The following is a 53,516-nucleotide window of genomic DNA, read 5'->3' on the forward strand; positions in this document are numbered from 1 at the left end:
TGAACTAAGGCCGCCAGGCCATCAATTCCTTTCCGCATATCCGTTCTGCCACAGACAATATAAATATTTTTTACCTTTGTGAAATCTGTTTTCATTTCAACACCAATCCTTTCAATACGGTTTGGACAAGGTGTGCATCTACGCCATTGAAGAAAGAGATTTCAACTGCTGCTGTTTTAATCACACAGGTTGGCTCGATTTTTTCGTTGAGGTGAGGATCCCGGAGGGAGTTCCAATGGGAGAGAATCTAAATGAACGGGGACGATAATTGGTTTGTTCGTAGACATAATAAAAGCACCTCCATTGATTGATACATTTATCGTATCGGAGATGCCTACAAGATTATATGCGTGATTTGATTACGGGCTTACTAGTTAACAACTTCTTTCGTAAATATCATGGTGATTACATTGGTCTAAAATTCCTACACACTGAAAAAAATGAACAACATGTTTTACTACTATCTAAGATTACATTGGTCTAAAACTTTAAGCACGCAAGCCCAATCGAGGATTTGGTTTTACTACTATCTAAGATTACATTGGTCTAAAACTTAAAGTTACCCATTACAATCGTTTTAGCCGTTTTACTACTATCTAAGATTACATTGGTCTAAAACCGATATGGCGTAGAATATGCGGATTTTGCGTTTTACTACTATCTAAGATTACATTGGTCTAAAACCAGTCCGTAAGTTAGTATGTTCGTTATCGCGTTTTACTACTATCTAAGATTACATTGGTCTAAAACAGCTCGCAGCGCCGATTAAGCGATGAAGAGGTTTTACTACTATCTAAGATTACATTGGTCTAAAACGGCGATAATGTGATTTAGCAAGTTCAAGCAGTTTTACTACTATCTAAGATTACATTGGTCTAAAACACATTTCCACGGAAGTCCGCATCGACCGTGGTTTTACTACTATCTAAGATTACATTGGTCTAAAACACACTGGGAAAAAATGAACAACAACATAGTTTTACTACTATCTAAATATCTTTAAAATATTAAAACTGACTGCTCTTAATAAACTTGATTAACTCTCTTGAAAGTAATGGATTTTGTATAATTAACTCTTCAAACGCTAAAGAAACGGCTAATTGTTCCTTAGACAATGAATAATATCTTTCAGGCTTTTTCAATAACTTTAATTCAGTCTCTAATGCTGCTAAATTAAATCGTTCTCGTGATTTCTTAATAAAATGAACTTGGTGTAAATCAAAATTCATTAACCATTCTTTACTTTTGGTGATACAAATAACGGTACATTTTATTTCTCTTAATAACTGTACCCATATTGCCATTTCTTGAACATCAATATCATTTTCCGGAAAATGATAAAGAATAATAGCTGGCTTGCCATTTGTTAAAGATGTAAAAATATGAAAAATAAATTCTAAGCGCGACAAAATAGTTAAAGGTTCATCAAATTTTTTCACATCCCACTTTATATATTTTTGTAGCTGGGACATTTGAAATTCTTCATAATTTATTTGAAGTTGAAAATCAGCTATATCAACCATTAATCCATCCAAGTTTAATTCGATTATTTCTTTGATTTTCTCATACATTGGAATAAAGTCAATTTCAATTTGATCAACAATTTTTTGAAAAACTTTTTGTTGCCACTGCTTTTCATCCAATAGTTTTAAATTACCGCCCTGTAATTGAAGAATATGATAATCTTTTGCGCCAACGGTATCAGAACCATCATCAATACGAACAAAATCACCATCTATCATGTCATTATTTTGTTCATAATGATGTAAAAGCATTCGAAAGCTATCTAGTTGGTTCGCATCTTGAAAAATAAAATTTTGAACAGAAGCTTCTTCAAAATAAATTGGTGTAAAAAAAGATGACACAATTCTCACAACTCAATAATCCTTTCAACAGAAGCTATTTGCGCAGCTTCTTTCTTCATACTAGTAACTCTTTCCATTCCAGCATATTGCTTTTCCGTAATAAGCAATAAATCAACGGTGCCTTTTCTAGGAACTTGATCCATTAGTTTTTTCTTCTGATAGGCTAAAACAGAATGATTTAAAATAATTTTTGCATAAATTGAATACTGTACCATCATATAGCCATTTTCGATTAGAAACTTACGGAATTTACGATAATTTTTCCGATCATTTGAAGTATCTACAGGTAAATCAAAGAAGACTAATAAGCGCATAATTCTAAAGCCCTCCTTCGGCATTTAAACACCCCATTTATAAGCTTTATAATCCAGTTTAGGCAACTGCAGATGCCCCTTATTCCCTGTATTTAAATATTCCATACAACTGTCTACAAATATCTGTGCTGCCTGTGTTAAATAATATTGCTTTCCTCGAATTTCAATTTTGTATTCAAATAAATGAATCAAATTTCTACGACTATTTTTTGTAAAAAGCTCCTCATCTGAACTATAAATAATCCCATCTACAATTGGACGGAAAATCTCCATTAAATCACTTGCTAAATTGTACTGGTTGTATTCATTTTTATGAAAAATACCGATTTCCGTTAAATAGCCTTTGCTAACTATTAATCTTGCAAATAATGAATGCAATAATGCGTATCCATAATTTAATCCTGCATTTATTGCATCATCATAACCTCTAATAAAATGATTCCCGTACATCTTATGAAAATAAATTTTCGCTCCGTATCCTTCTCGATTAGTTGCATCACCTAATTCCACATTATGAATTAGTTCTTTCATTTGTTCGTAGCCATCTAACTGAAAATGTTCTAGTAAATTGGCTTGATTCGTTAATTTCTGTTCTATAAGAATTTTCCATAATAATTCTTTTCTTGCTTCTATCCAATTTATTTGCTGGCCAATATGCTTGGATTGTCTATGATGACCGTAAATACTTTGAATATTTGTCATAGGTAAATGTGATTTATCACATAAAATAACATGAATTTTTGCCTCTACTAAAGCGTTCATAACGTGGCCCGTAATACAAATTGACGGGTTCTCAATAATCAAACTGTTAATCTCTTCTAAAAAAATTGTTTTTGTTTCATCACTCGCAACGACTAAATGATTCATCCGTAAGCTTAATTTTGATTCCTTCGTTAAAATAACGGTTCTCCATCCCATCAAATCACTCCAATTAACGCAATGCTTTTGGCTTTCGCACTTTCAATCCCGTAATCGATTCATATACGAGTTTAATATCTGTAGCTGGAACTGTTCTAGTTAATCTACTACCTAATTTATCTGAACGTGTAGCATTATTCGCCGTCGTTTTAAAAATCTCTAGCATTTCTTTTTTAAACTGCTCTAAATTTTCAATAGCCTCAGCAAATGTGATTACCTTATTAGGCATTTGTCCTTCTGCAAAAATCGGATATTGTGTAAACATTTCTTCTGCAATCATCAAATAAATTTTTTGTAGTTCTTCAATAGACGTTTGATCATCAGCTTTTAAATAAGCATCTAATAATGTGTTAGGCAAGACAAATTGCTTTGCCAAATGTAGCTCCTTCACTGCCGCTAAATAAAACAGCTGTCCCTGCCATATGAATTTTTGGTATTTAAATAAATTTGTAACCCAACTAGCACTAATAATTTTTTTATTAGGATATTGTCGACAAATCAGCTTCATCGCTTTTTCATCATCTTGTAGGTGACTCCATTGTTTTTCTTCCAGCACAGTTAAGTTGACTAACTCTATTTTTTCAACTTCTTTCTTTTTATTTTTCTCAGTAAATTTTATTACAGCTGTTGACGCATTTTTAACAGAATCATATACACCTTTACTCGCTTTAGAAGATTCATACTTAGGTTGTTTTGTTTTTGGTGAATATAATGTTTCATCAAAAAACATCTCATCACTATTGCCGATTTTTTTCGTCGTTTGCCAAGGCACTTTATAATAGACTTCTTCTACAAATTCTCTCGATGATAATTTTGTTTTTGAAATTGCACTATTAATTTGCTCCGACAAAAAGCTATTAAATAAAAAGAAGCCATTTCTTTTTTGTGCTACTTGAGCTAATTTTTTTGAACGCTCCTTATCTTTAAATGAAAAGGCAAAAATATTTTCGCCGTAATGATTAATTGCATGATTAATTAATAAAGCATTCAACAAGGCATCAATTGCATGATGCTTATTATTAAAATCTCGTAATTTAGGAATTTCGAGTGTTTTTCTAAACTTTGAAATAATCGGTGCTTTAACTAAGTGAACGGTCGTATCGCTAAATCTTTCTTCTAATAAAACACCTACATTTTTAATAATTTGCCTTGTTTCAACCAATTGTCTTGCAATAAATTGTTCTCTATCTAACTCAGAAAATGTGGGTTTACATAAACGAGTGAATTTATTTTGATTCATAAAGCCTTTATCAAACCAGCTTTTCCAAATACCTCTCATACGAGCACCTTCAGAAGCACTCATACATTCCAAAGGCATTTTGAAGCCGCCTTTTTGTTGGTTATAAGATTTTTCTACCAATACTAAGTTATCTAAACTATCATCTTTGACAAAACTTCGAGGATAAATATGATCGATTTCATAGTTTAATAATTGATGAATATTTAATGATTTTCCACTATATGCACATTTTCCTTGCTGTAGTAAATATAAATAAAATCGATTGTCTTTAAATTTTGCTTCTGGTTGCTTTAAGTACGGCTGCAACTCTTTTTTCAATACTTGCTCATCCTTACCTAAACCATCTACCACTGTTTTAAATTTCATTAATCTGCTTTGAGTCCGCTTTTTTGTACCTTCTTCACGCGCTACTTCTAACATAATATGCGTTGGTTCCCCAAAAATTGCTGTAAGCTCCTCTACAACCTTAACAGCTTGCCAAATTCCTCTTTTCAACGCTGGAGATCCTGCTAGTTCTTGTACATCACTATACGCAATCTTTTTTGTTTGGCGTTTTGAATGGTTTTTTTGTTTAATCAACTCTTCTAGATTAGAATTTTTCACTCCTAGCACTTCTCTAAAAGTTAATGTTGAATCGAACATTTTTTCAATAACTGTTTTACCATCATTTAGAATTAATCCATCTAATAATTCTTTACTTAAGCTCCCCCACCCAACAAAATTCTTTTTCAATACTCGCTCAATCATTACAGTTGGAAACTTAGGATAGTTTTCTTTTATTTTCTTTTTTATAATATTCTTTTCATTAAAAATCGTTAACCATTCAATTAATCGTTCAATCATTATTTCATCAAAAGGAACTGAACTATTTTCAAATAAGCCTTTAAAATCAATATACGACTTCAAACTGCTCGTAAATCGTCCTTCTTGTTGTGTACCAAAGACCTCGTATTCTTCCCCTAGTAAATAATCAAATTGATGTTCTTTTAATAATTGAATTAATCGTTTATGTGTCATTGTCTTATATTCTTTAAAGCCAAATTCTATGACACATTTTTTCGCTTCTACTGGTAGTCGATATTTAGAATGACTCACTGCATCCTTAGGACGTATTTGAATAGCATTTAATTCATTTAACACTTCAAAATATTGATAGAGTAAGGATTGTTTCGGCAGTACATCTTCACTTTGTAAATACGTACATTTATTCGTCATGCGCTTAATAAACTGTTCTGCTGTAGCTGACTCATTGACTAAATCATGAAATGTTGCTGGCGTAATATGTTCGTTTTCCTTTGCTCGCTCTAACCATGCAAATTTACTTTGATTGTTTTTTGCTAGTGGCCCAATATAATAAGGAATACGGAAAGAAACAATTTCGACAACCTTTTCAATAAATTCCTCTGTTATAAAATCATAATATTGTTGTTGATTTGTTAGAATTTTTTCGATTTCATAAATACTATTTTGGTTTGGAATCGCTGCGTTATGTGTGCCCTTTTGACGTGCTAAAAATATACCTTCTCTTATGTTCTCAATTAAAGTCGTATGATGCTTAATAGCTGATTTTTCTAGCAACTTTGTCATAGCAGTTAATACCGTATCTTTATCCTTGATACTAAAATTATATTGATCCAATAAACATAACTTTTCTTTATTCTGTTTATCAGGAGTTTTTTTATATGCTGTCAGAGCTGATTTAGACGTAATAAAAAAGCGACGGTAAAGCTTTTCATCATTTGCCTCATTTATCATTTTCTTGAACCATTTTAAATCTTCTTGATATTTTTCATAACTAGCTACCTTAGAAAAAGCGACACATTCGTGCCCTTGTAATAGGTCCTTTAATAGAATTTGTTGATACAATACGTATACCTCATCAACAAACTGATTTTCTAATTCACTTAGATTTTCACGTGCTTCATCTAATTCTTCACTTCCCAAAACAAGCTTTAAGTTAATAACTTTATAGTGTGCACGATTTTCCGATTCAATGAACAATTTTTCTGCATTTACACTTAAGCCTAACAAGAATTGCCAAAGCGGTGTAAAGCTCTTTGAAGACAATTCTTCTAACTTTTTCTGCTTATCTTTACGTACGGTTTCAGTATCTTCAAAAATTGTTTGTATCTTATCAAAATCTAAATGTGGTAATTCCAATCCATTCATTTCAGCATAACTTGTAGCTACTTCACTGCATTCTACTTTAAAATCAAATCCTTGATTTTTTTGTGTCCAACGTCCTGTATTTAAAAAATGCCCTCTATATTTCGTTAAGTTATGTATAGCTAAGTAAATCAGACGAATATCTTGCTTTGGTCCTTCTATTAATGATTTTCTTAAATGATAGATTGTTGGAATTTCTTTTGAATTTATACGTAATTGTTTCAATACTTGTGATAATGCGCGATTTTCAAACTGATTTTCATTTCTCCAAAAATGTTGATTCGTTTTTTCCACAAAAAAGTTTTTAGGTACATAATCTATAAATAACTCCTGCAATAGTTGAATGCGTTTTTTTCTACGATTATATCGACGTCTCATTTGGCGCTTTTGTCTTGTAGTTTCTGCTGTCTGAGCTGCTTCAAATTCACGAACACCGAAAGCACATTTATTTAAATATTGTAATAGCTCATTATTTTCATTAACACATGCCCAGCCCACACTTGTTGTTCCAATATCTAATCCGATTGAATATTTCATATGTTCCCTCCAAAACCTTTTATTTACTTTTTTTACATTATGTTATACAATGATTTTGTTACTACTATGTAACATTACATTGGTAAGTTAAAATAAGCTTAAAGCGTAAAAGTTGGTCATCATAGGCCTCCACCTGCAGATATATATCTGCAGGTTTTTTCTTTTTCTAGATCCCACTTTGAATCCAATTATATTACAAGACTCTATTATTAACAAATTATTTTACAAAAAAATAAGTATAAATACTTATTTATACAACAAAAGACGTTACCAGAATCTTCCCTATAAAGACAGGTCTTCTAATAACGTCATTTTGCTATGTGTAATTGATTATTTTGAATCTACTAAGGTACTATAGCGCATCAATAATCTTTTGATAAATCGGGATCATATGCGCTTCCTTACAATAAACCGCAATTTCATCTAGTGGAATCCACGCTACATCACTGTTTTCCCCTTCACAGACGACAAGATGCGCGCGATCATCCGCTTCGACTAAATAGGTCACATTCATATGAAGATGCTCGGACACATACTTGCCCTTCTTCACATGCCCAAGCACCGTTAGCTGTTCAATCGAAATCGGCTCTTCACTCACTGCAACAGCATCCACCCCTGTTTCTTCCTTCACTTCACGAAGTGCAACGGCTAAAAAATCGCTTTCGCCGTCCGCATGACCCCCAGTCCAAGCCCATGAGTCATAAATATTGTGATACGCCATTAGCACATGTGTACGCGCTTTATTAACGACAAATGCCGATACGGTCATATGTGCAATCGGATTTTCACGTGTTAGTACATCATCGAAATGGTCAAAGGCATAGCGAAATGCTGCTAAATCGCGTGTTTCCTGTTCATTTTTTGGTTGATATTGTAATAATTGCTGTTGCCAAGTCATCATTAAAAACCCCTTATAGATAAGATACCTTCATGATAGCATAGTCGAATTCATTATATTTATATAAATTAAACGCTAGAAAAGTTCCTCTAAAAAGTAGGTCTTTAGGGTAAAATCATGAACTTTATGATTTTTATTATGTTTATTAATTTATTCATTTTTATCGGTTTTTTTACACTTATACGCTTTATTCAATAAGAAAAACATTTCGAAATATGTATTTATTAGTTTTATTTAACTAAAAATAGAATAAAAATTAAGTATTTAGTAATATTTTTATAATTTTCTATTTATTTATTAATTGAAAGCGCATACACTACTGGAAAGATATTTCACAATACGTTCACATTTAAATAAGGGGGCAACACATATGAATTTAGCAATCTTAGGATTTATTATGATGATCGTCTTTATGGCGCTCATTATGACGAAAAAAATGAGTGCATTAATGGCGCTGATTATTATCCCAACTGTATTTGCGCTAATCGGGGGATTTTACGCAAATCTAGGGGAGAATATGTTAGAAGGAATTTCACAGGTCGCACCAACGGGGATTATGCTCGTATTCGCGATTCTTTACTTCAGTGTCATGATTGACGCTGGATTATTCGACCCGGTAGTTGACCGTATCGTAAAAGTCGCAAAGGGTGACCCATTAAAAATTACGATTGGTACCGTAATACTTGCCTCAATGGTGGCATTAGATGGCGATGGTACAACCACCTTCATTATTACAGTTACGGCAATGATGCCGCTTTATAAACGTGTTGGCATGAACTTATACATTCTAGCATTACTTGCGATTCTTTCAATTGGTGTTATGAATATGACGCCTTGGGGTGGACCAACAGCACGTGCGATTTCAGCATTACATTTAACAACAGAGGAAGTCTTTACACCGATTATTCCCGTGATGGCCATGGGGATTGTCTTTGCGATTTTAGTAGCGATCTACTTCGGCTTTAAGGAACGTAAACGACTAGGCGGTATTATTGACATTGGAGAAATCACAGCACAACATGTTGATATTAGTGAGAAAGAAAAAGCATTACGTCGCCCGAAATTAGTCATCGTCAATGCCTTATTAACAATTTTATTATTAGTTGCGTTGATTCTTGGCTGGCTACCTTCTGCTGTACTATTCATGCTAGCCTTTGCGATAGCGATGGTCATTAACTATCCGCATATCCCAACACAGCAGCAACTTGTAAAAGACCATGGCGGTAACGTATTAGCAACCGTTTCACTTGTCTTCGCATCCGGTATTTTCACAGGCGTTCTTGGCGGTACAGGCATGGTAGATGCCATGGCCAACTCATTAGTGCAAATCATTCCCGAATCAATGGGCACACATTTCGCACTGATTGCCTCATTCCTAAGTATGCCATTTACGTACTTCATGGCGAATGACCCGTACTACTACGGTGTGCTACCTATCTTAGCTGAATCTGCAGCGCATTACGGTGTTCCTGCCGCAGAAATGGCCCGCGCAAGTATTATTGGGCAACCAGTTCATATTTTAAGCCCGCTTTATGCAGCTGGGTACTTATTAGTTGGTATGCTTGATATTGACTACGGTCAAAACCAACGCTTCGCTTTAAAATGGGCGATTGGCTCGTCATTATTTATGATTGTCTTCGCGTTAATCTTTGGTGTTATTTCGTTTTAATACAAAAAGCAGGAAGTCCTATATTCGGGCTTCCTGCTTTTTTCTATTAATGCACCAAACGCTCGATTTCTCGTTTAGCTGCCATCACGTCTGATGTTAGCTGCTCTAAATCAACGTCGTCAAAGCGCACTTCTGGAATGATCACGGAAATAGATGCGACGGGACGCGTGCTTGAATCGGTCTGAATCGGGGCACTAACCGAGCATGCACCAAAAATACGCTCTTTTCGTGACACCGCATAGCCTTTGGCACGAATATCAGCTAATTCCGCAAGTAGCTGCGCACGGTCCACTACGGTGTTTTCTGTAATCATTTCAAATTTCACTTCATCTAAGTAGTCAGTGATTTCCTCATCTGGTAAAAAAGCTAATAGCGATTTTGCCGATGCCCCTGCATAGAGAGGAGAAGTATCGCCAACATGATTGCGCGCTGTTAATAAATGCGTGCTATCAAAATTGACGATACAACGGCGCTCATTGCCGTCTAAAATACTCATCGACACACTTTCATTATACTTGTCATTTAATTGCTTCAGCGCGGGCTTCGCGAGTGATAGAAGACTTGATTCCTGCTCAACTAGCTTGCCTAAATAAAATAGCGACAAACCAAGGCGGTATAGCTTCGTGCGCTCATCACGAATAAGGAAGCCTTCATATACAAGTGTTGCTACAAAACGCTGTAAGCTTGAAACGCCGATACCGGTTTTCTTATGAAGATCCGTCAGCGACAACTTCGGCTCTTCACGCGTGAAGGAACGTAAAATTTTAGCTGTTTTTTGAACGGTATTCATTAAATAGTTCTTCTCTAATTTCTCTTGATTCATGCCATTCCCTCCTACCAAGTATCGTACCAAAATTCGGCCGTAGCGACTATCCTTTTGGCTGTTTCACATATAAATGACTATGCTCACCTAATACCGGTGGTGCAAGCTCATACTCAATGCCAAGTGACGAATGTTGAAGCGGATTTTTCACAAAACGCACAGGCCCATATGCTGGATGCTCGATTTCACCGATTAAATCACGCGCCACGACTTGTGGTTGCTCAAGCGCTTCTGTAATCGAATTTACGCGTCCACCCGGAATTTTATGCTCCTGTAAAATTGCAATCCATTCATCGCGTGTTTTCGCCGCAATAATTGGCGTCAGTAAACGAACGAGTTCATCTTCATTTGCTTTCCGCTTCGCGTTATCCGAAAATCGTTCATCTGTAAGCCATTCTGGGCGCCCAATCGCCTGACAGAACTTCTTATACTGACCCTCGGTGCCAACACAGAACATCAGTGGGCCGTCCGCACAGTCAAACACCTGATACGGCGCAACATTATTATGACGATTACCTAATCGCTTCGACACGAAATCTGCATTTAAATATGCACTCGATACATTCGCTAGGCTACTCACCTGTACATCAAGGAGTGATAAGTCGATATATTGCCCCTCTCCTGTGAAGTCACGCTGACGAAGAGCTGCTAAAATACCAATCACCACAAAATGAGACGTTAAAATATCCGCTGTTGGTACACCAACCTTTGTCGCCACACCATCCGGCTCCCCTGTAACATCCATCAAGCCGCTCATTGCCTGAATCACTGGGTCAAAGCCTGGTTCAAATGCGAGTGGTCCCGTTTGACCAAAACCCGTCACCGAACAATGAATGATTTGTGGATTAACGGCCTTTAGTTGCGCGTAGTCTAGCCCCATCCGTTTTAAATCACCCGTTTTGAAGTTATCGACAACAATATCAGATTCGCGCACAAGCTCTAAAAATTCTTCACGATCTGCCTCGTCCTTTAAATCGAGAAGAATCGATTTTTTATTACGATTTGCACATAAATAATAGGTGCTTTGTCCCCCTGCATATGGTCCCCAGCCACGCGTACTATCCGAGCCTCCAGGTTGCTCGACACGAATCACCTCCGCGCCTAAATCCCCTAACATCATCGTTCCTGCTGGCGCTGCATACACACGCGACAAATCTAATACACGAATATTTTCTAACGGCCTCATTCGCCTTCACCCCTTTCTATTACTTAAAATTCGGTTTTCGTTTCTCTAATACGGCTTGTACACCTTCTTTATAATCTGCAAGCTCCGTCACAATGCCCATCTGTGATGAAATATAATCAAGAGACGAGCGCAGTGACATCGTTTGTGATTGGTACACAGCACGTTTTACCATACGCACGACCTCTGCTGGGCTGTTCGCGATTTTTTCTGCATAGCTTTGCGTAAAGGACGTAAGCTCATCCTCAGGCACCACATATGTGACAAGCCCCATTTCCTTCGCCTCTGTTGTATCAAGTACACGCGCCGTCCATAGCATATCAAGCGCCTTATCCACACCGACAATACGCGGTAGGAAATACGCGCCACCATCACCCGGTACGATGCCGACTTTAATATAGCTCTCTGAGAACTTTGCTGTATCTGCCGCAATTCGAATATCGCACATAAGCGCCATATCAAGCCCTGCTCCCATCGCATAGCCATGCATCTGCGCGATGACTGGCTTATCAATTTCTTCTAATAGAAGTGGAATGCGCTGGATACGCTTCCAAAGTGAGTTTTTACGTGCAAGCGCTGTCGATGAGATGTCCTCACTACTTTCAAAGAAGCCCTTGCCAGCTGTCATCGCTTTAATGTCGCCGCCCGCACAAAACGCTTTGCCGTTCCCTTTTAAAATGACCACGCGAATTTCATCATTATCACGCACCTCTTCTAGCGCCTGAATCCATTTCATAACCATTTCCTCGCTAAATGCATTTAAGCTATCTGGACGATTCAATGTAATCGTCGCGATACGATTTTCAATTTCAAATAATAAATCTGCCATTTAAATCCCTCCTAGACGTTTTGTGTTTGCTTTGACGCTGTTAATGCTGTCCAAATATCCGTTGTGCTCGCTAATACTTCTTGAACAAGCTCCTTTTTCCAGTAATCCGCTTTTACGAGCTCATCACGCCATGACCAAATGCGACGTGTGTATTGATTTAAACTATGCTCATCCGTTACGCCAATTGCGGCATGTACTTGATGCGCAGAAGCTGCAATCACGCGGTTTGCATCCTCTAGACGTAGACGTGCGTAGCCAATATCATTCGTTTCAAGCGCTTCAAGTGTCGCTAAAATATTTTCTGCTGCAACATTCATAATCGCCTGTTCCCCTGCCATTAACGCAAGATGCTGCTGCACTAATTGGAAGCGATGAATTGGACGACCAAACTGTTCGCGCTCCTTACTAAAGCGAACCGTTAAGTCAAAGGCCTTGTCAATCGCTCCCGATGTTTTAATCAGTGTTGCAGCTGTAATAAGCTTCATTAATTGTTTATATGTCGCATTATCTAAAGTGACCTCGATAGCCGGTGCAGCCGTCACTTCCACCGTATCACGTGGCTCTGAGGCAATATTTGTCGTTTCTTTTACACGAGCATCCGCAAGTGGGTACACAATAAGTTTTTCAGGCGTCACAACAACAACCTGCTCTGCATGACGCGCCCATGGAACAAATGGTAATGTCGCCTCAACATTTGATGCTATATGAAGCGTTGTCAGTGTTTGCTGTGCCACTTCACCGACTTCATTTAATAAAACATTCGCTAATGTATGCTCCACAAATGGGATGGGTGCTGCGTATTTACCGATTAGTTGATACACCGCAAATAAATCCTCTTTATCGCCACCTGCACCGTCCTGGTCCTCAGGCACAGCGATATTGATCATGCCGTTTTCTTCTAGTAGACGCCATAAATCCTCGCCCCACTGACCTTGCTCTAATACATCGACATCCTCTTTTTCCACTTTATCCTTTAGCATCTTTTCAACAACTTCTAGTAGCATCTCTTTCATTTCGCTCATTGTGCAATAACCCCTTTCGCAATAATGCCGTATAAGATTTCTGACGTACCACCACGAATTGTAAACCCTGGTGAATGCAAGATTGACTGTGCAAGTAAACGATTGATTTTATCCTCCGCATCTAGTCGTGGATAAACATCTAATAATAAGCGCACAATTTCAGGCACCTTCTGCTCGAATTTCGTGCCGACACTTTTCACAAGCGCTGCCGGAATACTTACTTCGCCTTCCTCCTCTAACACTTTTGCAACACCAATCGATAAATTACGTAGGCTCCACACTTCTGCGACTAATTTCACCGCTTCCGCTAAGCCACGCTCATCTCCTTGGCGCTTCAGCTCTTCAATTGCTTCATTTAATAGCGGGAATGTACTTAAAATACGCTCTGGACCACTGCGTTCAAAGGCAAGTTCTGCTAGACCCTGCTTCCAGCCATTTCCTAACGTACCAACGACGCGGTCATCTGGCACAAAGACATTATCAAAGAACACGTCATTGAAATGATGCTCCCCTGTTAAATAGCTAATCGGTGTAATTGTCACACCTGGCGCATGTAAATCGATAATTAATTGGCTTAAATTTTCATGCTTTTTCTCTGGGTTATAGGCACCTGTACGCACAAGTGTAATCATATAATGCGCATCATGCGCATTACTTGTCCATGTTTTCGCACCATTGACAAGCCACCCGCCGTCTACCTTTTCAGCTCGCGTACGGACGGATGCCAAGTCAGACCCACTGTTTGGCTCACTCAGACCAATGGCGAAGTAGCATTCACCCGCCACAATTTTTGGTAGGAAATATTGCTTTTGCTCCTCTGTACCAAAACGCAGTAAAAGCGGGCCTGTTTGTCGATCGGCAATCCAGTGTGCCGCAACCGGTGCACCAGCTGCTAAAAATTCTTCCGTTAAAATATAACGATCGATTGAGCTACGTGCCTGACCGCCATATTCTTTCGGCCATGTTAAGCCGATTAAATTTTCGTCGCCCACTATTTTTGAAAAGCTCGGCTCACTCCCGCTTAACCAAGAATCACATTTCGTTTGGAACGTCCCAGCCTCGATATGTTGTTGTAAAAACGCACGCACTTCCTGTCTAAATTGCTCTTGCTCTGCAGTAAATTGCACTGTAGGTAAATTCATTGAATATCCTCCTTTTACGCATATACGGTAATTACTTGTTTATATTAGTATCTTATTACGTGTTTTTAGAATTGTCAATATTTTCTACAAATTGTTTTCTTTTTTCTACATCACGTTATTTTTACATAAAAATATTATGAAAAAAGAAATTTTTTGGCATAAAAAAAGAAGCATTGCCCTACAGGAGCCCTGCTTCTCTTCCTTATTTCACTTGCTGATACCACTCAAAAACGCGCTGTAAACATTTAAATGCTTCATCAAATTGCGGACCAATAATTGAAATTTGTGCCAAGCCCTGCTTTTTTAAATAGCCGCTTTCATCATGTAGTAGTAGGCCATTTAATCGCGCAATTTCCAAAAACTCTGTTGGTAGCTGATAACTCACAATCATTGGATATCCCTGTGCATCACTTAATTTATAGCGTGCAAAGGCAGATTGCTCGAGCGTTTTAAAACGGGTATTCAGCACATCAAATCGTGCCGGATAATGTGCAAGTGCCTCCACAACATTTGCTACTAAATACGCTGGTAATGTAAACGGTAGCTTCTGCTGCTGATAATGTACTAAATTACTATACAGAGGTGCATCATTTTTAGTAAAGTGTTCATTTGAAAAAACAAAGGCTAAGCCACTTAGCGCACCAATTGCTTTGCCGCTCACCGCTGTTGCTAATAAGTAACGGGATATATCCACAGGTGTTGCGCCAATGCTACTAATGCCATCGATGCAAATGTGAATATCGATATCTGCTAGTGCTTCAATCAAATCGCCATTCCAGACACCTGTTGACGTTTCACCTTGTACGAATACAAGCCAAGAATAGGCATTTTCTACAATCAATTCGCGGATGACCTGCGCATCAAATTTCGCTCCCCAGGCAACTTGATGGCTATCAAAATTTAATCCCCAATGCATGGCTTGCTTTTGTAGACGTTCGCCAAATTCTCCATTCGCCAAAATCAGCCCGCGTTGTGCCCCAACGACTGCTTTTAATTGTCCGAGCATGACATCATTTGCTAGTGTTCCACTACCAACGAGCGTGCTAACATGGCGTGCATTTGTTAAGGTGCAGAGCTTTTTTTGCATCTTTGCATACAGTTCTTCAAAGGCGAGCGAACGATGTGACAGCGCACTATGCGTTAGTTGCGTTTGTGCAACAGGCCCCGGATAGAAATTCATTGGCTCAAGACGAATTTGTTGCTGCATTTGCAGGCAATTTGCACGCGTTAAAATCATCGGAATAAAGGCCGCATCCGCTGTACCAGTGGCTTCTGAAAATGCTTCAAAGCCAATGCGACGATACAATTTTTCTTCTCTTGTCACACCTGAAATAACCGCCGCCGAATAGCCTCTATCATAAACATATGTATAAATGGCTTGTGCCAATTTTTGAAACACACGACCGTTACGGTAAGCTTTTCGAATAGCTAATAAACGAATTTCACATAAATGTGACGTATCATATGCCGCAAGTAACGCTTCAACTGGTCCTCCCACCTTGCCGTCTACCGAAAATGGACGCTTATCTCGAAATGCTAGCATGCCAATTAATTGCTGCTCTTTATAAACGACTACATACGTATTTTCATTATGAAAACGGTCCACAAGACGGCGCTCTGTATTCGTTTCATGCTGAGGAATTTCTTCTACAAATGTTTCATAATTTAGAGCCGCAATTTCATCAAACTCTGCTGCTGTCGTTGCTATTTTACAAAAATACATCATTAACGCCACCTTTCTTGAATATTTGTGCGATGCTTAAGGAGGACTGCGGCTAATGCGAGGAGGAGCACACTGTATGCTGGATAAAAAATGAGAATTCCAGCGATTAGAGCAAGCACACTAATGACAAATCCAAGTGTTAAACTACGTGTCAGTAAATAGCCGATGCCAATCATAACGAGGACGCCGATCAATAACAGCGGCTCTAGCACGACAAGTCCTCCTAATAATGTCGCGACCCCTTTTCCTCCGTGGAAGCGGAGCCAAAATGGATATAAATGGCCTAATAAGCCACATATAAGGCCCAGTGCCGCTATATAATCTGGAAACCCAAGTACATGCGCTGCCATCACAATGATGACGCCCTTTAACACATCGCCCGCTGCTGTCCACACAAAGGCCATCTTCCCAAGCGTCCGTCCCGCATTACGCGCACCTAAATTTCCACTATGCTCATTTGCTAATGAAACGCCGTACACTTTTCCAACAAGTGCTGCCGTCATACACGTTCCCAGCAAATAGCTACACATACTATAAATAATCACAAGCATCTTTACGCCTCCCTTCTATGTCCATTCCCTTTCTATACAAAAAATCTCGTAGAAAATGTTTCTTTTGATGAATTCGTCTTAAAACACATCTACCACCATATTAGTAGATGAATACATAATTAAGATACTACTTGGCTACGAGCGTTTGTTCTTGGTAAAATATTCAAAAAGAGAGATAATACTATTATATACGAGGTGCAGAAAATGCAAAAATATGAATTAACGAAAAAACAAATTTTTGAGTATGCTGATACGCTTGAGTTAGCCTTTTTTGATGGTGTAACACCAGAATTAATAGCCGCCTTTGAAAAAACAATCGGATTTGAAATCAAAGGAAGCTACAAACAGTTTCTTTTAGACTTTGGCTTTCTCTCTTTCGGTTCCCTCGAAATATTTGGTATACCTCACAAGGAGATTTTGAAGCAGAACGAGGACGATACGAATGCTTTAACACAGACATTAGCTAGTCGAAAAGAAATAAATTTGAGTGAAAATCTCTTAATTATTTATAACTTCGGCAATGGTGAATTATATTGCCTTGATTTATCTGAAGCAGTTCCTAAAGTCGTCGTCATCTGGGATGCTGAAGCAGAAAACAATGCGCACCCTCCAATTACAGAAGTAATAGCGGACTCATTCGAAGATTTTTTTGAGGAATATGTCAATGCGGAAATAACCGATTTTGAAGAGGAAGAATAGCTACTTCATCCCTTCTTAGAAAGACGGAAATTTTAAAAAACCAAATCAGCCGAACTTTGTAATTACCCTTCCTACACTTTCATGAATTGTATTACTAACTAGAAAAGCCAAAATGATAAACTATACTACATATTCTATTTAACGTAGATTCCAATTCATTTTGTTGCGATTGAACGGTTTTTCTTTGATAGTAAGCTTCTACACAAAGATAGAAAAAAGCAGACATGTTATGAAAATTATCGTATTTGGCGCAACTGGTGGCGTGGGCCAACAGGTTGTAAAGCAAGCATTAGAAAAAGGCATCAAGGTGCCTGCCTTTGTACGCACACCCTCAAAGATTGCATGGGTAGATGAGGCGTTAGAAATTATCTAGGGCGATGCCTTCAATAAGGAAGAAGTCGCTGCCGCCATTGCAGGGCATGATGCTGTCGTGTCATGCTTAGGCTCAAGTCAGGGCATGAAAAAATCAACGGAACTTGAAGAGATGACGAAAAATATTGTAGATGGCATGCAGGCACATCATGTTAAACGTATTGTCTACACAGCTTCTGCAGGAATTAATAAAGAGATTCCTGGCATTAGCGGAAAAATCGTCATGAAATTACTTAAAAATGCGCTGACAGATCATCGCCATGCGGTTGACTATATTGAAGCACATGGATTAAACTTTACGATTGCTAGACCGATGAGTTTAACGAACGATATCTTCACAGGAACATACAGAGAATCAAAAGCATTTGTGCCCGAAAAAGCAAGTAGAATTTCGCGCGCTGACGTAGCACACTTTATTCTTTCAAAAATATACCCACACTCTATTTTTTAATTATTATCTTCGTAAAAGCTTATATTTCTTTAATTGTATCCTTTGAATGTGCCCAAACTAGAATTGCATTACAAAAAGATTAAACAACTATATGAATAATATTGGATTCTTCGAGAATAATAGTGCCTTCAATTTCTCCAATGTTTTCAATAATAATTCGATTATCCATCTTTATAGATGGTTGATTCAAAAATAACTCTATTAATTGAACATCTCTAAAATCATTTCCAAACGTAGTGCAAACAGATTGCTTAATAAAATAATCTTTATCTCTTATTCTTACATTTAAAAAGTTATGGTGTAATGCTTGTTTATTAAGTTGGATAATATTCATTGGATCAAAGCCAATTAATTTTATAGCACCTGAAATGATTAATTTTATACCTTCCGATTCGTTAAATTTTTTAAAGGCTATGGATTTAGTTGTTTCAGCGTTATTTATTATTTGGAAAACTTCTTCTGAGTTATTAGGAATTGTTATTTCAACAGGTGTGTACGCTGGGCAGTTATTTTTGAAAAATGAATACAAGCTTACATTTGATTGCATAAACTCTACTTTCCATACCTTTGAAATGTCATCTAATAATAGACAAATAAACAAACCCGAGTTATAGCAGCTACTTCGAATGTTTATATGCGATAGATTGCTATCTAGTAATTGCTCGACATATTTGTTAATAGCATTCTCTTGATTAGAACTAACATCGTTTAGAGCCTTATATTCAACATAAAAAGCAGGCCCTTCAATAGTTTCAATCGCATTTTCATAGCCTACATAATCAGGGAATAGCACTGTTCTCTTATCTCTTAGTGTGATAAACTCGTTTATTTTTTGTTGTTTTTCTTTTAAATTAGTTGATACAAAAGCTTCAAAAAGTCTTTCTCTTTCTATAATGCGTAATTCAATATTTTTAAAGTCAATCGGGTAGTTGAATCCCACTATTTCATCTGGATAACGACTTTCCCCAGATAAATGTTGAAATACATGAAATGATTCATGGACAAGTAAAGAATAAATTTCTTCGAACGATTGATAGAGTGTCGTATCTACAATAGCTGTTGGCACTTCTTCAAAAAGAATACAGGTGCAAGCTTGAAATTGTTTTGTTTTAGCTAATTTTATATAAGTCTCACCATTACATTTAGGATGATTAAATAATAGGACATCTTTTTCATCAAAAATTGCGAACGGTACAAGATAAAAATCGTCCCAATACTTTTTTAAGCGCTCAGAACGTAGAGTTGTTAAAATTCTATCTAAAATATTTTGCATGAAATTCCCCTTTCAAAACCTATTAGATATTTATCCCTAAAGTAATTTGTTGTTCACAATCAACGAAACTAATCTTTTACGATTAATACCTTACTGCGGGGACGATTTCACAAGTCTCACTCTCTTCAAGAAATTTCGTGACGATGCTTGTATCCCCGTCTTCAACTAGTAAAATAATCAACGCACAATATAATGTAAAATTTAACATAAAACTCAATTTATTAAAATCCTTATTCTACAATATGTCTCTACTATTGAATAACACACCTAAATCAGTAACTAGGAAACCTTTCTGATTTAGTTTTGACGCTTACAGTCTAAAACACCTATCCATCACTTACATTCAGTTTCTATGAAATCAAAAAACCGCCCCAATACGGAGCGGTTTTTGTTTTATTCTTTATAAGAAAATTAGTTATAATACAAGTTTTCAGTTGGATAAACTGGATCATTTGTAAGATCGATTCCAAGTTTCTTAATCGTTTGTTCGTTTTCTGTATTCAAGATAACAGTAGAGTGCGCTTGTGTATCTTTTAAATTTGGTAATTGCTTATGAGCCAACTCAGAAGTAGGGTTCGTCACCGCACTAATTGCTAATGCAATCAATACTTCGTTGGCACTTAATGTTGGGATACGGCTATTTAAGTCATCCGTTTTTAAGCGTTGAATTGTTTGCAAAATCATCGGTGATAACAAATCGATTTCATCGGCAATATTCGCTAATTTCTTTAAGCCATTTAAAATCGCAGCTGCTGAAGCATCCATCAGATTTGTCGTTCTACCCGTAATCATCTCACCATTTGTCAGTTCAATTGCAATGACAGCTGGCGAATTCGTGCTGTCTGTGCTCTCTTCAATTGTTTTCGCATACTTACGCGCTGGCAATACAGGTGCACGGTCTTCTTTCTTTAAGTTGCTCTCTTCTAAAATCACTTGCATGCGACGCATACTATCTTCGTCAGCAAGTCCTTTTTTATAGTCGTTTTCGACGCGGAAACTACGACGAATGATTTCTTGTTTGGCCGCTTCTTGAACAATCGCATCATCTGTGATACCTGATTTCAAGCGGTTAACACCCATATCAGTAGGTGAAAGATACACAGACTCTTTACCTGTGATTTTTTCAATAATACGTTTGATAACAGGGAATGTTTCCATATCACGATTGTAATTGACTGCTACTTTTCCGTACGCTTCATAGTGATAATTATCAATCATGTTGACGTCTTTCAAATCGATTGTAGCTGCTTCATACGCAATGTTTACTGGGTGTTTTAATGGTAAGTTCCAAACAGGGAATGTTTCAAACTTCGCATAGCCGACTTTATTGCCTAGTTTATTCTCGTGGTACATTTGGTTAAGACATGTTGCAAGCTTACCGCTAGATGGCCCTGGTGCTGTCACGACAACAATTGATTTTGTTGTTTTAATATAAGGATTTTTCGCAAAACCATCCTCGCCCATAACCGCGTCCACATTTGTAGGATAGCCTTCGATTGCAGTATGTGTGTAGACGTTAATACCGCTTCTTTCAAGCTTTGTCATAAATACTTTAGCTGTTGGCTGTCCTTGGTAACGAGTCACCAAGACACTATTGACAGAAATCCCACGTGATCTGTATTCATCGATTAAACGTAGGACATCTTGGTCATACGTAATCCCGTAATCTTCACGGACTTTATTGCGTTCGATGTCGCCAGCGTACACACAAATAATGATTTCAGCGTTATCTTTTAGTGTATCTAATAATTTAATTTTGGCATCTTCATCAAATCCAGGTAAGACACGCTTAGCATGTTTATCCCCGATTAGTTTCCCACCAAATTCCAAGTAAAGTTTATCGTACTGCTCTACACGCTCTAAGATATAGGCAGATTGTTCTTGTAAATATTTGTCTGAATCAAATCCAATTTTCTTCATTTATTTCCGCTCACTTTCTACACGTAAAACTATCTCTTAAACCGATAGATGAAAACACCTTAAGAGAGAACATTAATTAAAATATATCCTTTATCATTTTGAACTACCCATCATTAAAAATCAATGGTTTTTGAACGTTGTTAGAATAATCATTCCATACTAATTAGCGTTTCTTCTATTTGTTTACACCGAAGCACAGTGATAGGAACTTCACATATGAAATGATTTACAATATGAAGGGAATAAAGTGAGGGACTTCTATATGAACATGGATATTTTTGATAACCAGACTGGGGAGAAAGACGGAATTAACAAGGAAAATCTAGTGATAGAAAAATAAAAGAAGTGCAGTAGGATTTAAAAGGAAATATGACTTAATAATAGGAATGTATAGCGATTCCTGAAAATCATACTGCTAACTCATATGTTAATTCATACGTTTCCCTGTCTTTAAATCATAAAATTTATAATCTATTACTGTCCCATACTTAGGGGTTACTGTAATTTCACAGTAATAAGGAATTGCTTCGCCATAAGCATCAAGAGCAGGAACTCCATCGGTAAAAAACTCTTCATCTGTATCGATCATATTAAACGTTGTATCAGTCAATGAACTACCAGATGATACTACTTCTACCGTACACTTGCCTTTAACAACATCAAAGTCTTTCGTTATAATTGATTTTAAATCAGGAATGGTGACCTACAAAAGGGCAACCCCAATTAGAAAGGCGCCAAGTGCACTAATCGTCGTCCAAAATTCCACTTCTCTATGTACAAACATTAGTATGAATAAAATCACACCAACTATAGTTAATACAACACCTACACCGAATAAAAGAAAACTCATTAAAATAATAATCACTTCCTTACATCAAATAATTACTGTATTACATTAATTCAGTTAGAAAAGTTTCAAAAATACATTATAACACGCTGCAATGCGGCAATGATTTAACAATGATTCGTGGCTTTTTTGATATTCCCTAACTTTGATTTAGGAACGTTACTTGTATATCGTTATACTATTTTAGTAATAAGTTTAAACTTCGGCTTAAAATCAATTTCAAACGTTTGTAGGCGTTCATCATCTTCAATTGTCAGCATAATACTAGATACATCTTTTTTATCATTGATAATTTCAAAACGAGCTATATTCTTTAACTCTAGATATGTAATCAAATTTTTTGTATCATGATTCGTTACTTGAATTTTCACATCACCACAAGCTGGCTGCAACGTTAAAATAAAATCTTCAAATCCATTTGAAAATTCATAGGTTGCTTCATTATAAAAAAATACCATTGTGTCGGATGGTGTATCTAAAAAAGTTGGCTCACATTCAAATAATACTAATAGCTCATGTTCTTCTGGAAATTCTTGCACTAATAATCTCCTCACTTTCACATCTTAGTGTACCAGTATCCTATACTCAAATACAAAACAAGTTCTTAGAGTAGGAGTTGAAGTATTATTTGAATTTAATTGTAAATTCAGACATATGTTTAAACCCTTACATTATTAATTTTGCTAACGATAAAATCATTATAATTTATTAATATAATCTAAAGAAACTAATGTATGCTTATACTGAGTACAATCGTTTGAAAGCATTATTTTTTTCATTGGAAAATTATCAACTTGAGTAATGCCCAAATAAGTATCCGCATGAAAATCTTTTTTTAATCGATATAAACCGAGGGAATGTAATTCTTTTCCGATCCCTTTATGCTGAAAATGCGGATGAACACCAATCCAAAAAATACGGCCTTCATTGTTTGTATGGGGCTCTATATGCGGAAGTACTACACCAACTGGTTCATTATTCTTCTTATAAACGGTGAACATTTTTTCTGATTGTGATGGAAGTTCCTCCTTCATTTGAATTAAAAATCTTCTTGCCTCTTTTAAGCTTATCCCCATAAATTCAGACAATAATGAAATAGATTTGTGATCTAAAGATGGCCAAATTTCGTAATATGGCGGTATTAAACATTTATCTCCAACTAAATTCTTCGTAAATAGTACTCTCTCTCCTGTAATATACATTTTAGATTTCGTTTCTTTTAATTGATTTAATATATTTAAAGGACATTCTAGCCTGATTTTCTTTATTTTATTAAGCGAACTACATACTATAAGTTCCTGAATAAGCCCATCTATCTCTAATAAGTTATTTCTTGCATTATTTAAAATTTCGAGCATAATAGTGTCGCTATTTTTTATATAATGTACACCTTTACTTTGCAATTCTTTTAGTATTATCTCCACTAGATTCACTCCATTTATCTCTTCTATACATACGAAACCTAAAATACAATATATTACATTTTATAATATATAATGTAAATAAGTAGAAATTTCAATGAATAAGCTGTGAATTTCCTTTACTTGGATTTAGGAACGTTATTTTAATATGAGACTTATAAATAATTATATAAAGGTAAATATTGACATAAGATGAAATGTAAAGTACACTTTACGTAAAGTGACCTTTACATTAGGCGGTGAATTTATGAAACATTGCATTAAAGAATTGCGTTCAGCATTTGGTTGGACGCAGGAGCAATTTTCAAAAAGTATAGGTGTCTCAAGGCAAACCGTTATTTCGATTGAAAATGGTAAGTATAACCCATCTTTAGAATTAGCATTTCGTATTTCAAAAGTATTTGGAAAAACAATTGAAGAAGTATTTATTTTCGAAGAAGGACGTGGCGAATAATGAATTTGATGGCATTGTCAGGCATACTATTAGGAATTACTGGTGGTTTATTTGGATTGGTTTATGGACGAAAAAAAGCAGCTCAAAATAGAGGGTTAGATGAACGATATGAAGAAATCACTAAAAAGGCGTTAGCTAATGGGTGGAAAGTAACTTTAGTTGCCATCTATGTATTTTGGTTTTTACTTGTATTTGGTGTTCAAGTTTCAGTAGCACAAGTTTTAGGACTATTATTAGTAGTTCATATGATTGGCTGGGCAGGTTTTAGATTTTACTATCAAATTAAATATTAGCATTTTTTAAATGGCTCTCATTCTGTAACTACTGATAACATATTTATTAAGTACTTTCATAAATCATAATAGTAACTAGAAAATCCACGAATCATTGATTTAATAATGATTCGTGGATTTTTTGATATTCCCAAATTTTTATTTAGGAACGTTATTTAGATTTTTTTGTATACGTTATAAATACTTGTTGCATTAAAGTATCAATTACTTTAAGTATATTTTTACACACTTTTTATCTTTTGTTTGTAATTCCTTAAGTATGTTAGAAATACGACGATTACACATGACATTCCAGTTATTGAAGATATCACTAAAACGAAAAAACAAATAATAATTTGTAATATATACTTAAACACTTTTGACCCTCCACTAATAAAAATACCTAAATATCATAGCTGTTTTAATATGCTAATAGTTTATTATTAACATATATTGATTGAATTTCTTCAAAGTCAATTGGTTGGTCTGGATAAAAAGTGATAGTAGATTTCGAATCATCTATATTTGCTATATGTTTAGACATTTTTATTTTTTGATTATTTTTCATTATGAATGTGATATTTATATCTTCTTCATTCCAACGTCCTTCTCCTTCTATTGTGATGCCCAATGGTGATAGCTCTACGATGGGGTTCTGGAGATTTGAAATATTTTTATTTACGTGAATTTCTCTAGTCTTTATAGTCTTAACATCAAATTTCAACTTCCAATTGCCATCGATTTGATGTTGATAATGATAAATCATTGCACCTAAACGAAGATCTTTAAGGTCAAGGTTTCTAAGATCAAAACCGTATTCTATGAAATTGCGTCCATACTCTAAATTCCCGTTATCCTTTCTACCATATACTACGGAAAAAGCAGGATCTATCGTTTTATCACTGTCATTTAACAAATATAAAAAAGCATAATCTAGAGAGTCTTTCTCTCGCCAGTTTGTTTGAACGTATAATGTCTGTTCAGAAACACCAATATTTTGAACTACTAAGTTTTTATACGCTGGCATTGCTATGTTTAAATTTCCTTCAGGTAAAACTTTAGATAAAAATAAATCTGGATTTTCACCGCCACTACCATTTAAAAATTCCTCTTCTAATGGAACTAGTTTTTGTATAGATGCATCCTTTAACTGAACAGGAATATTTTCCACTTTTATTTTTTTCTTGTACCCGTTTAACGTCTGTATCTGTAATGTTAGAGTGTCTTCTTCTATCCCATTAAAACTCAAAATACGTACAATAGCTGTTCGTGTTTTATCGTTATAAGAAACTGTTTGTGCATTAAATGAGCTACCTTTAGAAAGAGAAAAATCATAGAGATCTAAAGTGGAAGTAATACGACTTTTTTCGATATCTTTTATCGCTAAATAGATTACTGTCGATTTCTTATCCTGTGTAGCTGAAAGTACTTCTACTTCTATACCTTCATTGACGACAGTCTGTTCAATTGGTTGTAAGAGTGTTGCTAATTCAGGACTAAGCAACGAAACAAGTTGGTTCATAGATGCATTGTATGTTGCAGCAGCGGTAATAGAACCTGTCAGAAGAATAGTAGCGGTTGGAATCGTAATCCATAATTTTCTCTTTTTCTTTTTTGATTGGCGAATCCCTTTTTTTGTGATCTCATGTAAATTAGCAGGCAATGGAATATGGTCTAATGATTTTTTAATTGGATTCATACATATCCTCCTTTTCTATACGAATACGCAGCTTTTTTAATGCTCGATAACAAATTGATTTTGCTGTACCTAAAGGAATTTGGAGTATATTTGCAACTTCTGTATAAGGTAAATCTTGATAGTATTTCAGCAAAATCACACTTTTTTCTTCGTTCGTCAAAACATTCATTACTTGTTCTAGCAATATTTTCTGATCGATATGATTTTGATTTACTATAGCTTTTTCTGGTAATACTTCAGACATATAAATGATTTTCTGTTTTCCTCTTAATAAATTAAGTGCATTATTTATCGCAATTTTAATAAGCCACGTTTTAAAATATGCAGGTTCTTTTAAACCATGTATTTTTTCAAAGGCTTTACAAGCCGTTTCTTGTAAAACGTCTAATGCGTCTGATTCATTTTTTACATATACATAAGCAATACGATATATATCTGCTTCATACGGCTCGAAAAGCTTTTCAAACGCTTTATCATTTCCTTTTTTTGCCTTTTTAAATAATTTATGTATTTCAATCACACCCTTCTCTATATATTAGACACGTCAAGTTGTTATTTGGCTTAAATTTTTTCCATAAATTAATAAAAGCCCATTCCAATGAATGAGCTGCTAGTTTACCTAAGTGGCATCTGGAAACGTTTATTGTAGGTATATATTATTTTTTAAAATCAAAAAAAATTAGATAAACTTGTTGGTTTAAATATTACTTCATAATCAACTAACTCTTTTTGTACTTCTTTTGTTAAAGATTGACCAATTTCATTATGAGTAATTATTTCTTTATTTGCATTTTCTTTTAATGCGTCTTTATCCCAATCTATCCATTCACCATAGGCATTCATCCACGTATTTAATTCACTTTTCAAACGTTTAGAAAAATTAAATTCTTCTAAATCGAGGTTGTAGCCACAAACTGCACACCATAATGCGTCTGCTCCTACATCTCCCTCAACTTTAACTTTTTTTAAGCTAGGACAACCACAAACTTCAATCATTAAAAACCCTCCCTAAATTCATTTACTGGATAATTATAACAGCATACGACGTTTTAAATAAAGCTCCCGAAGCACTGAGTGGGAATCAAAATCACTCCAATTCCGTAACGACCGATAACACTTTTTCTTAGGTACTTTCATGAAACATAATGTTAACTAGAAAAGCCACGAATCATTGATTTAATAATGATTCGTGGCTTTTTCATATATTCGCAAACTACGATTTGAGAACGTTTATTAACGTTTGATTTGTATACGTTATAAATATTTAATCAATTGATTATAACCAATCCTTCGCATAAGCAACTAGCCCAACAATCGCACCCGCTGTGGAACCAAAAAATACAAAATAGCTCGTTTTTATTTCGGCGATGTTCCATTTGTTATTTGTAGTGTTCATCAAAAATCCCTCCTACTTAATATGATAATTATAAATTACCATAAAAAGGATTTTAATTATATATAAACCGAAGTTTCATTTAGGACCGTTTATCAAGTTTGATTTGTATAATAGATAAACCTGATTACACAAAATCATCTATTGATTTAAGTGTTTTTTTGAACTATTTCCAAATGTTATCTAATTTATCTGAATAGAAATCAATCGCTTTTTTATATTTAAGTAATTCATTATCAGTTGTTGTATCGATCAAACATTTTAGTAACAACTCCATTGCTTTATTATGTTCATTCAAATTATATAAAGTCATTGAATAGAATGTCTGAATAGCCCTGTTATTTGGGAATGATTCAATTCCCTTTAAAAATATAATTTTTGACTTTTCATATTCCCCTAATGTCCTATAAGTACTCCCTAATCCTAATAAGGCTCCTTCTAACTCTTCTAAAGGCAAACCTAATTCAATGCTTTTTTCATAAAAAGGTACTGCTTTCGACTCTTCTCCTAATAAATCAAAACTCCAAGCACATTGATAGTTAATTGATGCATTATCGGGGAACTCCTGCACCAGTTCCATTAGTAATTCATTAGATTCTTTATAGTTTTTAGTTTTTCGTAAATAAATAGCCTTTTCTAATCTTGCACCCACTATTATCCAGCCCCTCTACTTTTTCTGTTTGTTCCACAAAATTTCTTTTAATTATAGTATAAATATTCCCAAAGACGTATTTAGGAAGCAAAATTTCGCCAATTCGGTAAGTACCAATAACACCTTTCATGGGGTATTTTCATAAATTATAACATTAACTGGAAAAGCCACGAATCATTGGTTTAACAATAATTAGTGGCTTTTTTAATATTCCAAACTTTGATTTATGAATGTTATTTTTATTGGATTGTATAATCTTAATGATAAAACAGTATTTTTTTCTGACGATAATTTTTTAGATAATATAAACAAGTTATTCATCTTATTCTTTTTAAAACACAGAATTTTCTTTCTTTTTATTATATAATAAAATAGTAAAAATTTGAAAAGAGGTATATGGATGAATTTTGCAGATAGAACATGTGATGAAATTAAGAAAAAACAATCGCACGCTGTGATTGGCTTGGATCCAGTCATTGAACGGTTACCAGCTTTTATATTAGATGAAGCTGAACAAAATTATGGTAAAAATGATGAAGGTGCAGCCGCAGCATTTATTGCCTTTAATCGTTTTATTATCGATACGATTGCACCATACGTGGCGATTGTTAAACCACAGCTTGCTTATTATGAAGTATACGGTGCTGCAGGAATCGATGCATATTGGCAAACAGTAAATTATGCACAGCAAAAAGGATTAATCGTGATTGCAGATGCAAAGCGAGGCGATATTGATTCTACTGCGAGTGCCTATGCACGTTCGTTTTTTGGTGATGCTTCAAATGAATGGCAAACGCCTAAAAAAGTCGATTCGTTAACAATTAATCCTTATTTAGGATCAGATAGTTTAGCACCTTTTGTTGAACAAGCCATCGCAAAACAAACGGGCTTATTTATTTTAGTTAAAACAAGTAACCCATCATCTGGTGATTTACAGGATGTTGTGACAGCAAATGGAACGATTGCAGAGCAAGTGGCACAACTCGTACATACCTATGCAATGCGTGATATCGGCACAAGTGGCTATTCGTCTATTGGCGCTGTAGTAGGTGCAACATACCCAGAGGAGCAGCGCCTATTTAGAGAAGCAATGCCGACCTCTTTATTTTTAGTCCCTGGTTACGGAACGCAAGGTGGTACAGGCAAAGATATTACAAACGCCTTTAATTCAGATGGCTTGGGAGCATTAATTAGTGCATCTAGAAGTATTATTTTTGCTTACGAAAAAAATAAATTACAAACACGTGAAGAAGTACAATTAGCAATCAAAAGTGCCGTAAAAGCTATGAATGCAGATATCAACACCGCCTTAAAAGATGTAAATAAATTATACTGGTAATTTAACCATTTTCAATGTCTTCAAAGAGTTATTCGGCAACGTTTTTTGTATTCAAATGTATAAGCAGAGTTTAAATTATCCATTGCAATAGAGTATAATTAAATAATAATACTCCGCCTCTGTAGCTCTAGAAGGGAAGAGCGCCGGAAAACAATTGTAGCACCGGGTCGCAAGGTAACGGTTTCAGAAGCACCGAAAAGCAAAATAGCTGAGGCAGGTGAAATTCCTAGCCGGTGAAATTCCGTAGGGAAGCGTGTTCCCCGTAGCCTATGCTTACGAAAGGAGTGCGGGTTCGAATCCCGTCAGAGGCTTTGTCTAACGTTCCTAATGTGTCATTGGGAACGTTTATTTATAGGCAGCTTTAATTTGACCCATTATCTCTCACTTGAATTTCCCATTCTTTAAGGGATTCAACGAGTTGTTTATGCAATTTCACGTCAGTATTCATAATTTCGCAACCTCTATCATCATAAATATGAAAAATGCACTTCGTTCTTACATTTATGAAGAAAACATCAGGTGGATATAGGCAATCCTTTCTTCTTAACTGAGGTTTCAAAGAGCCAAAATCCTTATGTATTAACGTCTTTAAAAGAGACTCTAGTTTTAGATCTGAAACTTTACATAATAATTCCATTTGCTGAACACAAATATCATCTCCATCAAATTGCCAAATAAACTCATGCATACGTAATGAATATTTTTTTTGTTGTATTTTTACATATCGTTGAAAAAAGTTTGGATATACCGTTTTATTGCTGTCATTTGGATAGGAATTAGCAACAAGGATTACATCATCATCCTTTTTAAACAACAAAGAAAAAACAGTAGCTACGTGCCTATACACGCTGTAAAATCTTTTCATATTTAGTTTCCCATCATCATTAGTCTGATACATATCCTCACCTAATTCGACGTGAATACCTAAATCCAAAGAATGATACAGATCTGGTGTTAATAATAAACCTTTATAATATTCATTCATTAATTTCGTTATTTTCATATACACTTTTACCTTTTTGATATTTTTTATCAGTTTAACTAAACTGCTGAATTAGTTGAAGGAAAACTTACAAAAAGGTGTGTTTGGGTACGTTTTAAAAATAGAAATATACAAGAAAATACAGTTATTGTTTTCCTAACTTTGCAACTTTTTTTAAATATAGAATACCTAAAAGCCAAATTAACGCACCCATTACTTTGTATATAATTGTTCTAAATACTTCATTATCTACGGTGATACTTATAAATAAAGAACCCACTAGAATTATCAGTATTCCTATGATTGAATGAATTATTTTCATAATTTACACATCCTAAAGCGATTTTTACATTATATACCATTTTAACATTTTATTCGTAGCGTCTCAAAGCATTATTTTCTAATAAAAACAGCACCAAGCACTGTTAAATCAGTGTTTGGCGCTGTTTGAAATGTTACCTAACTTTTATTATGTATCGATTTGTATACAGTATAAAGCAATTGCGCCTGTTTGTTGAAGATAGTTAATAAATTTAACTTCAGCTGTAATTACTTCCAAATGATACATATGACTTTGACTAATCTTCTTGATTTTCTTTAAGAACCCAAGGCATACTAGATTCAAAACTTAACTGTAGCACTGGGGAGGGAAATTCTTCTGGTACAAACACCAATTCCTCTGTAAAACCTAACGTAAAATTCTCAACCTGAATAGTATTCATTTCATTAAAGTTAGATACTGTACACAATTCTCCTTCTATTACTCTTCCAACAAAATGATAATCTCCCATGTAAATACGTGTCCCAACTTCCTCGGAAGGAAAGTCGGAAAGATGTGCTGGTTTTTCAGGAAGAATGCCTAACTCATTGAATATATCGGAAATAGGCGTCTTTAAAAACTTAGTTGATTCAACATAATTTAAACAATATAAGCAATTACAAACATCCATATCTTTCCTATAAAACTCTCTTGTCTTAATAGGGTCGATTTCTAATAACCATTTCCCAATTCTAATTTGTTGCAGCATTAAAACACCCCTTTCTCTCTTAAATATTTGATCGATTATAACATGAAACCCTGTTTCTTTTCCGAATTCTTATTCAATAAATTTGAAATATAAATATCATCAAAGCGCTGTTTGGAAAACAAAACCAATCCAATTACGTAACCATCGATAACACTTTTTCCCGGGCACTTTCATGAATCACAACTTTAATTAGAAAAGCCATGAATCATTGATTTAATAATGATTCATGGCTTTTTTGATATTCCAAAACTTTTATTTGGGAACGTTATTTAGGTTTACTTTGTATAGTTTATACATTGTAAAAATAGATTTTTAGTTCTTATAATTTTAACTAATTCCACCATTTTTATCAGAATCAAATTCTAATGGTATTGTGTGTGTAGAGATGATACCATATTGCGAATAATTCCCTGAAACTTCGATTAAATAAGTGGCACCATCATCTTTTAATAAAGCAACATTACCATATTGATTCCAATTTATATTAGAATCCTCTGCTTCCGAAGAAATCCCATTAAATATAGAAAATAATTGTCTTCCTTTTTGTGTATTTTCGTTTAATTGTGTATCAAAAGAACCTTCAAAAACAATGTTCTCTTTTTTCGAGCCTATTTTTAATGTCACTATCTTCGGTACAGAAGCTGGATGATAGCGTTCTTTATTTTTTGAAACAGCAATGGATACATCAATTCGCTCTTTTACACGTTTTTTAAATGTGTCAACTTCAACCCAATCTTCATCAGAAAATGTAGTAATGGGTTCTAACTTGAGGTCTGCGTTATGTTCTTCGTTAATATCTTCTATGACAGCTACATATTTTTGATAATAATCCTCTTTTTGCTCTTGTGTTAACTTTAAAAATATTGGTGATACATCTTCTGTAATTTCTTTGCTATCGGCATCGTTATTAGTACAACCTGATAAAACTAACGCCCCAAATAAAATACTTATGTAAAGATATTTTTTCAACACTTTCACCTCATTTAACATTATTAGATATACCAATAATACCATATATGTTTTTTATTGGTATTATAAAAAAGTAGTTCCCAAAGCTGGATTTGGGAAACAATATGACTTCAATACTGTAACTATCAATACCCCCTCTACACGAATTACTCATACAATCTACCCTTAAAAATTCGCTCATTCACTTGCTTTCTTCTACTTATAACCTAACTAAAAAAGAGGATGGGACAAAACACTTTTTTTTAGCGTTCGCAACGAAAAACCGGAACCGCGCAACAGCGCGATTCCAGTTTTTCTTATGCTCATATGAGCGAGTGTTCTTACACGTATGTCCCAGCCTCTTTTTCATTCTGTCCTTAATAATCCATCATTAATTGATTGGCGAGTGCTGCCATGCCAATCTCTATCATATGCTCGTATGTAATTACGTCGGTTGGGCATTGATAGCCGTCATTTGTAATATCGACTTGCAGCACGCTTTTGCGTAGCTCATTGCGCTCATGCATCACGCGCTCAATATGATCCGCTCCGTCAAACATCATATATTGAAGTGGCTCATCAAGTGCAGCTACAAGCGCTTCCTCATCTCCTGCTAGTAATCGTTTAAACGAATCAATGGCATTCGCAAATTCTGATAAGGTTTGAACCTCATTGCCAAAGGCACGGTCTTTTAATAATTTTACGAGCGCCTGCTCAATAATCGTATCTTTTTCAAGCACGGTATTATCATTTAATAAATCGACATCAATGGCCGGCCAATTAATCGGTGCTACTTTTTCCGTGCGCTCAATACTAAAATATTTATTCATTTCATCAATCGCGGCTTGAAAGCATAAATACGCACGACTGTAGCGATGACGCGCCGCTAAGAGTAATCCGTCCTCAATCAATGCCTCACTATTTTGGCGTAATCCATCTAAAAGTTGCTGTGTCTGTTGTTGCATGATTCATCCCCCTTACCATCTATTATAGTAGAAATAATCTGACATCGTACAATTTTTCAATAACCCTTGCATTTATCTTGAATTCAAGATAAAATAGAAACAATTAAAGAGCTACATCTAGGAGGAAACATTATGCATCATCATATTTCAATGATTACAAAAAACGCGAATACCAATAACCACTTCTATCGTCATATTTTAGGCTTACGCCGTGTGAAACTGACAGTCAATCAAGATGATCCGCATATGTACCATTTATTTTATGGAGATACGACGGGAACCCCGGGCACAAATATTACATTTTTCGAGATGAAAATTGCTGGTGCAACACATCGCGGCACAAACGCAATCACAGGCTTTTCATTGATTGTGCCATCAGAAGAAAGCCTTATATTTTGGCAGCAACGCTTTACACAATATGATGTGAAGCATGGGGATATTACAACGTATGCAAATCACCCAGCACTTCCTTTTGAAGATGAAGATGGTCTACGCATGCATTTAATCGTTGCAGATGACCGTGAAGATTTCTGGGAACCTTGGCCACAAACAGATATTCCAGAAGAGCACTTAATTCAAGGTATGGGTACCGTTGAAATGACCGTTCGTGACGAAGCGGCACTTGCCAAAACATTAACAGAAATTTTTGGCTATACTGCACAGAATCATATTTATCAAAAACAACTCGGCTCAGCACTTGGTGAAATCATGGTCATTGAACAACAGGGAGACCGCGAAAAACCTGGACGCGGCAGCATTCATCACCTTGCATTACGCGTCAAAGATTTAGAGGAGCTTGAAGATGTCCTAGCACAAGCGCGTGCACATGGTTTTAAATCAGAGGGCATTATTGACCGCTACTTCTTCCAAAGCATCTATTTCCGTGAGGCCAATCATATTTTAATCGAGGTAGCGACAGATGGACCTGGATTTACGATTGATGAAAATCGCGCGCATATGGGCGAAACACTCGATTTACCACCATTTTTAGAACAACGTCGCGCAGAAATCGAAGAAAAATTAACCGTTATTGAGGAGGAATTATAAATGAAAAACCGCATCAACCCAGCAAATGGCATGGAGTTTGGTTTGTATTCACTTGGCGATCACATTCCAAATCCATTAACAGGCTCTCGTCTATCTGCTGGTGAACGTATTCAAGAAATTATCGAATTGGCACGTCTAGCAGAGGATGTTGGCATTGATGTCTTTGGTGTAGGCGAAAGTCACCAGAGCTACTTTACAACACAGGCGCATACGGTCGTGCTTGGTGCCATTGCACAGGCGACAAATACTATTAAATTAACAAGCTCTGCCTCTGTTATTAGTGTGGCGGATCCGGTTCGTGTATATGAAGAATTCGCAACACTAGACTTAATCTCAAATGGACGTGCAGAAATCGTTGCAGGACGTGGCTCTCGTGTCGGTGCCTATGATTTATTCGGTGTTGATTTAAAAGACTATGAGGCGATTTTTGAAGAAAAATTAGCGCTATTAAAACAAATTAACGATGCACAAGGTTTAGTTAACTGGGAAGGTCAATTCCGTAAACCACTTGTGAATGCCGATATTTTACCAAAACCATCAGAAGGGACACTGCCATTATGGCGTGCAGTTGGTGGTCCTCCGGGGTCAGCGATTAAGGCTGGCTATATGGGTGTGCCAATGATGCTCACAACACTTGGCGGACCTGCGCAAAACTTCGCCGTATCGGTTGATGCCTATTACGAGGCACTTGAACGTAGCGGCTTTAAGCGCGAGGATTTCCCTCTTGCAACAGCAAGTCTATTCCATGTAGGTGATACAGCTGAGCTTGCTGCAAATGGCGCACACCCTCATTTATCAGGTGGCTTCCAAGCGATTCGTGGTAGCGGCTATCCGTTCGCGCAGGTAGCTAATGCCGCACAGGACCCTACTGATGCCTTGATGGTCGGTGATAGCCAAATGATTATTGAAAAAATCTTATACCAATACGAATTATTCGGTATGCACCGCTTTATGGCGCAAATTGACTTTGGTGGGGTGCCATTCGATAAATTAATGCATAATATCGAAATCATTGGCCGCGATATTTTACCAGCTATTAAAAAATACACAAAAGCGTAAAGGGGTTTTGACATGACACGTATTCATTATGACAATCAGCAGGCAACGATTACAAATGATGCGGGTATGACCGCTACGAGCTTTAATGGTGACATCGATGCGCAAGGTTTTCGACCAAAGGAACTACTAGAGGCGGCGGTTGCGCTCTGTATGACGATGAACGTACGAAAAGTCTTAGAACGCGACGGCATTGATTTTCAGCTAGAGGACGTAGTAGCAACGGCTACTGCCTCTAAAAGAGGATGGTATCACAAACCGCTTTACTACGATTGACGTTGAGCTCACATTGCCTGCTCATTTAGAGGCAGCTTACCGTACCAAATTAATCAAAATTGCTGAACGTGGCTGCACGATTGGCAATACAATCAAAGCATCTGCTAGCATTTCTGTAACCGAAGCTTAATCGTAATAAAAAGAGGGATCGCGCCAATACGCGACCCCTCTTTTTTAATATTTCATATAGGCTGTCATAACATACCCTTCGATACATCGCCATGTGTTATGCCAATGAATTTTTGTCCATTCCCCGCCATCTTCTACAACTTCTACACGTGAACCAAAGGATAATGTACCAATTTTTTTGCTCGTTTGATAGGGCTCCTCAAAAATGACCACATCTTCTTTGGCCATTAATTCGCTCACGCCGTCAATATTGACCTGCAAATACGATAACTTCATATAACGACCGTCTGTTAGACAAACCCATTTTTCATTTATAAACTGCGCGACGACCACTTGCTGATGTACGCCATCTACAACTGCCGGAAGCGTTCCTTGTCGCGCGCCTTTAACCGCATCATAATAGGGCGCATCCTTTGCTAAATAAAATATTTGATTCACCTGTTTTTTTCGTTTGGCTGCGATGAGGGCTACTATGACCGTTAGCGCAGTACCTATTATTAGTTTTTTCTTCATTATTCTCGCCCTTTCCTTCGTTAAACGATACTCATAATGATGCAATCATTGATTTCACTATTCATTTGCAGTTATAATAAACTCAATTTAAGTCTTAAGGAGCATCTATGTATATTTTAGACCAATCTAATCCATTCGAAGCACAAACGATGGCGTTTTCGCATCGTGAAAATCAAATTGTACAAGAATACAATCAGCTATTTGAATATTTTCTAGCAATGGCCGATAAATGTTCGATTATTAACTTAAATGAGCAACTGTTAGAAAATCAGTCATTACACATCATACGTCGTACTTTGTTAAATGGTAAAATTCATTTTCATTTCCAACTGGGTGAGGCAGAGCGACAATTTATTCGTACACTTATGCAGCATAACATCCAATGTACCTTTGAAAAAAATCAAAGCATCATCGCTTTATTTGATGAACACATTCTCTTTTTTCAAAAAACGCCATTTACTTGTCAGTTCATCGAGACTTCGCAAGTACCAGCTACGTATGAACTCATTGAAGAAAAGCCAGCGCATTTTATTTTACAATCTGCACAGGCTGCTAAACTATTGCAAATTCTTGCTGCACAGCTATTCCATGAAACGATTCCACTAGAAACAACGATCCATTTAGAAAAAGAGCCTCATTTCGTAGACTTTGACCCATCAAATCCGTTTGAAATACACATTCAAACAACTAAAACCGCCGTAGAATTAACCCAAATTTTAACAGAAGCAATGCTCATTTATTACGAAAAAAAATAAAAATCACGACCGACAATTGTTGGACGTGATTTTTTTGTTAACGTGGCATTGAAAAACCTCGACCTAAAATATCTGACGCATTTAAGAAAATAACGAATGAATCTGTTTCTTGTTGGAGTAATTCCTTTAAATAAACGGCCTCTGCCTGTTCAACGACCGTAAATAATAAGGCTTTTTGCTGTTTTGAATAGCCCCCCTCAGACCACAGCTTCGTCATACCACGGTCAATTTCATCGTGAATGAGCTTTTTCACGGCTTCTTCCTGGTCCGTCACAATTAACACCAGCTTCGATGTCGATGTGCGTAGCTGTACAAGATCAATCACCTTACCTGTAATGAAAATCGCAATCATCGCATATAGCGCAAGCTCGAGATTAAAAACAAACATCGCCCAAATGACAATCGTTGCATCGATTAAAATTTGCGCAAAACCACTTGAAAAATGGAAATATTTTTTCAGTAACTGGCCAATAATCGTCGTCCCACCTGTAGAGCCATTACCACGGAATACGAGCCCTAGTCCAAGACCCGTCAAAATCCCACCATAAATTGACGCGAGCATTGGATCTTCCACACCCGCTGGTAGCTTACTCGTTAAGGCGATAAATAATGGTAATAAGGTCGTCCCAATAAGCGTTTTAACACTAAAGCTTTTTCCTAATAAAAAATAGCCTAAAATAAATAATGGTAGGTTCATCGAAATTTGAACAAGCGAAGGTGTCCAACCATATAACTCATGCAAAATGGTACTGATGCCAACGACGCCACCAGCCGCAAGTTTTGCTGGTAGTAAAAAGGCATTATAGGAAATCCCCAAAATCAACGTTCCGATAATAATTAAACTGTACGAGCGCAATTCCTTCATACTTTCTGTTCCCTTCTATGTAGATGTATTGCTATTGTACCGAATGTCATAGCTGTTCTACAATGATTGCATGAAAATTTTAAGTCTTATGAATATTTTGTTTAAAAAATAAATTCCCACCCGATAGCTATAGTATAATGAAGCTCATTAAATAGAGAGAAGGTGCACCATGTCGATTGAACAATTAAAAAAATGCTTCACTACCGGCAACTACCGCGATGCACTGGCAATTGGTGAAAGCTTACTTAATGATACAACTTTAACAGACGACCAAAAACGTCATGTTCTCTATTGCTGTACATTATGCGCGCGTTATATAGAAGAACCTGATTTTATTTTGTACTATTTCAAATTATTTAGTGAACATATGCCTGTAGCAGCCTCACTAGAACAGCAAATTCCTTTTTTACACTGTAAAGTAGCCATTTTATTTTTTGCAAATCAACATCAACAGGCTCTTGAACTTGCTAACTCCTTACTACTGACAATTAAAAATCTACCAAATTTACATGATTATATTTATATTTACGCATCCGTCTTACACTATAAATTACTGTATTTCCTTAATTCTGGGCTCTACACACAGGCCGTCAAAACGTACAATGACTTGGATAAATTTATGATTGAAGCGCTTGAAGTATCTGTGCCGACCTTACTTATGCAAATTCATGGGCATCTCACAAGTGCCTACTTACGCCTAGCACAGTGGCGCACAGCAAATGAACTTATTCAAGCGATGCTACAAACGCCTTGGCTCGAAAAAGCGCCGTATATAAAAGCACATCTTCAAATTCGCGAAAATGCCTTGCATCATATTTTGTCCGGTAAGGATTTCTCATATGATGCAAATCATGAGCTATTTCTTATATGCCAACCCATGTCGCGTATTACCTTATCGGTATTTCTTGGCGACATCAAAGCATTGCAAGCGCATTCTTCGTCTATTACTACATTGTATGTAGAATGGGAAAATTATCTAACCGCCGCACCAAGTGGCCAAGAATTAATTGCCTATTTAGCATAACAAATTTTCTTTTTTTTAGCGTTCGCAACGAAAAACCGGAACCGCGCTACAGCACGATTCCGGTTTTTCTTATGCTCATATGAACGATTGTTTTTATACGTATGTCCCAGTCTCTTTTGTATTTAAAGATGTTCTTTTTTCATAAACACATTTGTTTTCGGTACATAATTTGCGATGAGCACACCACTTAAAATAAGCACTGCTCCAGCAACTGCTACACCCGTCATCACTTCGCCAAAAATCATAAAGGCAAAAATAACTGCGAATACAGGCTCTAAAGAGAAAATAAAACCCGCTTCTTCTGCTGATGTATAGCGCTGTGCCACTGGTTGCAGCACATAGCCATACGCTGAACATAATAGTGCCATTCCTAAAATAGCCATCCATTCATTCATTGTTGCAGGCATCATCGGTGCTTCTACCGCAAAGCCTACACAACCATATAATGCGGTAAAGCCTAACTGGAAAATACCGAGCTGCAGCGGCTGTACTTTCTTAGCATAATGATTTGTCCACACTAAATAGAGTGCATTGCAAATCGCGCATAATAAACAAAGAATTGCCCCGTACGATAAGCCAAAATCATCGCCGATTGTAAGCAGTGCAAGGCCTGCAACTACTACTGCAAGGCTCATCATCGTTTTACGCGATGGAATATGTTTGGTTATTAACGCATGAAGCAATGGTACAAAGACCACCGTTGTACTCGTTAAAAAGCTCGCCGTTGATACCGTTGTAGACTGCATGCCATTTAATAAGAATACAAATACCCCGTACAGCGGCAATGCGAGAATAGCACTTGCGACTAGTGTTTGCTTTGTGACACGGATAATTTTTTTATAAAATAGCGCAGCCATCACGATAAATGCGAGCGCAAAACGCCACACAATAATCGATGATGTATTGAGTGATTCTAATCCCACTTTCATAAATATATATGAACTCCCCCACGCAATGGCTATGGAGATTAATAATAAATTTGCTCTTGTATGACTCATCGTTCGACGTTCCTTCCACCTAAAATCCTTTGTTATTTTAGCACCATCTATTGCATTAATAAAACGAATGTTTATAATATAAACATTAGAAAATCTTATTTAAGAGGACACATTATGAATTCATACGAAGCATTTTTAAAAATCATTGAAACAGGGAGTTTTACCGCCGCTGCTAAGCAGTTAGGCTACACACAGTCAGCTGTGAGCCAAATCGTACAATCACTCGAATATGAGCTCGATACACAGCTTGTAATCCGTTCACGCAAGGGGATTACATTAACCCCAGATGGTGAGCAATTTTTACCATATATTAAAAATATTTGCTACGCTGAAAAAGAGTTATTTAAAAAGCAACATGAAATGAAAGGACTTGATAAGGGCATCGTTAAAATCGGTGCGCTTACGAGTGTCGCATGTCATATTTTACCGAATAGTATTAAGCGTTTTAAACGTACATTTCCCGGCGTGCAATTTGAAATTCGTCAGGGTGAATATACAGATATTACGAATTGGATTTTAGAGGGTGCTGTTGATTTCGGCTTTTTAAGTGACCAAACGAGTCCACTTCTAACGATGCATCATTTGATGGATGATCCACTACTTGCGGTCTTATCACCGCTTGATGCCCTTGCAAAAGAAGCCTCCCTATCACTCGAATCACTCGCTACCGAACCATTTGTGTTAATTGATGAGGGCGAGTCGAATGATGCGCTAGAGCTATTTGAAGCGGCTAATTTAGAGGCAGATATTCATTATATTGTCGAGGAGGATTATGCGGCAATGGCATTAATTGAACAGCAGCTTGGTGTGGCGATTATGCCAGAACTCATGCTTGCACGTTCGCCCTATCGTGTGACAACACGTCCCCTTAAGCCTGCCGCCATGCGTCCACTGCATTTAGCATATAAAGATTATAAAATTCTACCGATTGCGAGTCGTAGCTTTATTGATTCGTTAATTGCACAATTCGCTAAGCAAAAAATCTTATAAAAAAGGAGTCACCCATTTTTGGGCAACTCCTTTTTTTATTGCATTACCTGTCGCACGCGTTGTGGAATCATTACCACTGCCGGTGTCAGCTCCTCTGGTCGAAAGGTGTTATCAATACATTTATCCCAGTATGCCAAATGCTTCACATCAATCCAGTGCGTCGATTCCTCGACGTCGATGCCGCCAGGACCTTGTACCGAATACCAATACAAATACTCGCTACCATCCTTATGCTCGCGTAAAATCGTTTCGACATACATTTTTTCGCCCTCTAATGTTACAAGGACATCCTTCATATTGTCATTTAAAAATTGCAGCCATTCATCAACGACCGCAGACTTTCCTTCCTTTACTTTAAAGCGTGTACATTCTACCTGTACCATCGTCATCCCCTCCATATTCATTATACAAAAAAAGGAACCACGAATACGTGATTCCTTCCAAATTAATCCTGCTCGAGTGGGCAATAGCCACATGCCCCAAGCCCTGGGATGTCCTTTGATAAGCAGCAAGATTTGCGAATCGGCTGATTGACAAGGCTTGCGGGTGCTTTGCCTTTTGTATAGTCATAATACAATGATTTTTGGCTGAAGCGGGCCCATACTTCTGGTGATTCTAATAGTTCTAAATCATCCATTGCACGGTCTGCTAGAAGCGGATCATCGAGTAACTTCGCATAGATATTTGTGATATGCACAAAGAAATTATCCCAAATGACGCGTGGTGAAATCGCCGTCACATTACGCAAATCCTGCACAACCTGATAGCATTGCTTGTATAAAATAGTGGCCATCGTATAAGCACGGTCATCGTCGTCCACATAGCGCCAATCATTTGGATTTGCGAACATACAAATCGTGTAGACACCATTTTCATTCGTCGCATCAAAGCGTAAATCCTCTTCGTTACCATCCCATACCTCATCAAACGCGGTCAGCATATAAAACTGCATCGCAATAAATTGACCATAGCGCTTTGAAAAATGCGAAATCGCAGCGGCCTTCGAAGTCGCATTCGTAATCCCCTGCATTAAGTCGCCCATTTCATCTTCCTGGAAAAATTGCTTATGCACGCGGTCAAGCGTAAAGAGTGAACGCACGGGTGGTGTTGTATAAACATTGTACGAATCAAGCATGAGCACTTGATCCATTGTTAAAGCTGGCATTGTATCACCTGAATTCTTAAGTAGTCCTCTTTATCATAATACAAATCATTTTAAAATGTGCAATTACCGGTCTAAACACTCGGACACATAGACAAATTTTCATTTTTTTCCTACACTAAGCATAGTTAAAGGAGCGATAATGATGCGAATTTTAATTATTGAAGATGAACGAGATGTCAGCAATGTATTAGTCGAAATTTTAGAACAGGCGGGCTTTGAAACGGTGACGGCCTATGATGGTGCGCACGCTCTGACTCAGCTTTCTACTACGTATGATCTTGTGCTGCTTGACCTCACATTACCATTTGTAGATGGTGAAACGATTTTAGCACAGCTCCGTCAGCAATCAACAATCCCTGTCATTATTATTTCAGCGAAAAATGCAACGACGACAAAGGTGGAATTACTACGTCTTGGGGCAGATGATTACATTACGAAGCCATTTGATATAGAGGAAGTTGTCGCACGTATTGAATCAACACTGCGCCGCGCATATGGTCCGGCGGTTACACGACAAAAACGCTATACATATCAAACAATCTCACTTGATGAAGCACAGCAGCTTGTGACACTTGCTAATCGTACACTTGCACTGACGGCGACAGAATATGCGCTACTGCATTTATTCATGTCTCAGCCACAAAAAATTTTTACGAAGGAAAATTTAATTCGGAGCCTGCGTGATGATGGGTATACAGGTGATGAGGGCACCATTAAAACGCATATTAGTAATTTACGCCATAAGCTACAGCCGATTGATGCGATTGAAACCATTCGCTATCTCGGCTACCGCCTTCGTCCACTATCTTAACGTTCGCTTGACCTTCATGCGCTATACTGAGCGCGATGAAAGGATGAACTACTATGAATATTTTAGAAACAACACAGCTAACAAAAACATATGGTCGAAACACCGTCGTTCATAATGTGTCATTGACTATTAAGCGTGGGCATATTTATGGCTTAATCGGCACAAATGGCGCCGGAAAATCTACGCTGATGAAAATGATTTGTGGCTTTACAGCACCGACGTCTGGCAGTATTCGTTTATTTGATGATGTAAACTTACGAAAGCAACAGCAAAAAATCGGTAGCATGATTGAAGCCCCTGCACTCATTGAGCATATGACGGCACAGGAAAATCTACGCCATGCGCGCCTATTACGAGGTATTCCAAACAAGGCGCTCGAAACGGAATTACTGACGCTCGTCGGTCTGCCAGATGTTGCGCATAAAAAAACGAAGGATTTTTCACTTGGTATGAAGCAGCGTCTAGGCATTGCCTTGTCACTTGTCGGCAATCCAGATTTTCTTTTATTAGATGAACCAGTCAATGGGCTCGATCCCATCGGTGTCGTTGAAATACGGAAATTGCTAAAAAAATTAGTCGAAGAACGCAATATGACGATTTTAATTTCGAGTCATAATCTACCGGAATTATTTCAAACAGCAACCGATTATTTTATTATGTATCAAGGGATGCTCGTACAAACATTGACTCATGAGGAACTCGAAAAAGCCTGTCAGCATTATTTATATATTGAAAGTGACAATACAGCCCATACGTTGACGGTGCTCGAGGATTTAGGCTATGAACAGCTTGTCGTACTCGAAAATGGTGGCATTAAGGTGCTCGATGAGGTTGCGTTGCTTAGTGAATTATCGCGCCAATTAATCGAAGCGGGCGCTTTATTGACAGCCTTTTACCGCCACGGGGATACGCTCGAAAATTATTTCCTATCGGTTATTGGAGGTGCTGCACATGTTTAATTTAATTCGTGCACATTGCTTTTCACTGAGCCGCGCGCGCACAACATGGCTCTTATTTGCAGCAAGTGTCGTCTGTGCTCTTGTTATGCTATTATTTTTAAAACGCATTGGTGCCAGCGAATCCTCACTTGGTGGCATTGCCTTTTTCTTTTCAGATTTAAACGTTGTCACACTTATCGGCGCCGTCCTTGCCACCTTACTCATTTCCAATGACTTTGATAATCGTACAATGCAGCATACGATTAGTGCAGGGCATTCTCGCGCACAAATTGTCACGAGTAAATTTATCGTGTATTGGCTCTTCATGTGCCTGTATTTACTACCATTTGTTGCCGCTAGCTTCTGGATTTTTTATGCAGATGCGCCTTATACATTCGGTGTACCAATGGGCGGTATGATTAGCGCGATGAATAGTACGACACAAATCTCAACAGCAGTTGCGTTACTATTAAGCCTCATCATTGTGTATATAGGCCAAACATCACTTGCCGTGATGCTCGCCTTTTTCTTAAAAAAGCCAACCTTTGTCATCGTCCTTTTTTATGCCATTTCAGTATTGTGCGGACAGCTAGCCGCAAATAATTTAAACTGGCTAAACTGGACACCATTTGGCGGCGATGCCATTACAGTTACTGCCGATTCATCGTTACTCGCTATTTGTCTTGTATCGTTGCGCTTTATTAGTGTTTGTGTTGGTATTACCATCTTATATTTTAGAAAAACAGATATCCATTAAGGGAGGTGCTGTATGTTAATTTATGTGTTGCTAAGTATTCTGATTCTGCTCCTTTTTTATATTTTATCGATGAAGCAACAACTGCGTACGATTCAACGACAGCTAATGGTACGGCAGCACACACATCAAAACCAGCCCCTTCATTTACAATTGCTGCATAGGCAGTTAAATACACTCGTCGCTAGCTGGAACGACGTGCTAGCACATGAGCAGCAGCTACGCCAGGCAAGTGTACAGCAGGAAAATTACTATAAGGAATTCGTATCGAACATTTCACATGACTTTCGCACACCATTAACCGCCATTAAAGGGTCCTTACAGCTACTCGATGTTTCCGCCTTAGACGCCGCACAGCAGCAAAAGTATCAAATAGCACTCGCACATGTCGCGCGCCTTGAAGCATTGCTACACAGTTTTTTCGAGTATGCCTATGTGATGAATCAGCAGCAAACACCCCCACTCAAGCCTGTCCAGGTGGATGCTTTATTGACCGAAGCAATTGCCGCACATTATGCCGCATTTGAACAACAGAAGATGCGGATCGAATTTGCGACTATAGAGGAAAATGTATGGCTGCTAAGTGATGATGAATGGCTCTCAAGAATTTTTGATAATTTACTGCAAAACAGCTTGAGTCATAGCGCTGAAACATTAACAATCTCCCTTCAAACGACCGAATCACAGTGCATTATGACATTTGAAAACCCTTTACTTCAGCCGCTAAAACAGCCGCCAGAGATTCTTTTTGAACGCTTTTATCACGAGCAATCACAGTCAACAGGACTCGGCTTAGCCATCGTGCGAAAACTCGTTGAACAGCTCGGTGGTAGCATTTCGGCAACGGCGACCAATGACTCATTACACTTTGCACTTATACTTCCTTTTGACAAGTCGTCATCGTTCACAAAAACAGCGGAAATGTGATAATATGATGATAATAAAATGATGTGTATTCTAAATAAAGGTTGTGGTAAAATGGAAAAATATTTTCATGGTCTTGTCGCATTAGCGGCAATCATTTCAATTTTATTTGTCACAAACATCATTAATAGCACGGTATTTCTTATCGGGATTGTGCCTGTTAGCATCATTATGCTAATTGTCGGTACACTCGAAATCAAAAACACACTTGTCTCTGGCAAAGTATAAAGAAAAAGGAATCGCAGCGAATGCGATTCCTTTTTCAGTTGAACAACGCCTCGTGAAAATGGTAAAATCAACGTCCATCAACGAAAGAGGTGATTGTCATGAACGAGGAAATTTTTGCACTTGAACGCCGTCTAATGAAGCGAACTCGTCAGGATTTTGAGCAATTATTAGCCGATGATTTTTATGAAATTGGTACATCAGGTAAGACCTATACAAAAGGAATTGAACTCGATACCCTTCTAGAGAATACCGTCGTAACGGAGCTTCCAGATATTTTGAACTTCCGTATCCACGAACTATCTGCCACAGTCATTCAGGCACTGTATGATACTGTGGAATTTTCTGGTCGTCGTTCTCATCGTAGCTCCCTTTGGCGTAAAACCAATGATACGTGGCAATTATTTTTCCATCAAGGTACATCATTTTAAAAAGGTAGGCAGATAGGATTTATCCTACTGACCTACCTTTTTCATTCAAATGAAATTAAAATACGTGTATATTCCCCGCTCGCAAGTAAGTCAAAGCCCTCGTTAATCTCTTCTAAACGAATCGTTTTAGCTATCAGCTCATCCACCGGTAATTTTCCCGCCTTCATAAGCTGAATGTAATGTGGAATGTCTCGGCGTGGCACTGCACTTCCTACATAGGAGCCCTTTAGTGTTTTTTCACTCGCCGTTAATGTCACATACGGTAGCGCAAAGGTTGCCTTTGGATCGGGTAATCCTGTCGTTGTCGTAACACCGCCTCGCTTCGTAATAGCATAGGCCACCTCAAGCGCCGGTACAACACCTGCCGTTTCGAACACATAATCAAAGCCACCATTCGTTTCCTCTAAAACACGGTCAATAATGCCCGCTTCATCCGAGCGATATGTTGCGGTTGCACCGAGCTCCGCTGCACGAACAAGCTTTTGATCATTAATATCGAGGGCAACTACCTCTCTTGCACCCGCCGCAATGGCTCCGAGTAGCGCGCTAAGACCGACACCTCCAAGGCCAACGACAGCAACTGAGCTCCCAAGTGGCACTTTCGCTGTATTAGCGACAGCACCAACACCCGTAATAACCGCACAGCCAAATAAGGCTAGTTGCTCCGCTGTCAAATCTTCCGTCACCTTTACGAGAGACTGCTTCGACACAACCGCGTAGTCAGAAAAGGCAGAAACTCCGATATGGTGATAAATTTTTTCATCCCCATTATGTAAACGAATATCGCCATTTAATAAGGTCCCAGCTTCATTTGATTTCGCCGCGCGCTCACATAAAGCAGGGCGACCTTCCTGACAAGGCACGCACTCCCCACAACTTGGCACAAAGACGCAAATAACCTGGTCCCCCTTCGCAAAATCCGTCACACCCTCACCTACTGACATTACTACACCAGCCGCTTCATGACCAAGCGCCATTGGTACTGGACGCGGACGACTACCATTCACAACAGACAAATCTGAATGACAAAGACTTGCTGCTAAAATTTTGACGAGCACCTCCCCTCGACCCGGTGCATCTAACTCCAATTCTTCAATTTGAATCGGCTGACTTTCTTTATACGGGGTGCTAGCTCCTAGCTTCCTCAGTACTGCCGAACGTATCTTCAAACGAATCAGTCCTTTCATTTCATTTTTTTATACAATTATTATTTTATTCAATTATATTTTTACACTACTCTTTCGTTAACAACTTCCATGGACAAAAAATAATGCACCCTATTTATTATCGTGTACTGGATGAAGAAATTGCCTTGAATTTAGTAACAGGAAAATGGGAAGACCAAGAAGAAATCGTGTTGTAACACGGATTATCGTTTCTTCGCAATGCTTAAATTTTGCGATATAAATTATTTGACCAATATGATAACCATAATGATATATGTGATTCAATACGGAACAATTATATCGTGTACATAGCTTTAAATATTGTTCTAGCAATGTTCATAGGCAAATACCGATAATTAACAATACCCTAGAAACATAACATTTAATACAAAAGTTTTGGGAACTATTGGGGAACTAAAATGAACACATCGGCAAATGATTTATGTACATAAAAAAGAGCAACCACAGAGGTTACACTAGTATATCTTTCATATTTATTTTAATTACCATCAAAAGTTAATATTTGTTTTTTCTTACTTTGGGTAATCGTTATATATTATTTTCTTGTGGAAGTCTTGCTTCTATCAAGATATTTATAAATTGTACTATTTTTTATCGTATTCTTATTGAGAGGTGATATAAAAAATGTTAGGTGGCGGAGATGATTATACTTTTTATTTGTATGAACATAAGAAAGAAGATGCTGAATCAGAATTTAATATTGTAGATATTGGCCTTTTAGAAATAAGAAAATTTATTGGGGAAAAGATGTTAATTTTATTGTGTGGATGGACGAGAGTCTTGATTTAGGACGACAAAAAAAGAGGAATTGGAAAAAAATGATTAGTATTCCTGATGATTTAATCAATTATAAAAAAATAATAATTATATATATGATATTATTACAGCAGATGAAGATTTCAAAAAAATAAATGCAAATGCAGACGCATACAAACCTACTGTATTATTGAATGAATCAATGCCTTCTTTTATAAACTGCATTGAAAAATTTAGGGACATTATTAAAGGTATACCCACAGATTCTTTTGTTTTAGAACAAGGGAAAGATGCTAAGTTATATACTAAAAAAGAATTATATTACCAATTTGATAAACTCGATTATTTTCTAGAAATGATGAAAACCGGAAAGTATTCAATAATAGCTTTCGGAATATAAATATCACCGTTGAATCAAATGGTTAAAGCTTTACAATCAAATAAGATAAAGGAGGCTGGGACATACGTGTAGAAATCACCTCTCATATGAGCATAAGAAAAACCGGAATCGCGCTGTGGCGCGGTTCCGGTTTTTCGTTGCGAACGCTAAAAAGGGAACATGACGTGTTTTGTCCCAATCTCTTTTTTTGTTCGACGAATTGTAATATTAAGTGCACCACTCAAAATAAATAAAAAAAGACCCATTCCATATGAGCCTGTATAATTAAAGTTCCTACACCAAAATCAACAGGGGGCCATATGGAATGAGCTATTGTCATCTTACCACATCTGAACGTACGAAAATAGAAGTTTTAAAAGGATTAGGGTACTCTTGTCGTGCCATTGCGCGTAATCTGAATCGTTCTCATACAACGATTCACGTGAAGTAAAGCGACTGAATGAATGGTCTGCCGAAAAGGCGCAATGGCACGCGGCTGCGCAGAAGAAAAAATGCGGTGCGCGTTCAAAGTTTACCGACAAACTGCGTAATGTTATCGAAGAAAGACTAAAAGCGACATGGTCTCCTGAACAGACTATCGGTTCCTTATTTCAAGGAAAACTATCGTTCAAAACGATTTATCGTTGGCTTTATTCAGGAAAGCTTCGCGTGACGCTTCAAGTACTTCGGCAAAAAGGAAAACGTCAGGCACCACGCAAAACACGTGGTCGTTTCAATGTTGGAACCTCGATTCAACAACGCCCCAAAGAAGTCAAAACGCGTGAAACGTTTGGCCATTGGGAATTAGATACTGTCGTTTCAGCGCGTGGTACGAAAGGATGTATTGCGACGTTCGCCGAGCGAAAAACACGTTTCTATGTCGGCATTCAAATACCGAATCGCTCGGCGCAATCGATGAAATGGGCCATTGAACAGCTCATTTCACGTTATCCAAGACCATGTTTTCAAACGTTTACGATGGATCGTGGAAAAGAATTTAGCTGTTACACCGAACTTAAGACCCAGTATGAGATTCCATTTTACTTCGCTGATCCATACGCGCCATGGCAACGTGGCACGAATGAAAATAGTAATGGTCTTTTACGCGAATTTTTCCCAAAACGAATGGACTTAGGACAACTAACACCCTCAAAAATAGAAAAAGCACTTTCATTGATCAACAATCGACCAAGAAAGTGCCTCAACCGGAACACCATACAAGATGTATTTGAATATGAGATGGTGCAGTTAATTTGACAATCTATCGTTCAAATAAAAAAGCCCACTGCTAGAGTGAGCAAAAGTTTAAATCGCGCCATATTGTAAATTTAGAATCGAGTAGAATTTAGTTTGATAGATTAATTAAATAAGCCGATGATTGAAACTACTAAAGCAATTTTTAATTATTTATAGAGACTTTATTTCAAATTAATATTTCTATTTATTTTTTATGATTTTAAAAAAACATTGATCATTGTAAAATAGATAATACTTATAATGAAAAGAAAAAATAATAAACTTGTTATTTTTTCATCACTCATCATCAAAGTGCTGTCAAAAAATATACCTTGTTCTGCATTTCCAGTAATCGAATGAGTATATATTGTTGCTATTAAGATACCAATTGTAAATAAACCATACATGTTTAAAAATTTCTTTACTGAAACAGAAGACTTCTGTCTTTTTGATTCTATAAATTTCCACTCCTTCACCTAGCTAATTTCATTAATTAAAATAAAAAAGACACCCTGCAAGGGTGCCCTTTTATTTATAATTACATTTTTACGATATTTGTTGCTTGTGGACCACGTTGTCCATCTTCGATATCGAAAGTTACTTTTTGATTGTCTTCTAAAGTTTTGAATCCTTCATCTTGAATAGCAGAGAAGTGAGCGAATACGTCTGCGCCGCCTTCTACTTCGATGAAACCGAATCCTTTTTCTGAGTTAAACCATTTTACTGTACCTTGTGTCATATATAATGACCTCCAATAATGTTATTTAATAAGATTGTAATTTCTAAGAAAGAAAAAATTCACATATTACAAAAAGTACTAACTTAACAACTAGTACACTTTGTAATAAGTGAATTTATTGCTGTTCTAATTTCTTGTTAAATACATTATATAACATATATTGGTATTTGTCTATTGATTAATTTGAATTAATAGTGGTAGATAAATAATAAATTTATAAAAGTCTCAAAAAGAGACTCTGTTTGGAGGTTATTATTATGGGATTTCTAGAAAATTATAGAATTTATTTCTTTTTAATTCCATTAATTTTATTAGTAGGCTATTTTCTTCTAATAGATAGAAATGATTAATTTAATAAAAGCTTTCCAGTTGTTCTGGTGTAATTCCTTTAATAAGATTAAGTTCACTCATCATAATTTTTTGGGCTTGAGCAAGCATATCTTTTTCACTGGTATTAAGTTTTTTCTCTGCTCTCATACGAGTTAGATCACGTACAACTTCTACGCAGTCTTTTAAATCCCCTGTTTTAATTTTATTTGTATTTTTATTATAACGTTCTTTCCAAGAAATTATTTGATCTGATTGACCATGCGTAAAAGCATGAAGTATACTTCTCAGTGCTTTAATGTGTGTAATCGATCTTATAGGTGCATCTACCATTTTATCTACAGGTATAAGTAACTGCATGCGATTAATTACCATGCCAATAACATAATATCGATGAATTTTACCAGAAAACTCTCGTTCTTCTATTCCTGTAATGATTCCAGCGCCTTGTGTTGCATACATAATATTTTGACCAACTTTAAACAAATCATCCACCCCCGTTTAATAACAACTTTCTTAACCTTAACACCTTTTGGTGTTTTAATCAAATTTTTAATAATATCACAAAAATAATTATTTTGTCAATTTTTATTTATTTCCAATTATTTCAAATATATTTTATGCGGGTTTATATGAATATGTTCCAAATGAAGAAACCGCAGGATAATTGAACTACCCCCACTTAGCCGTTCTTCGAACGTTGCTTGAAGTGGGAGATTCCTACGAACAGTGCTTGCTTGTTTCCAGTTGCTCGAAACAGTGGCTTCACTTTTTTAGTAGGCTATCCCCGTCGTTCCTACGGTTGTTGGTTCAAAATTCTTAGCCCTTCGGCTAAAATATTTCGACTTGCATTAATATCTCGGTCTAGTGTCGTACCACAAGCTGAACAAGTCCACACACGAATAGCTAATGGTTTCTTGCCATCTCGATGACCGCAAGTATGACAAAGTTGGCTCGATGGGAAGAATCTGTCGATTTCGACAATTTTTCGATCGAACCATTTTGCCTTATATTTTAGCTTGGTCACAAATTCAGACCATGACACATCACTAATCGCTTTCGCTAACTTATGATTTTTCAACATGCCTTTTGTGTTTAAGTCTTCAAGACAGATGACGTCATAGTGACGAATCAATGCCGTTGATAGCTTGTTTAAAAAATCTTCACGTTGAAACGCGACACGCTCACGCAAACGAGCCACTCTACGACGTTGCTTTTGGTAGTTCATGCACGCACGTAGGTTACGACCCTCTTTTTTCGCTTGCTCATAGCGACGGGACAATTTGCGCTGCTCACGTTTTAACTTCTGCTCCATTTTGGCTGTAAAGCGTTGGTTATCCACTTTACGTCCATCGGACAGAATCGCAAAATCGGTGATACCTAAATCAATTCCTACAGCTTTCTTTGTTTGAGGCAATGGCTTAAAGTCTGGTACTTCGCATAGGACAGACACGTAAAACGTACCACTCGCATTGTATTTAATTGTCGCTTTTAGAATACGACCTTCAATATTACGCGACTTCGCAAATTTTACGAGTCCTAATTTTGGTAGCTTCATTTGATTGCCGACAATCGCAATATTGTTATTCGTATTCTTCGTAGTATAACTTTGAACGGGATTCTTTTTACTTTTGAAGCGAGGATAGTTATTTTGCTTTTGAAAGAAACGTTGAAAAGCGTCTATTAAATTTTCATAAGAGGCTTGTAATGCCACACTATCTACGTTGCGTAGCCATGCCGTATCCTCTTGTTTTTTCAGCTTTGTGAGCATTTTGGACATAATGGAACGATTCAACCCTTTTCCTTCTTCTTCATAAGAAGTATTCCACAACGCAAGAAAATGGTTGTAAACAAAACGACAATGCCCATGTGTTTGATGAATCAATACTCGTTGATCTTTATTTGGGTAGATACGGAATTTATACGCTTGATGTGACATGACAGACACCTCCTTTTTTCGAATAGTATAATAGGAACAGATGTTCTTTTCAACAAATTAGTACTGGCAGAATAATTGGGTTTGCAGAATACCCCTCCCTACTCACTACGTTCCTTGAGGGAGGGGTATTCTGCGAAGAAATGATAAAAAAGCCATCTATAAAATGGCTAACATTTTTAGCTTTTTAATTAACTGTATACTAAATTATATAGGAGCATTCCTGTTAGAAGGATTTTCAGAGACTTGAAAACAAAAAAGCCCTCCTGTATGATGCTTGAGTGTCAACTGGCATTGACGCGCATAATATACAGAGAGGACCCATCCGAATGAATTTTAATACGAATGAAAAAATAAATCAAGTTTCTGAAAATACACTCGTTATCGGCATCGATATTGCCAAACGTAAACACTATGCTTGTGCAGTTGATGATCGAGGACGTATCCTTCAAAAATCCTT

53 protein-coding genes, 3 pseudogenes and 1 CRISPR repeat array are annotated in these 53,516 nt (G+C 36.8%); of the genes and pseudogenes, 21 read left to right on the plus strand and 35 right to left on the minus strand.

The genetic code is table 11. From position 1 onward, the window contains the following. Positions 1–451 precede the first annotated feature (451 nt). Positions 452–948: direct repeats of the CRISPR family, unit length 36 nt; unit sequence GTTTTACTACTATCTAAGATTACATTGGTCTAAAAC. A 59-nt stretch (positions 949–1,007) separates the two neighbouring features. The 5 genes from QI30_RS07490 to QI30_RS07510 all read right to left on the minus strand — a co-directional run bounded on the left by QI30_RS07490 (position 1,008) and on the right by QI30_RS07510 (position 7,941). After that, positions 1,008–1,874 carry a hypothetical protein gene (locus QI30_RS07490; RefSeq protein WP_126990320.1) on the minus strand — a complete coding sequence of 289 codons (867 nt, stop codon included), beginning with the start codon at positions 1,872–1,874 and terminating at the stop codon, positions 1,008–1,010. Beyond that, entirely contained in the window at positions 1,871–2,179 is a 309-nt protein-coding gene (cas2, locus tag QI30_RS07495) for a CRISPR-associated endonuclease Cas2 (RefSeq protein ID WP_126990321.1), read from the minus strand. The genes QI30_RS07490 and cas2 overlap by 4 nt, the downstream gene beginning before the upstream one ends. Positions 2,180–2,203: 24 nt before the next feature. After that, a complete protein-coding gene (gene cas1, locus QI30_RS07500; RefSeq protein WP_126990322.1) occupies positions 2,204–3,097 on the minus strand; it encodes a type II CRISPR-associated endonuclease Cas1 in 894 nt (297 codons plus the stop codon). A 13-nt stretch (positions 3,098–3,110) separates the two neighbouring features. After that, positions 3,111–7,040: a type II CRISPR RNA-guided endonuclease Cas9 gene (cas9, locus tag QI30_RS07505; RefSeq protein ID WP_126990323.1), complete on the minus strand. Its 3,930-nt coding sequence runs from the start codon at positions 7,038–7,040 to the stop codon at positions 3,111–3,113. A 352-nt stretch (positions 7,041–7,392) separates the two neighbouring features. After that, positions 7,393–7,941 carry an NUDIX hydrolase gene (locus QI30_RS07510; RefSeq protein WP_233600545.1) on the minus strand — a complete coding sequence of 183 codons (549 nt, stop codon included), beginning with the start codon at positions 7,939–7,941 and terminating at the stop codon, positions 7,393–7,395. A 367-nt stretch (positions 7,942–8,308) separates the two neighbouring features. Here QI30_RS07510 and QI30_RS07515 point away from each other — a divergent pair, with 367 nt between their 5' ends. Continuing rightward, positions 8,309–9,607 (plus strand): CitMHS family transporter, encoded by a 1,299-nt coding sequence (locus QI30_RS07515; protein ID WP_126990324.1) that lies wholly within the window; start codon positions 8,309–8,311, stop codon positions 9,605–9,607. Between the two features lie 46 nt (positions 9,608–9,653). On the opposite strand, the gene QI30_RS07520 is transcribed toward QI30_RS07515, so the two are convergent. The 7 genes from QI30_RS07520 to QI30_RS07550 all read right to left on the minus strand — a co-directional run bounded on the left by QI30_RS07520 (position 9,654) and on the right by QI30_RS07550 (position 16,880). Next, entirely contained in the window at positions 9,654–10,430 is a 777-nt protein-coding gene (locus QI30_RS07520; protein WP_126990325.1) for an IclR family transcriptional regulator, read from the minus strand. A gap of 46 nt (positions 10,431–10,476) precedes the next feature. Then, a complete protein-coding gene (locus QI30_RS07525) occupies positions 10,477–11,616 on the minus strand; it encodes a CaiB/BaiF CoA transferase family protein (protein WP_126990326.1) in 1,140 nt (379 codons plus the stop codon). 19 nt (positions 11,617–11,635) lie between these two features. Then, on the minus strand, positions 11,636–12,442 hold the full coding sequence (locus tag QI30_RS07530; protein ID WP_126990327.1) for an enoyl-CoA hydratase/isomerase family protein: 807 nt from the start codon (positions 12,440–12,442) through the stop codon (positions 11,636–11,638). Positions 12,443–12,453: 11 nt separating this feature from the next. Next, entirely contained in the window at positions 12,454–13,464 is a 1,011-nt protein-coding gene (locus QI30_RS07535; RefSeq protein ID WP_126990328.1) for an acyl-CoA dehydrogenase family protein, read from the minus strand. Then, positions 13,461–14,606 (minus strand): acyl-CoA dehydrogenase family protein, encoded by a 1,146-nt coding sequence (locus QI30_RS07540; protein WP_126990329.1) that lies wholly within the window; start codon positions 14,604–14,606, stop codon positions 13,461–13,463. Before QI30_RS07540 ends, QI30_RS07535 begins: the two co-directional genes overlap by 4 nt. Positions 14,607–14,808: 202 nt before the next feature. Beyond that, positions 14,809–16,332 (minus strand): GNAT family N-acetyltransferase, encoded by a 1,524-nt coding sequence (locus QI30_RS07545; protein WP_233600546.1) that lies wholly within the window; start codon positions 16,330–16,332, stop codon positions 14,809–14,811. Next, entirely contained in the window at positions 16,332–16,880 is a 549-nt protein-coding gene (locus QI30_RS07550; protein WP_126990331.1) for a glycerol-3-phosphate acyltransferase, read from the minus strand. Before QI30_RS07550 ends, QI30_RS07545 begins: the two co-directional genes overlap by 1 nt. A gap of 204 nt (positions 16,881–17,084) precedes the next feature. Between QI30_RS07550 and QI30_RS07555 the strand changes: the two genes are divergently transcribed. Both QI30_RS07555 and QI30_RS07560 read left to right on the plus strand, forming a co-directional pair. Beyond that, positions 17,085–17,579 carry an SMI1/KNR4 family protein gene (locus QI30_RS07555; protein ID WP_126990332.1) on the plus strand — a complete coding sequence of 165 codons (495 nt, stop codon included), beginning with the start codon at positions 17,085–17,087 and terminating at the stop codon, positions 17,577–17,579. A 229-nt stretch (positions 17,580–17,808) separates the two neighbouring features. After that, positions 17,809–18,402: pseudogene (locus QI30_RS07560) on the plus strand (NAD(P)-dependent oxidoreductase). A gap of 79 nt (positions 18,403–18,481) precedes the next feature. Here the strand turns inward: QI30_RS07560 and QI30_RS07565 are convergent. The 6 genes from QI30_RS07565 to QI30_RS07585 form a co-directional block, all read right to left on the minus strand. Then, positions 18,482–19,675 carry a hypothetical protein gene (locus QI30_RS07565; protein WP_126990333.1) on the minus strand — a complete coding sequence of 398 codons (1,194 nt, stop codon included), beginning with the start codon at positions 19,673–19,675 and terminating at the stop codon, positions 18,482–18,484. 411 nt (positions 19,676–20,086) lie between these two features. Beyond that, entirely contained in the window at positions 20,087–21,595 is a 1,509-nt protein-coding gene (locus tag QI30_RS07570; protein ID WP_126990334.1) for a DUF1846 domain-containing protein, read from the minus strand. Between the two features lie 427 nt (positions 21,596–22,022). Continuing rightward, on the minus strand, positions 22,023–22,205 hold the full coding sequence (locus QI30_RS07575; RefSeq protein WP_126990335.1) for a hypothetical protein: 183 nt from the start codon (positions 22,203–22,205) through the stop codon (positions 22,023–22,025). 93 nt (positions 22,206–22,298) lie between these two features. Next, on the minus strand, positions 22,299–22,445 hold the full coding sequence (locus tag QI30_RS20380) for a hypothetical protein (protein WP_158620987.1): 147 nt from the start codon (positions 22,443–22,445) through the stop codon (positions 22,299–22,301). A 170-nt stretch (positions 22,446–22,615) separates the two neighbouring features. Continuing rightward, positions 22,616–22,981: a hypothetical protein gene (locus QI30_RS07580; protein ID WP_126990336.1), complete on the minus strand. Its 366-nt coding sequence runs from the start codon at positions 22,979–22,981 to the stop codon at positions 22,616–22,618. A gap of 159 nt (positions 22,982–23,140) precedes the next feature. Continuing rightward, a complete protein-coding gene (locus QI30_RS07585; protein WP_126990337.1) occupies positions 23,141–23,866 on the minus strand; it encodes a GNAT family N-acetyltransferase in 726 nt (241 codons plus the stop codon). A gap of 244 nt (positions 23,867–24,110) precedes the next feature. Between QI30_RS07585 and QI30_RS07590 the strand changes: the two genes are divergently transcribed. After that, positions 24,111–24,317 (plus strand): helix-turn-helix transcriptional regulator, encoded by a 207-nt coding sequence (locus QI30_RS07590; RefSeq protein WP_126990338.1) that lies wholly within the window; start codon positions 24,111–24,113, stop codon positions 24,315–24,317. Further along, positions 24,317–24,610 carry a DUF3796 domain-containing protein gene (locus QI30_RS07595; RefSeq protein ID WP_126990339.1) on the plus strand — a complete coding sequence of 98 codons (294 nt, stop codon included), beginning with the start codon at positions 24,317–24,319 and terminating at the stop codon, positions 24,608–24,610. Before QI30_RS07590 ends, QI30_RS07595 begins: the two co-directional genes overlap by 1 nt. A 400-nt stretch (positions 24,611–25,010) precedes the next feature. Here the strand turns inward: QI30_RS07595 and QI30_RS07600 are convergent, their stop codons facing one another. The 4 genes from QI30_RS07600 to QI30_RS07615 all read right to left on the minus strand — a co-directional run bounded on the left by QI30_RS07600 (position 25,011) and on the right by QI30_RS07615 (position 28,333). Next, a complete protein-coding gene (locus tag QI30_RS07600) occupies positions 25,011–26,288 on the minus strand; it encodes a hypothetical protein (RefSeq protein ID WP_126990340.1) in 1,278 nt (425 codons plus the stop codon). Beyond that, complete coding sequence (locus QI30_RS07605) at positions 26,275–26,808, minus strand: sigma-70 family RNA polymerase sigma factor (protein WP_233600547.1); 534 nt, start codon at positions 26,806–26,808, stop codon at positions 26,275–26,277. Before QI30_RS07605 ends, QI30_RS07600 begins: the two co-directional genes overlap by 14 nt. Before the next feature lie 149 nt (positions 26,809–26,957). Then, positions 26,958–27,284, minus strand: a complete 327-nt coding sequence (locus tag QI30_RS07610; protein ID WP_126990341.1) for a hypothetical protein — start codon at positions 27,282–27,284, stop codon at positions 26,958–26,960. Between the two features lie 563 nt (positions 27,285–27,847). Next, positions 27,848–28,333 carry a tetratricopeptide repeat protein gene (locus QI30_RS07615; protein ID WP_126990342.1) on the minus strand — a complete coding sequence of 162 codons (486 nt, stop codon included), beginning with the start codon at positions 28,331–28,333 and terminating at the stop codon, positions 27,848–27,850. 400 nt (positions 28,334–28,733) lie between these two features. Between QI30_RS07615 and pyrF the strand changes: the two genes are divergently transcribed. Continuing rightward, positions 28,734–29,672 carry an orotidine-5'-phosphate decarboxylase gene (pyrF, locus tag QI30_RS07620; RefSeq protein WP_126990343.1) on the plus strand — a complete coding sequence of 313 codons (939 nt, stop codon included), beginning with the start codon at positions 28,734–28,736 and terminating at the stop codon, positions 29,670–29,672. Positions 29,673–30,033: 361 nt separating this feature from the next. Here pyrF and QI30_RS07625 read toward each other — a convergent pair whose 3' ends face one another. The 4 genes from QI30_RS07625 to QI30_RS07640 all read right to left on the minus strand — a co-directional run bounded on the left by QI30_RS07625 (position 30,034) and on the right by QI30_RS07640 (position 33,595). Continuing rightward, the gene (locus tag QI30_RS07625; RefSeq protein WP_126990344.1) at positions 30,034–30,675 is read right to left on the minus strand and encodes a DUF3885 domain-containing protein; all 642 of its coding nucleotides are present in this window, start codon (positions 30,673–30,675) and stop codon (positions 30,034–30,036) included. A gap of 557 nt (positions 30,676–31,232) precedes the next feature. Next, positions 31,233–31,682, minus strand: coding sequence for a hypothetical protein (locus tag QI30_RS07630; RefSeq protein ID WP_126990345.1), 450 nt, complete (start codon positions 31,680–31,682; stop codon positions 31,233–31,235). 327 nt (positions 31,683–32,009) lie between these two features. Then, positions 32,010–32,651 (minus strand): hypothetical protein, encoded by a 642-nt coding sequence (locus QI30_RS07635; RefSeq protein ID WP_126990346.1) that lies wholly within the window; start codon positions 32,649–32,651, stop codon positions 32,010–32,012. Positions 32,652–33,007: 356 nt separating this feature from the next. Next, a complete protein-coding gene (locus QI30_RS07640; protein WP_126990347.1) occupies positions 33,008–33,595 on the minus strand; it encodes an AbiV family abortive infection protein in 588 nt (195 codons plus the stop codon). A gap of 132 nt (positions 33,596–33,727) precedes the next feature. On the opposite strand from QI30_RS07640, the gene QI30_RS07645 reads away from it, so the two are divergent. The 3 genes from QI30_RS07645 to QI30_RS07655 are packed head-to-tail and all read left to right on the plus strand — an operon-like array spanning position 33,728 to position 35,974. Next, positions 33,728–34,642 (plus strand): VOC family protein, encoded by a 915-nt coding sequence (locus QI30_RS07645; protein ID WP_126990348.1) that lies wholly within the window; start codon positions 33,728–33,730, stop codon positions 34,640–34,642. Beyond that, on the plus strand, positions 34,643–35,701 hold the full coding sequence (locus QI30_RS07650) for an LLM class flavin-dependent oxidoreductase (protein WP_126990349.1): 1,059 nt from the start codon (positions 34,643–34,645) through the stop codon (positions 35,699–35,701). Positions 35,702–35,713: 12 nt separating this feature from the next. Further along, on the plus strand, positions 35,714–35,974 hold the full coding sequence (locus tag QI30_RS07655; RefSeq protein WP_126990350.1) for an OsmC family protein: 261 nt from the start codon (positions 35,714–35,716) through the stop codon (positions 35,972–35,974). A 174-nt stretch (positions 35,975–36,148) separates the two neighbouring features. Here QI30_RS07655 and QI30_RS07660 read toward each other — a convergent pair whose 3' ends face one another. Continuing rightward, a complete protein-coding gene (locus QI30_RS07660; RefSeq protein WP_126990351.1) occupies positions 36,149–36,616 on the minus strand; it encodes an SH3 domain-containing protein in 468 nt (155 codons plus the stop codon). A gap of 107 nt (positions 36,617–36,723) precedes the next feature. Between QI30_RS07660 and QI30_RS07665 the strand changes: the two genes are divergently transcribed. Then, the gene (locus QI30_RS07665; RefSeq protein WP_126990352.1) at positions 36,724–37,371 is read left to right on the plus strand and encodes a hypothetical protein; all 648 of its coding nucleotides are present in this window, start codon (positions 36,724–36,726) and stop codon (positions 37,369–37,371) included. A 37-nt stretch (positions 37,372–37,408) separates the two neighbouring features. Here QI30_RS07665 and QI30_RS07670 read toward each other — a convergent pair whose 3' ends face one another. Then, positions 37,409–38,236 carry a YitT family protein gene (locus QI30_RS07670; protein WP_126990353.1) on the minus strand — a complete coding sequence of 276 codons (828 nt, stop codon included), beginning with the start codon at positions 38,234–38,236 and terminating at the stop codon, positions 37,409–37,411. A 169-nt stretch (positions 38,237–38,405) separates the two neighbouring features. Here QI30_RS07670 and QI30_RS07675 point away from each other — a divergent pair, with 169 nt between their 5' ends. Further along, positions 38,406–39,260 (plus strand): hypothetical protein, encoded by an 855-nt coding sequence (locus tag QI30_RS07675; protein ID WP_126990354.1) that lies wholly within the window; start codon positions 38,406–38,408, stop codon positions 39,258–39,260. 122 nt (positions 39,261–39,382) lie between these two features. Here the strand turns inward: QI30_RS07675 and QI30_RS07680 are convergent, their stop codons facing one another. Continuing rightward, positions 39,383–40,258 carry a DMT family transporter gene (locus QI30_RS07680; protein WP_126990355.1) on the minus strand — a complete coding sequence of 292 codons (876 nt, stop codon included), beginning with the start codon at positions 40,256–40,258 and terminating at the stop codon, positions 39,383–39,385. Between the two features lie 114 nt (positions 40,259–40,372). Between QI30_RS07680 and QI30_RS07685 the strand changes: the two genes are divergently transcribed. After that, positions 40,373–41,248 carry a LysR family transcriptional regulator gene (locus tag QI30_RS07685; RefSeq protein WP_126990356.1) on the plus strand — a complete coding sequence of 292 codons (876 nt, stop codon included), beginning with the start codon at positions 40,373–40,375 and terminating at the stop codon, positions 41,246–41,248. A gap of 35 nt (positions 41,249–41,283) precedes the next feature. Here QI30_RS07685 and QI30_RS07690 read toward each other — a convergent pair whose 3' ends face one another. After that, positions 41,284–41,631 (minus strand): DUF6176 family protein, encoded by a 348-nt coding sequence (locus QI30_RS07690; RefSeq protein ID WP_126990357.1) that lies wholly within the window; start codon positions 41,629–41,631, stop codon positions 41,284–41,286. A gap of 62 nt (positions 41,632–41,693) precedes the next feature. Continuing rightward, on the minus strand, positions 41,694–42,413 hold the full coding sequence (locus QI30_RS07695) for a Fe-S oxidoreductase (protein ID WP_126990358.1): 720 nt from the start codon (positions 42,411–42,413) through the stop codon (positions 41,694–41,696). 139 nt (positions 42,414–42,552) lie between these two features. Between QI30_RS07695 and QI30_RS07700 the strand changes: the two genes are divergently transcribed. The 6 genes from QI30_RS07700 (at position 42,553) to QI30_RS07720 (ending at position 46,496) form a co-directional block, all read left to right on the plus strand. Further along, positions 42,553–43,224: a response regulator transcription factor gene (locus QI30_RS07700; protein WP_126990359.1), complete on the plus strand. Its 672-nt coding sequence runs from the start codon at positions 42,553–42,555 to the stop codon at positions 43,222–43,224. 53 nt (positions 43,225–43,277) lie between these two features. Beyond that, on the plus strand, positions 43,278–44,183 hold the full coding sequence (locus tag QI30_RS07705; RefSeq protein ID WP_126990360.1) for an ABC transporter ATP-binding protein: 906 nt from the start codon (positions 43,278–43,280) through the stop codon (positions 44,181–44,183). Beyond that, on the plus strand, positions 44,176–44,919 hold the full coding sequence (locus QI30_RS07710) for an ABC transporter permease subunit (protein ID WP_126990361.1): 744 nt from the start codon (positions 44,176–44,178) through the stop codon (positions 44,917–44,919). Before QI30_RS07705 ends, QI30_RS07710 begins: the two co-directional genes overlap by 8 nt. 12 nt (positions 44,920–44,931) lie before the next feature. Then, on the plus strand, positions 44,932–45,843 hold the full coding sequence (locus tag QI30_RS07715; protein WP_126990362.1) for a sensor histidine kinase: 912 nt from the start codon (positions 44,932–44,934) through the stop codon (positions 45,841–45,843). Between the two features lie 51 nt (positions 45,844–45,894). Further along, positions 45,895–46,068, plus strand: coding sequence for a hypothetical protein (locus tag QI30_RS20385; protein ID WP_158620988.1), 174 nt, complete (start codon positions 45,895–45,897; stop codon positions 46,066–46,068). A 98-nt stretch (positions 46,069–46,166) separates the two neighbouring features. Further along, the gene (locus QI30_RS07720; RefSeq protein WP_126990363.1) at positions 46,167–46,496 is read left to right on the plus strand and encodes a DUF4440 domain-containing protein; all 330 of its coding nucleotides are present in this window, start codon (positions 46,167–46,169) and stop codon (positions 46,494–46,496) included. A gap of 41 nt (positions 46,497–46,537) precedes the next feature. Here the strand turns inward: QI30_RS07720 and QI30_RS07725 are convergent, their stop codons facing one another. Then, entirely contained in the window at positions 46,538–47,665 is a 1,128-nt protein-coding gene (locus tag QI30_RS07725) for a zinc-dependent alcohol dehydrogenase family protein (protein ID WP_126990364.1), read from the minus strand. A 642-nt stretch (positions 47,666–48,307) separates the two neighbouring features. Between QI30_RS07725 and QI30_RS20390 the strand changes: the two genes are divergently transcribed. Together QI30_RS20390 and QI30_RS07730 are read left to right on the plus strand one after the other, a co-directional pair. Continuing rightward, positions 48,308–48,472: a hypothetical protein gene (locus QI30_RS20390; protein WP_158620989.1), complete on the plus strand. Its 165-nt coding sequence runs from the start codon at positions 48,308–48,310 to the stop codon at positions 48,470–48,472. 671 nt (positions 48,473–49,143) lie between these two features. Continuing rightward, positions 49,144–50,075: pseudogene (locus QI30_RS07730) on the plus strand (IS30 family transposase). 517 nt (positions 50,076–50,592) lie between these two features. Here QI30_RS07730 and QI30_RS07735 read toward each other — a convergent pair. The 3 genes from QI30_RS07735 to tnpB form a co-directional block, all read right to left on the minus strand. Then, the gene (locus QI30_RS07735) at positions 50,593–50,793 is read right to left on the minus strand and encodes a cold-shock protein (RefSeq protein ID WP_126990365.1); all 201 of its coding nucleotides are present in this window, start codon (positions 50,791–50,793) and stop codon (positions 50,593–50,595) included. 351 nt (positions 50,794–51,144) lie between these two features. Continuing rightward, positions 51,145–51,615 carry a CarD family transcriptional regulator gene (locus QI30_RS07740; protein ID WP_255411564.1) on the minus strand — a complete coding sequence of 157 codons (471 nt, stop codon included), beginning with the start codon at positions 51,613–51,615 and terminating at the stop codon, positions 51,145–51,147. 301 nt (positions 51,616–51,916) lie between these two features. After that, positions 51,917–53,059: an IS200/IS605 family element RNA-guided endonuclease TnpB gene (tnpB, locus tag QI30_RS07745; RefSeq protein ID WP_126990367.1), complete on the minus strand. Its 1,143-nt coding sequence runs from the start codon at positions 53,057–53,059 to the stop codon at positions 51,917–51,919. 326 nt (positions 53,060–53,385) lie between these two features. Between tnpB and QI30_RS07750 the strand changes: the two are divergent. Next, positions 53,386–53,516, plus strand: a pseudogene (locus QI30_RS07750) (IS110 family transposase); the annotation flags it as partial.

Origin of the sequence: Candidatus Kurthia intestinigallinarum, assembly GCF_003991225.1 — a bacterium.
Lineage (GTDB): Bacteria > Bacillota > Bacilli > Bacillales_A > Planococcaceae > Kurthia > Kurthia populi.

What these genes read in the sequence shown, in the direction of transcription:
- cas2 (WP_126990321.1), bottom strand. Translation starts at nt 2,179, where the DNA reads ATGCGCTTATTAGTCTTCTTTGATTTACCTGTAGATACTTCAAATGAT.
- cas1 (WP_126990322.1), bottom strand. Translation starts at nt 3,097, where the DNA reads ATGGGATGGAGAACCGTTATTTTAACGAAGGAATCAAAATTAAGCTTA.
- cas9 (WP_126990323.1), bottom strand. Translation starts at nt 7,040, where the DNA reads ATGAAATATTCAATCGGATTAGATATTGGAACAACAAGTGTGGGCTGG.
- QI30_RS07510 (WP_233600545.1), bottom strand. Translation starts at nt 7,941, where the DNA reads ATGATGACTTGGCAACAGCAATTATTACAATATCAACCAAAAAATGAA.
- QI30_RS07515 (WP_126990324.1), top strand. Translation starts at nt 8,309, where the DNA reads ATGAATTTAGCAATCTTAGGATTTATTATGATGATCGTCTTTATGGCG.
- QI30_RS07520 (WP_126990325.1), bottom strand. Translation starts at nt 10,430, where the DNA reads ATGAATCAAGAGAAATTAGAGAAGAACTATTTAATGAATACCGTTCAA.
- QI30_RS07525 (WP_126990326.1), bottom strand. Translation starts at nt 11,616, where the DNA reads ATGAGGCCGTTAGAAAATATTCGTGTATTAGATTTGTCGCGTGTGTAT.
- QI30_RS07530 (WP_126990327.1), bottom strand. Translation starts at nt 12,442, where the DNA reads ATGGCAGATTTATTATTTGAAATTGAAAATCGTATCGCGACGATTACA.
- QI30_RS07535 (WP_126990328.1), bottom strand. Translation starts at nt 13,464, where the DNA reads ATGAGCGAAATGAAAGAGATGCTACTAGAAGTTGTTGAAAAGATGCTA.
- QI30_RS07540 (WP_126990329.1), bottom strand. Translation starts at nt 14,606, where the DNA reads ATGAATTTACCTACAGTGCAATTTACTGCAGAGCAAGAGCAATTTAGA.
- QI30_RS07545 (WP_233600546.1), bottom strand. Translation starts at nt 16,332, where the DNA reads ATGATGTATTTTTGTAAAATAGCAACGACAGCAGCAGAGTTTGATGAA.
- QI30_RS07550 (WP_126990331.1), bottom strand. Translation starts at nt 16,880, where the DNA reads ATGCTTGTGATTATTTATAGTATGTGTAGCTATTTGCTGGGAACGTGT.
- QI30_RS07555 (WP_126990332.1), top strand. Translation starts at nt 17,085, where the DNA reads ATGCAAAAATATGAATTAACGAAAAAACAAATTTTTGAGTATGCTGAT.
- QI30_RS07565 (WP_126990333.1), bottom strand. Translation starts at nt 19,675, where the DNA reads ATGCAAAATATTTTAGATAGAATTTTAACAACTCTACGTTCTGAGCGC.
- QI30_RS07570 (WP_126990334.1), bottom strand. Translation starts at nt 21,595, where the DNA reads ATGAAGAAAATTGGATTTGATTCAGACAAATATTTACAAGAACAATCT.
- QI30_RS20380 (WP_158620987.1), bottom strand. Translation starts at nt 22,445, where the DNA reads ATGAGTTTTCTTTTATTCGGTGTAGGTGTTGTATTAACTATAGTTGGT.
- QI30_RS07590 (WP_126990338.1), top strand. Translation starts at nt 24,111, where the DNA reads ATGAAACATTGCATTAAAGAATTGCGTTCAGCATTTGGTTGGACGCAG.
- QI30_RS07595 (WP_126990339.1), top strand. Translation starts at nt 24,317, where the DNA reads ATGAATTTGATGGCATTGTCAGGCATACTATTAGGAATTACTGGTGGT.
- QI30_RS07600 (WP_126990340.1), bottom strand. Translation starts at nt 26,288, where the DNA reads ATGAATCCAATTAAAAAATCATTAGACCATATTCCATTGCCTGCTAAT.
- QI30_RS07610 (WP_126990341.1), bottom strand. Translation starts at nt 27,284, where the DNA reads ATGATTGAAGTTTGTGGTTGTCCTAGCTTAAAAAAAGTTAAAGTTGAG.
- pyrF (WP_126990343.1), top strand. Translation starts at nt 28,734, where the DNA reads ATGAATTTTGCAGATAGAACATGTGATGAAATTAAGAAAAAACAATCG.
- QI30_RS07625 (WP_126990344.1), bottom strand. Translation starts at nt 30,675, where the DNA reads ATGAAAATAACGAAATTAATGAATGAATATTATAAAGGTTTATTATTA.
- QI30_RS07630 (WP_126990345.1), bottom strand. Translation starts at nt 31,682, where the DNA reads ATGCTGCAACAAATTAGAATTGGGAAATGGTTATTAGAAATCGACCCT.
- QI30_RS07640 (WP_126990347.1), bottom strand. Translation starts at nt 33,595, where the DNA reads ATGCAACAACAGACACAGCAACTTTTAGATGGATTACGCCAAAATAGT.
- QI30_RS07645 (WP_126990348.1), top strand. Translation starts at nt 33,728, where the DNA reads ATGCATCATCATATTTCAATGATTACAAAAAACGCGAATACCAATAAC.
- QI30_RS07650 (WP_126990349.1), top strand. Translation starts at nt 34,643, where the DNA reads ATGAAAAACCGCATCAACCCAGCAAATGGCATGGAGTTTGGTTTGTAT.
- QI30_RS07655 (WP_126990350.1), top strand. Translation starts at nt 35,714, where the DNA reads ATGACACGTATTCATTATGACAATCAGCAGGCAACGATTACAAATGAT.
- QI30_RS07660 (WP_126990351.1), bottom strand. Translation starts at nt 36,616, where the DNA reads ATGAAGAAAAAACTAATAATAGGTACTGCGCTAACGGTCATAGTAGCC.
- QI30_RS07665 (WP_126990352.1), top strand. Translation starts at nt 36,724, where the DNA reads ATGTATATTTTAGACCAATCTAATCCATTCGAAGCACAAACGATGGCG.
- QI30_RS07670 (WP_126990353.1), bottom strand. Translation starts at nt 38,236, where the DNA reads ATGAAGGAATTGCGCTCGTACAGTTTAATTATTATCGGAACGTTGATT.
- QI30_RS07675 (WP_126990354.1), top strand. Translation starts at nt 38,406, where the DNA reads ATGTCGATTGAACAATTAAAAAAATGCTTCACTACCGGCAACTACCGC.
- QI30_RS07680 (WP_126990355.1), bottom strand. Translation starts at nt 40,258, where the DNA reads ATGAGTCATACAAGAGCAAATTTATTATTAATCTCCATAGCCATTGCG.
- QI30_RS07685 (WP_126990356.1), top strand. Translation starts at nt 40,373, where the DNA reads ATGAATTCATACGAAGCATTTTTAAAAATCATTGAAACAGGGAGTTTT.
- QI30_RS07690 (WP_126990357.1), bottom strand. Translation starts at nt 41,631, where the DNA reads ATGGTACAGGTAGAATGTACACGCTTTAAAGTAAAGGAAGGAAAGTCT.
- QI30_RS07695 (WP_126990358.1), bottom strand. Translation starts at nt 42,413, where the DNA reads ATGCCAGCTTTAACAATGGATCAAGTGCTCATGCTTGATTCGTACAAT.
- QI30_RS07700 (WP_126990359.1), top strand. Translation starts at nt 42,553, where the DNA reads ATGATGCGAATTTTAATTATTGAAGATGAACGAGATGTCAGCAATGTA.
- QI30_RS07705 (WP_126990360.1), top strand. Translation starts at nt 43,278, where the DNA reads ATGAATATTTTAGAAACAACACAGCTAACAAAAACATATGGTCGAAAC.
- QI30_RS07710 (WP_126990361.1), top strand. Translation starts at nt 44,176, where the DNA reads ATGTTTAATTTAATTCGTGCACATTGCTTTTCACTGAGCCGCGCGCGC.
- QI30_RS07715 (WP_126990362.1), top strand. Translation starts at nt 44,932, where the DNA reads ATGTTAATTTATGTGTTGCTAAGTATTCTGATTCTGCTCCTTTTTTAT.
- QI30_RS20385 (WP_158620988.1), top strand. Translation starts at nt 45,895, where the DNA reads ATGGAAAAATATTTTCATGGTCTTGTCGCATTAGCGGCAATCATTTCA.
- QI30_RS07720 (WP_126990363.1), top strand. Translation starts at nt 46,167, where the DNA reads ATGAACGAGGAAATTTTTGCACTTGAACGCCGTCTAATGAAGCGAACT.
- QI30_RS20390 (WP_158620989.1), top strand. Translation starts at nt 48,308, where the DNA reads ATGTTAGGTGGCGGAGATGATTATACTTTTTATTTGTATGAACATAAG.
- QI30_RS07735 (WP_126990365.1), bottom strand. Translation starts at nt 50,793, where the DNA reads ATGACACAAGGTACAGTAAAATGGTTTAACTCAGAAAAAGGATTCGGT.
- tnpB (WP_126990367.1), bottom strand. Translation starts at nt 53,059, where the DNA reads ATGTCACATCAAGCGTATAAATTCCGTATCTACCCAAATAAAGATCAA.